This window comes from Nocardiopsis sp. ATB16-24, assembly GCF_030271535.1.
GTDB lineage: Bacteria > Actinomycetota > Actinomycetes > Streptosporangiales > Streptosporangiaceae > Nocardiopsis.
This window is the reverse complement of record NZ_JASCXJ010000010.1, coordinates 115343-173013: the sequence shown is the minus strand read 5'-3', so window position 1 is coordinate 173013 and position 57671 is coordinate 115343. Positions and strand designations below refer to the sequence as shown.

Here is a 57671-nt window from a genome sequence, read left to right as displayed (position 1 = left end):
TCGAGCGAACCGCGAACGATGCGGTAACGGACACCCGGCAGGTCCTTCACACGGCCACCGCGAACGAGCACGATGCTGTGCTCTTGCAGGTTGTGACCGATGCCGGGGATGTAGGCCGTGACCTCGATGCCGCTGCTCAGCTTGACGCGAGCGACCTTACGCAGAGCGGAGTTCGGCTTCTTCGGCGTGGTGGTGTAGACACGCGTGCAAACACCACGACGCTGCGGACTCCCCTTCAGCGCCGGGGTCTTGTTCTTTGCGACCTTGTCCTGTCGGCCCTTACGGACCAGCTGCTGAATGGTGGGCACCGCGTCTCCGTCTTCCTCGTGACCTACGCCGGTTCTCGTAGCCGATATCGCTATTGACCTGCTGCTTTTCCCGAACTTCTCCGGCCCCCGCTGTCGGGCGTGTCGCGCTCGTTCCCGAGCATGGGGAAAGGCTATGACGCGCAGCCGGGCAACCGGTTATGGGAGGGGGTTCACATGCACCGCGCGCCGTGGGTCCTCACCTGGCGGGACCCGGCGCCGCACTCGATACGTGCGACCCATCGACTCACAGGCACAATCACACAGGTTACCGCTTGCCATCAGGGTGGTCAAAACGGTGTGCGACACGACGGAAACCATGGAACTGGTTCTCGCGCAGCCGTGGGTCGACTACCAGTCTACGCGGTTCTGGAGCCGTTTCGTCCCCGGTTCTCGCGTGGATCGTCGAGAAGAAACGGCCGCCTCCCCTGACGAACATTGTCGCGGGGAGGCGGCCGCGGCACTACAGGATCAGCCAAAGGGCGACGGAGATCACTGTCACCAGGATGCCGATCACCGCGAAGACCGTGCCCGCGGTGATCAGGCCGAGGCCGTCGAGCTGACCGTTGGATCCACGGATGGCCCTCTTGGCCTTGGGCCCGGTGACCAGCAGTGTCAGCAGGGCGAAGACCAGACCGAGCCCCGGTATCAGCGAGGCCACGCCCAGCCACAGAGTGACGAGTGCGCCCCTTTCGGTGTCGGCCAGGAAGTCGATGCTGTCGTAACCGGGATAGGGATCACCCGCCTCGCCGCCGAGGGGACGGTCGTCGAAACCGGGGAAGTCGTCGGCGATGGGGTCCTTGCGTCTCCTCCTCACCGGGGTCTCGGGCATGCCGTAGTCCGCCGGCGTGAAGCCGTCGTCGTACTCCCGCTCCTCCGTGCCCCCCTCGGTGTCGACCGCCGCCCGCTCGTCGTACTCCCGGTCGTGGTCGTGGCCCGGGGCGTCGGTCTCGGGGTCTCCTCCGTCGTCCGCCACCCGCGCGGCGTCGTCCGCGTTCTCACCCCTGGAGCGTGCGCGCGTCTGCATGGCGGCGATCGCGCCCAGGGGATCGTCGGAGGCGGGGACGGCCGCGGAGAGTTCGCCGGTGTCGGGACCTCCCCACTCCGCCTCGGTGGGCGTGCCCGTGGCTGCGCCCCTGCGCCGTTCCTCGGCCTCACGGACCACGTCCGGCAGCCGGGGGTCGTTGCGGTCGAACGCCCAGGTGTTGCCCGTGCCTCCCTGTGCTTCGCCGGTCCACGGTCCTCCGGTTCCCGTGTCGGCCCGGCCGTCGCCGTCCTCCCACCGAGGAGCCCACGGCTCGGGGGCACCGCCGTCCGTGGTGCGTCCGTCGATCTCGCCGGACCCCACGTTCGGCTCCTCGTCCCAGGAGCGGCCGTGGTCTCCGAGGGGGTCGTCCTCCTGCGGAACGTCGACGCGCCAACCGGAGGAGGTCTGCGCCTCGCCGTTTCCTCCCGTCGGGTACGTCCCCACCGTGTCGGTTCTCTCCCCGGTCCCCGGTACGGCGGAGGACGGTGTGTTCCAGGAGGTGGTGGGACGGTCCTCGTCCCAGGAGGCGGGGCCGAGCTCGTCGACCTCCTCACGCCCGGAGGCGGCACTCCACCCGCCCCCGTCCGTCGGCTCCGAAGCGTACTCACCACCGGGAACGCCCGCCCACGACCGGCCGGCCTCCCCGAATCCGTCGCGTTCGTCCGAACGACCCTCACCAGGATCACCCGCACCGGAATCCCGCCCGACGGCGGAACCCGCGTCCCAAGATCGCTCCGCGAACGACGCGTCACCATCGGAACCCCGACCGTCCACCGGCCCCGGCTCCCACGACCCGCCACCGACCACACCGGCATCGGGAACACCGGCATCGGGGACACCCACCGAACCCGCCGCGGACGGCGACGAGTCCCACGAGGCGGTGGGACGGTCCTCGCCCCAGGAGGCGGGACCGAGCTCGTCGACCTCCTCACGCCCGGAGGCGGCACTCCACCCGCCCCCGGAGAACGTCCCGGGGTCCCCTCCCGAGGAGGTGTCCCGTCCGCCCTCACGCGGGTCGACGTCCCACGACCCGTCGTCGGCCGCACCGGAGGAATCCGACACGGACGGCGACGAGGCCCACGAGGGCGTGTCGGGCTCCTCGTCCCAGGAGGCGGGACCCAGCTCGTCGACCTCCTCACGCCCGGAGGCGGCACTCCACCCGCCCCCGTCCGTCGGCTCCGAACCGTACTCACCACCGGGAACGTCCGCCCACGACCGGCCGGCCTCCCCGAACTCGCCGTGTTCGTCCGAACGACCCTCACCGGAATCCCGCCCGACGGCGGAACCCGCGTCCCAAGGCCGCCCCGCGAACGACGAGCCACCATCGGAACCCCGACCGTCCACCGGCCCCGGCTCCCACGACCCGCCACCGACCACACCGGCATCGGGGACACCCACCGGACCCGCCGCGGACGGCGACGAGTCCCACGAGGGTGTGTCGGGCTCCTCGCCCACCGGCCCGCTCCAGGCGTCCGCGCCGAGCACCCCGGTCTCTTCTCGGGCCGGACCGGGGTCCCACGGCCGGTCCTCCTGCGCGTCGGGACCCTGGACATCGGGCCCTCGGAGGCCGTCGTCCTCGGTCTGCCCCGGGGTCGGGAGGCCGCCGTCCTTCCCCCAGGAGCCCACTGCGGCGATCTGCTCGGTCCGCGGCCCCTCGGGGTGGTCGCTCTCGGGAAGGGGCACCCGCGCGCTGCCCGCCACACCCGGCAGACCGGGTTCCTCGGGATCGCCCGGAACCCTGGTCAGCGGCCGGTAGGCCGCCTCTCCCGCTCCGGGGTAGGAGATACCACCGGAGGTCGGTGGACCGCCCAGCGCCTCTGGATAAGGCTCCGCCAGAGGGGGGCGGGACGAACTCAGCCCCGTGTAACCCCCGCTGTCAGGAAAGACCGTCTCCGCGCTCTCCTGCTCCTCCAGCGGGTCCTGGTACTCCGACTGTTTGCGGTAGCGGTTCTCGCTCGGCTTGAACCATGAGTCCTCCGCTCCGGAATCCCGCCGTTCTCCCCCGTTATCAGTCACCTGTGCCTCTCCCGCCAGCGCAGCAGCGCCGTTTTCCTTCCGCGTCAGCGGACCCTCTACGCGCGACGGCGGCGGTACCACTCCCCGCGGGGAGTGGTAGACCGCCGCCGTCAGTACAGCAAACCGTTATCGGTTGTACGGCCCGAAGTCGTACTCCTCCAGCGGGACGGCCTCGCCCGACCCCTGACCGAAGGTGTACTCGCTCGGTTCCTCGTACCCGGAGACCGAGTACATCGAGGCCTTGGCCTCCTCTGTCGGCTCCACCCGGACGTTGCGGTACTGCGGAATACCCGTACCGGCCGGGATGAGCTTACCGATGATGACGTTCTCCTTGAGGCCGAGCAGCGGATCGCTCTTGCCGTGGATCGCGTTCTCGGTGAGCACCCGGGTGGTCTCCTGGAAGGAGGCCGCGGACAGCCAGGACTCCGTGGCCAGCGAGGCCTTGGTGATGCCCAGCAGCACCGGACGCCCCGCGGCGGGCTGGCCGCCCTCGGAGACGACCCTGCGGTTGATCTGCTCGAACTTGGGACGCTCGACCATCTCACCGGGCAGCAACTCGGTGTCGCCCGACTCCAGGATGTTCACCCGCTTGAGCATCTGGCGAACGATGATCTCGATGTGCTTGTCGTGGATGGAGACACCCTGCGACTTGTACACCTCCTGGACCTCCGACACCAGGTGCTGCTGCACCGCGCGCGGACCCTGGATGCGCAGGACCTCGTGCGGGTCGATCGCACCCTGGATCAGCTGCTGGCCGACCTTGACGGGGTCGCCGTCGGCCACCAGGAGCTGGGCTCGCATCGGTACCGTGTAGGCGATCTCGTCGGTGCCGTCGTCGGGGATGACGACGATCTTGCGGCTCTTCTCGGTGTCGTCGATCCGGATCCGGCCCTCCATCTCGGAGATCGGGGCCACACCCTTGGGGATGCGGGCCTCGAAGAGCTCCTGGACACGGGGCAGACCGTGGGTGATGTCCTGACCGGCCGAACCACCCATGTGGAAGGTCCGCATGGTCAGCTGGGTACCGGGCTCACCGATGGACTGCGCCGCGATGATACCGATCGCCTCACCGACGTCCACCGGCTTGCCGGTGGCCATGGAGCGGCCGTAGCAGGTGCTGCACACACCGATCTTGGCCTCGCAGGTCAGCGACGAGCGGATGCGGACCCGGGTGATCCCGGCCTCGATCAGCTTGTCGATGTTCTGCTCGGAGGTGTCGCTCAGCGCCGGCAGGATCACGTTGCCCGCGTCGTCCAGCACGTCCTCGGCGACGGTACGGCCGAAGCCGGTGTTCTCGACGTTGTGCTTGCGCACCACGACGCCGGCCGCGTTCTTCTCACCGATCTCGTGCCACAGCGACCGGTCGGTGCCACAGTCGACCTCGCGGACGATGACGTCCTGGGCCACGTCCACCAGGCGCCTGGTCAGGTAACCGGAGTCCGCGGTACGCAGAGCGGTGTCGGCCAGACCCTTGCGCTGACCGTGCGTGGAGATGAAGTACTCCAGCACGGACAGGCCCTCGCGGTAGGAGGACTTGATCGGACGCGGGATGGTCTCACCCTTGGTGTTGGAGACCAGGCCCCGGATACCGGCGATCTGGCGCACCTGCATCGGGTTACCGCGGGCGCCGGACTGGACCATCATCCACACCGGGTTGTCCTCGGGGAAGTTCTCCTCCATGTTCTGGGCGACCTCGGTGGTGGCCTGGGTCCACACCTCGGTGAGCTCCTGACGGCGCTCCTCGTCGGTGATCAGGCCGCGGTCGTACTCGCGCTGGATCTTGTCGGCCTTGCGCTCGTAGGAGTCGAGGATCTCCTTCTTGCGCGGCGGCGCGACGACGTCCTCGATACCGATCGTCAGGCCGGACCTGGTGGCCCAGTGGTAACCGGCGTCCTTGAGGGCGTCCAGGGTCGTGGCGACCTGGATCTTCGGGTAGTTCTCGGCCAGGTCGTTGACCAGGGTCGAGATCTGCTTCTTGCCCACGCGGAAGTTGACGTACGGGTAGTCCACCGGGGTGGTCTCGTTGAACAGGTACCGCCCCAGGGTGGTCTCCAGGGTGTACGGGTCTCCCTGCTCCCAGCCCTCCGGCGGCGTCCAGTCCTTGGGAGCCGGAGCGCCGTCGGCGATCCGCAGCCGGATCTTCGCCCGCAGGTCCAGCTCGCCCAGGTCGTAGGCCATGATCGCCTCGCCCGGGGACTGGAAGAAGCGGCCCTCGCCCTTGGCTCCCGCCTTCTCCGTCGTCAGGTAGTACAGGCCGATCACCATGTCCTGGGTGGGCATGGTCACGGGCTTGCCGTCGGACGGCTTGAGGATGTTGTTGGTGGCCAGCATCAGCAGCCGTGCCTCGGCCTGGGCCTCGGCGGACAGCGGCAGGTGCACGGCCATCTGGTCACCGTCGAAGTCGGCGTTGAACGCCGTGCACACGAGCGGGTGGATCTGGATGGCCTTGCCCTCGACCAGCTGCGGCTCGAAGGCCTGGATGCCCAGACGGTGCAGGGTCGGGGCACGGTTGAGCAGCACCGGGTGTTCGGTGATGACCTCTTCGAGGACGTCCCACACCACGGGGCGGGAACGCTCCACCATGCGCTTGGCGCTCTTGATGTTCTGCGCGTGGTTCAGGTCGACCAGGCGCTTCATCACGAACGGCTTGAACAGCTCCAGCGCCATCTGCTTGGGCAGACCGCACTGGTGCAGCTTCAGCTGCGGGCCGACCACGATGACCGAACGGCCGGAGTAGTCGACACGCTTGCCCAGCAGGTTCTGGCGGAAGCGACCCTGCTTGCCCTTGAGCATGTCGGACAGCGACTTGAGCGGACGGTTGCCCGGTCCGGTGACCGGGCGTCCACGGCGGCCGTTGTCGAACAGCGCGTCGACGGCCTCCTGGAGCATCCGCTTCTCGTTGTTGACGATGATCTCGGGCGCACCGAGGTCGAGAAGCCGCTTGAGACGGTTGTTGCGGTTGATGACACGGCGGTACAGGTCGTTGAGGTCGGAGGTCGCGAAGCGCCCACCGTCCAGCTGCACCATCGGACGCAGGTCCGGCGGAATGACCGGGATGCAGTCCAGCACCATGCCCATGGGGCTGTTGCGGGTGTTGAGGAAGGCCGAGACGACCTTGAGCCGCTTCAGGGCACGGGCCTTCTTCTGGCCCTTGCCCGTGCGGATGGTCTCACGGAGCTTCTCCGCCTCCTCCTCCAGCTCGAAGTTGGCGAGCCGGTCCTGGATGGCCTGAGCGCCCATGCCGCCACGGAAGTACTTGCCGAAGCGGTCCCGCATCTCGCGGTAGAGCATCTCGTCGCCCTCGAGGTCCTGGACCTTGAGGTTCTTGAACCGGTTCCAGACCTCGTCGAGGCGGTCGATCTCGCGCTGGGCACGGTCGCGCAGCTGACGCATCTCGCGCTCGGCCGCCTCGCGGACCTTACGACGTGCGTCGCCCTTGGCGCCCTGCTCCTCCAGCTCGGCGAGGTCGGCCTCCAGCTTGCGGTGGCGGTCCTCGACGGTGGAGTCGCGGCGCTGCTCCATGTGCTGCTTCTCGACGGAGATCCGCGCCTCCAGGGACTGGAGATCGCGCTCGCGGGCCTCGGTGTCCACCCACGTGACCATGTAGGCCGCGAAGTAGATGATCTTCTCGAGGTCCTTGGGCGCGAGGTCCAGCAGGTAGCCCAGGCGAGAGGGCACGCCCTTGAAGTACCAGATGTGCGTGACGGGTGCGGCCAGCTCGATGTGGCCCATCCGCTCACGGCGCACCTTGGCACGGGTCACCTCGACGCCGCAGCGCTCACAGATGATGCCCTTGAAGCGGACTCGCTTGTACTTGCCGCAGTAGCACTCCCAGTCCCGGGTGGGGCCGAAGATCTTCTCGCAGAAGAGGCCGTCCTTCTCGGGCTTGAGGGTGCGGTAGTTGATGGTTTCGGGCTTCTTGACCTCGCCGTGCGACCACTGGCGGATGTCGTCGGCCGTGGCCAGGCCGATGCGCAGCTCGTCGAAGAAGTTGACGTCGAGCACTTAATTCGTCCCCTGCTCTCGAAGAATGCGGAAGTTAGACCTCTTCGACACTGCTCGGCTCGCGCCGACCCAGGTCGATTCCCAGTTCCTCCGCCGCGCGGAAGACGTCCTCGTCACTGTCCCGCATCTCGATGGACATACCGTCACTGGACAGCACCTCCACGTTCAGACAGAGCGACTGCATCTCCTTGATGAGCACCTTGAAGGACTCAGGGATACCCGGTTCGGGGATGTTCTCGCCCTTGACGATGGCCTCGTAGACCTTGACCCGGCCCACCACGTCGTCGGACTTGATGGTGAGCAGCTCCTGGAGGGCGTAGGCGGCGCCGTAGGCTTCCAGCGCCCACACCTCCATCTCACCGAAGCGCTGGCCACCGAACTGCGCCTTACCGCCCAGCGGCTGCTGGGTGATCATGGAGTAGGGACCGGTGGAGCGGGCGTGGATCTTGTCGTCCACGAGGTGGTGGAGCTTCAGGATGTACTTGTAACCGACGGAGATCGGCTCGGCGAAGGGTTCACCGGTACGGCCGTCGAACAGCCGCGCCTTGCCCTCGGCGTTGACGAGGCGGTCGCCGTCGGCGTCGGGACGGGCCGACGCGATCAGGCCGCTGAGTTCGTCGCCGTGCAGGCCGTCGAAGACGGGCGTGGCCACGAGGGACCCCGGCGGCACGTCGGCGGCGCCGATCTCGTGCAGCGTCTTCTGCCAGCCCTCCTCGGCCTCCTCGACCAACCAGCCGTGCTTGGCCAGCCAGCCCAGGTGGACCTCCAGGACCTGGCCGACGTTCATCCGGCCGGGGACCCCCAGCGGGTTGAGGATGATGTCGACCGGCGTTCCGTCCTCCAGGAAGGGCATGTCCTCCTGGGGAAGGATCTTGGCGATGACGCCCTTGTTGCCGTGACGACCGGCGAGCTTGTCACCGTCGGTGATCTTGCGCTTCTGGGCCACGTAGACGCGGACCATCTCGTTGACACCGGGAGCGAGCTCGTCGCCGTCCTCGCGGCTGAACACGCGCACGCCGATGACCTTTCCGGTCTCACCGTGCGGCACCTTGAGCGAGGTGTCCCGGACCTCGCGGGCCTTCTCGCCGAAGATGGCGCGCAGCAGGCGCTCCTCCGGGGTCAGCTCGGTCTCGCCCTTGGGCGTGACCTTGCCGACGAGGATGTCGCCGTCGACCACCTCCGCACCGATGCGGATGATGCCCCGGTCGTCCAGGTCGGCGAGGACCTCCTCGCTGACGTTGGGGATCTCCCGGGTGATCTCCTCCGGACCCAGCTTGGTGTCGCGGGCGTCGACCTCGTGCTCCTCGATGTGGATCGAGGACAGGACGTCGTCCTGCACCAGACGCTGGGAGAGGATGATCGCGTCCTCGTAGTTGTGGCCCTCCCAGGACATGTACGCCACGAGCAGGTTCTTGCCCAGTGACATCTCGCCCTGGTCGGTGGAGGGGCCGTCCGCGAGGACCTGGTCCGCCTCGACCCGGTCGCCCTCGGACACGATCGGCCGCTGGTTGAAGCAGGTGCCCTGGTTGGAGCGCAGGAACTTGCCCATGCGGTAGGTCTTGCGCGTGCCGTCGTCGGCCATCACGGTGACGTAGTCGGCCGTGACGTCCTCCACGACGCCGGCCTTCTCCGCGAGGATGACCTCCCCGGCGTCGGTGGCGGCGCGGTACTCCATGCCGGTACCGACGTAGGGCGCCTCGGCCCGCAGCAGGGGCACCGCCTGACGCTGCATGTTGGAGCCCATGAGCGCGCGGTTGGCGTCGTCGTGCTCCAGGAAGGGGATCATCGCGGTGGCGACCGACACCATCTGGCGCGGCGACACGTCCATGTAGTCGACCTCGTCCGAGGTGACCTGCTCGAAGTCCCCGCCCTTACGGCGCACGAGCACGCGCGACTCGGCGAAGGAGCCGTCGGCGGCCAGCGGCGTGTTGGCCTGCGCGATGACGTAGAGGTCCTCCTCGTCCGCGGTGAGGTAGTCGACCTGGTCGGTGACCCGGCCGTCGACGACCTTGCGGTACGGGGTCTCCACGAAACCGAAGGAGTTGACCCGGCCGTAGGCGGCGAGAGAGCCGATCAGTCCGATGTTGGGACCCTCGGGGGTCTCGATCGGGCACATACGACCGTAGTGCGACGGGTGCACGTCCCGGACCTCGAAGCCCGCACGCTCACGGGACAGACCGCCCGGACCCAGCGCCGAGAGGCGACGCTTGTGGGTCAGACCCGCGAGCGGGTTGGTCTGGTCCATGAACTGGGACAGCTGCGAGGTGCCGAAGAACTCCTTGATGGAGGCCACGACGGGGCGGATGTTGATCAGGGTCTGCGGCGTGATCGCCTCGACGTCCTGGGTGGTCATCCGCTCACGGACCACGCGCTCCATCCGGGCCAGACCCAGACGGACCTGGTTCTGGATGAGCTCGCCGACGGTGCGCAGGCGACGGTTGCCGAAGTGGTCGATGTCGTCGGTCTCGATCGGACGGAGGCCGTTGACGGTCTCCTTCTCGGTCTCGCCCGCGTGCAGGCGGACGAGGTAGTCGATCGTGGCGACGATGTCCTCTTCGGTCAGCGTGCCCTGCGTGTACTCGGTGTCCAGACCGAGCTTCTTGTTGATCTTGTAGCGCCCGACCTTGGCCAGGTCGTAACGCTTGGGGTTGAAGTAGAGGTTCTCCAGGAGCGCCTGGGCCGACTCCTTGGTCGGAGGCTCGCCCGGACGCAGCTTGCGGTAGATGTCCAGCAACGCGTCGTCGGTACCCGCGGTGGGGTCCTTCTCCAGCGTGTTGCGGATGGACTCGTACTGACCGAAGCGCTCCAGGATCTGCTCGGTGGTCCACCCCAGTGCCTTGAGCAGGACGGTCACGCCCTGCTTACGCTTGCGGTCGATGCGGACGCCGACGAAGTCGCGCTTGTCGACCTCGAACTCCAGCCAGGCACCGCGGGACGGGATGACCTTGCAGCCGTACAGGTCCTTGTCCGAGGTCTTGTCGACGGACTTGTCGAAGTACACGCCCGGCGAACGGACCAACTGGGACACGACGACGCGCTCGGTACCGTTGATGATGAAGGTGCCCTTGGCGGTCATGAGCGGGAAGTCGCCCATGAACACCGTCTGGCTCTTGATCTCACCGGTGTCGTTGTTGATGAACTCCGCCGTGACGAACATCGGGGCGGAGTAGGTCATGTCCTTGTCCTTGCACTCCTCTTCGGAGTACTTGGGCGGCTCGAACCGATGGTCTCGGAACGACAGGGACATCGTGCCCGAGAAGTCCTCGATCGGGCTGATCTCCTCGAAGATCTCTTCCAGACCGGACTGCTCCGGAACGTCCTTGCGTCCAGCGTTTCGGGCTGTCTCAACCCGGGTCTTCCACTTGTCGTTGCCCAGCAGCCAGTCGAACGACTCGGTCTGAAGGGCGAGGAGGTTCGGGACCTCCAGTGGTTCCTGGATACGGGCGAAGGAAACGCGGTGCGGACCAAGGGCGTTAGCGGAGGCGTTGCGCGAGGCTGCCAACAGGGGTCCTTCCGAAGGCTTGTGGCGGTTGAAGCGCGCACGCCAGACGATCCGTCATGAGAGGGACCGCCGCAACACGGTTGAGACGGTCACATCGTGCGGGAACGGGCCACCGCATGCCCGGAAAGGGAAGCGGTCGACGGCCGTTCACCAGCACAGGGATCACCAAGGGCAGCGCAAAAGAGCAGTGTAGCCGAATACCACACCGCTGTCCAACCACGGTCCACAGCGCCATTCACGACACCGGCAGGATCACCCGTGGAGGGCGATCCGTCAACCCCGACCGGAGGGTTTTTCGAACCCGGGTCGGGGGGACCCGGGTCCATGCTCGCGGACCGGTGCGCCTGCCCTGGCCCGGGGGTGGAGCCGACGGACATCCCAAGGATTCCCCCGCCGTGGACGGGTAAACACTTCCTCGGGCCCCACCGGGATTCCCCGGCACGGGACGATATCGCGTCCGGGGGACGATCCGCACACGCACCCCCTCGCCGGGCCCCGCCCAGCCTCGCACACACGGAGGCGACGGCGGTGGCGGACACGGCGACGGTCCCGCAAGTGGCCGGGGCGTCCCACGGACCGCACGGCGGCGTGGAGGGACACCGGTCCGGTCGCGGCCGGACCGCGTATCAGGATAGCGAAGCAAAGCCCCCGGAAGGTCCCCGGGAAGACGAACGCGGCCGTTCCTCCCCGGGGAGGAACGGCCGCGCGGTACGGACCGACGGCCCCGTGAGGGGCCGAGCGGGACTACTTGAGGGTGACGGTGGCGCCGGCGCCCTCCAGGGCGGCCTTGGCCTTCTCGGCCGTCTCCTTGTTCACGCCCTCCAGCAGCGGCTTGGGAGCGCTGTCGACCAGGTCCTTGGCTTCCTTCAGGCCCAGGCTGGTGAGACCGCGGACCTCCTTGATGACCTGGATCTTCTTGTCGCCGGCGGCCTCGAGGACGACGTCGAACTCGTCCTTCTCCTCCTCCGCGGCGCCCTCTCCGCCACCCTGACCGGGGGCGGCGACGGCCACGGCGGCCGGAGCGGCGGCGGTGACGTCGAACTTCTCCTCGAAGAGCTTCACGAACTCGGAGAGCTCGAGAAGGGTCATCTCCTCGAACGCGGCAAGCAGGTCATCGTTGCTGAGCTTCGCCATGATGCGATCTCTCTTTCTCTACGGACACGCGCGCCTGTCGGCTTCACGTGCGAGCCGGTGGACGGGCGCGGCGGCGCCCGTCGGGGTCGGGTGTGGTCAGGCGGCTTCCTGGGAACGCTTGTCCGCCAGGGCCTGCGCCAGGCGCACGGTCTTGGAGGGCAGCGCCTGGAAGACGGCGGCGGCCTGGCCCTGCTTGGCCTTGAGCGCACCGGCCAGCTTCGCCAGGAGAACCTCGCGGGACTCCAGATCGGCCAGCTTGGTGACGTCCTCGGCGCTCATCGACCTGCCGTCGATGACGCCGCCCTTGATCACCAGGGGCGAGTTCGCCTTCGCGAAGTCACGCAGACCCTTGGCGGCCTCCACCACGTCGCCGTGGATGAAGGCGATCGCGGAGGGGCCCTCCAGCAGGTCCTTGACCTGCTCGTCGATCCCGGCCTCGGTGGCCGCGATCTTGGTCAGCGTGTTCTTGACGATGCGAAAACGCGCGGTCTGGCCGAGGCTGCGTCGCAGTTCTGTGATCTGCGCGACGCTGAGCCCCCGGTATTCGGTCAGCACGGCGCCGTTAGAGCCGCGGAACTCCTCCGCGATCTCGGCGACCGCGGCTGCCTTGTCCGGCCTCGCCATGGGACTCCTTCCAACATTGTCTGTGTCCCCCGCCCGAAGGCGGGGTCTCCGCCCCCGGTGGGGAGGAGTTCCTGCTTCGTCGCCGGAAGCCGCCCCGGGCCGAGCCGGGAGGGACTCACTCCGCCTCCACAGGCGTTCGGGCCCGAAGGCCCCGGATCCCGGTGGACCACCGGTACCGGCCGGAGAGGAGACGCTGGTCGGTTCCCACAGGGCCCGTGTGATGGGCGTCGACACGAAAAAGGCCCCGGACGCCAGGCGCACGGGGCACGACCACGTTCTGCTGGACGCACGACGTGCGTCCGGAACGGGAAGCTTCTGTGACACCTGCGCGGGCGCCCATCGCGGACGGGCCTTAGGTTCACCCCTTCGGGTGACGACCAGCGGTCTTCGGCAGAAACCCATCGTACTGCACGGGCGAGGGTGCTCGTCCACTTCCAGCGGGAGGGAGGGGTGATCGCTCTCACGTGGAGCAGGGCCGCGGAATCGTACGGAACGGCGAACAACGCGATAACGGCCGCCCCGATCGACTCGGAACGTCCGAGTGCCATGGCAACATGTTCCACTCGGGACTCCCTCCAGGAGTGCCCGTCCCCCGAAGCGAGAAAGCGAAGTTCTTCGTGAAGACCCGTATGCCGGCCCTGTTCGCCGCCGGCGCCCTGGCCCTGTCCCTCACCGCCTGCGGCGGCGACGCTCCCGAGAAGGAGCCCGCCGGTGAAGCGGCCGAAGAGCCGAAGGAGAGCAGCGGCGGCGGCATCCTCGAGCTGCTCTCCAGCCTCGGGGACAACACCAAAGACGTCGACAACTACACGCTCGACATCAGCATGGCCATGCCCGACCCCGACTTGGGGGAGCTCGACGTGACCATGACCTACGAGGTCATGGACGACCCCGAGGTCGCCCAGATCACCATGGTCATGCCGTTCATGGGGGAGATGCTCCTTGAGCTCGCCCAGCTGGGCGGGGGGAACCCCGACCTGACGGCCGAGGAGCTGAGCACCAGCATCTTCATCGTCCCGACGGAGGGCGAGTCCCTGGTGTCCAACCACAACGGGCTCTACGAGGTGGACACCCCGTGGGCGCGCGGCGTGGACGATGCCGACGGGATGGCCCCCGACGAGATGTTCGACACCCGGGACCTGCCCGAGATCGCCGGAGCCTTCGCCTCGATCGACCAGATCGAGGAGAAGGGGACCGAGGAGGTCAGCGGTGTCGGAACCACCCTGGTCGAGGGCACGATGACCAGTGAGGACATCGACGACCTGACGCCGGAGCAGAAGCGGGCCGTGGACGGGATGCTGGACGGACTCGAGGGAAGCGTGGACGTCTCCCTCTGGATCGCCGACAACGGCTTCCCCATGCGCATGGACTTCTCCGACGACGAGGCGGACATCTCGCTGGTCTTCTCCGCCATCGGCGAGACCTCCTTCGAGATCCCCGGTGAGGACGAGATCACCGACCTGTAGGAGCTCCCCGTACACGGAACGGCCCCCGACGTCCCTGGAGGGACGTCGGGGGCCGTTCCCCGTGTGCGGACGAACTCAGACCTCGAGCGGGATGCTCGGTCCCATGGACGTGCTGACCACGCCCTTCTTGACGTAGCGTCCCTTGGCGGCGGACGGCTTGAGGCGGTTCACCTCGTCCATCGCGGCCTGGTAGTTCTCCAGGAGCTGCTGCTCGCCGAAGGACGCCTTGCCGATGATGAAGTGCAGGTTCCCGTGACGGTCCACGCGGAACTCGATCTTGCCGCCCTTGATGTCGGAGACGGCCTTGGCCACGTCGGGCGTGACGGTGCCGGTCTTGGGGTTGGGCATCAGGCCACGCGGACCCAGGACACGGCCGAGGCGACCGACCTTGCCCATGAGGTCGGGGGTGGCCACGACGGCGTCGAAGTCCGTGAAGCCCTTGGAGACCTTCTCGATCATCTCGTCGTCGCCGATGAGGTCGGCGCCGGCGGCACGGGCCTGCTCGGCACGCTCACCGGTCGCGAAGACCAGGACCCGAGCGGTCTTACCGGTGCCGTGCGGCAGGTTCACGGTGCCACGGACCATCTGGTCGGCCTTGCGGGGGTCGACGCCCAGACGCAGGGCGACCTCGACGGTCGCGTCGAACTTGACGCTGGAGGTCTCCTTGGCGAGCTTCACGGCCTCGGCGGGGCTGTGGAGCCTCTCGCGGTCCACCAGCTGGTTGGCTTTGCGGTAGTTCTTGCTGCGCTTCACGCTGTTCTCCTCAGGAACATGTGGTCACCGGGCCAGCGCTTGGCCCTGCCACTGTGGTTCGTGGACGCCGAGCGTCCTGGTCACCCGGCCCCGTGTGGACCGGCGTCACCGTACGGCCTACTTGACCTCGATGCCCATCGAGCGGGCGGTGCCGGCGACGATCTTGGTGGCGGCCTCGATGTCGTCGGTGTTGAGGTCGGGCAGCTTGGTCTGCGCGATCTCACGGATCTGCTCGGCGGTGATGGAACCGACCGAGCTGCGGCCCGGGTCGGTCGCGGCCTTGTCCACCCCGGCGGCCTTCAGGATCAGCTTGGGAGCCGGAGGCGTCTTGGTGACGAAGCTGAAGGAACGGTCCTCGTAGATGGAGATCTCTACGGGGATGACGTTGCCGCGCTGGGACTCCGTGGCAGCGTTGTACTGCTTGCAGAAGTCCATGATGTTGACGCCGTGCGGACCGAGAGCGGTACCGACCGGCGGCGCCGGAGTGGCCTGACCTGCGGGGAGCTGCACCTTGACGAGTGCGGCCAGTTTCTTCTTCGGAGGCATGTCGGGTCCTTCGCCTGAATCTGCGTTGTGTGGTGGCCCCTGCCTCCCTTACGGAGTCGCACGGCCATGGGGCCGGGACGCCGCTGCCGGGGAGGCGTGATCCCACGCGTCACCGACGCTGGGCTCCGACCCGCCGGGGCCGGGCGGGTCGGGGCGTGTCCCGACGGAGCGGGACACGCGAGTGGGTCCGCCACGTGGCGGACCCACCAAGTCTATGGTGCCCACGGGGGTGCCTCAGCAGTTCCCCGGGGTCGTGCACGGATCCGTGGAGTCGTCCTAGATCTTGGCGACCTGGTTGAACGACAGCTCGACCGGGGTCTCACGACCGAAGATCGACACCAGCACCTTGAGTTTCTGGGTGTCCGGGCTGATCTCGCTGACCGTCGCGGGAAGGGTCGCGAACGGACCCTCCATGACCGTGACGGACTCGCCGATCTCGTAGGCCACGTCGACGCGGGTCTCTCCCTCCACGCCCGCCTTGGCCTGCTGCGCCTGCTCCGGCTCCTTCTCCGGCTCGGGCGCGAGCAGTTTGGCCACCTCGAACAGGCTCAGGGGAGCGGGCTTGTTGGACAGGCCCACGAAACCGGTGACGCCCGGGGTGTTGCGGATCGCGGCCCAGGACTCGTCGGTCAGGTCCATGCGTACGAGCACGTAGCCGGGCAGGACCTTCTCGGTGACCTGCTGACGCTTGCCGCTCTTGACCTCGGTGACCTCGTGCTCGGGTACCTCGACCTGGAAGATGTACTCCTCCATGTTGAGGGACTGGGTACGGCTCTCGACGTTGGCCTTGACCCGCTTCTCGTAACCCGCGTAGGTGTGCACGACGTACCACTCGCCGGGCAGCAGCATCAGTTCGTTCTTGAACTCCTCGACGGGATCCGGGCGGGGAGCCTCTTCCTCGTCGGTTTCACCCTCGTCGGCTTCACCGGTCAGCTCCGGGCTGTCGGTGTCGGCCTCTTCGGCCGCGTCCTCCGTCAGCTCGCCCGCCAGGCCGGCCTCTTCCGCCGACGCCTGATCCGGCTCCTCTTCGGGGAAGTCGTCAGAGGTCAGTGGGGACTCGGACACGGCTGCTCTTTCTCTCGTCGGAATCGCTCTGCCGGGCGACGCACGCGAGACAGCGCCGTGCGTCGTACCCAGTCATGCCAGCTTACGGTCTCTCCGTGTGGGCCGGGACCAACGCGCGGACGAGGAGGACCGCGTCCGACTCGCCCGGACGCGTGGCGGAAAGGACCGTCAGACGCCCTGCGGGGTGCCGAAGGTGCCGTACAGCCAGGTGACGGCCTCGCCGAAGCCCCAGTCGAGAAGGGAGACGTAGCCCAGGACGATCAACACGAAGACGAGGACCACGATGGTGTAGGTCACCAGCTCGCGGCGCGTGGGCCAGCGAACCTTGCGCAGTTCACCGACGACCTGCTTGGTGAACGTCACCGGACCGGTACGACGCTTGGGCTCCTTGTCGGGCTTGGCGTCGGCGTCAGTCTGAGTCACCTGGGGTCCTTAGGGTCGCGGGCTATGGATCGTCCCCGTAGTTCCTATGCCCGCGTGGCACGGTGGTGGACCACCGCGCCACGCGGGCGAACGTGCAGGGCAGGAGGGACTCGAACCCCCAACCGCCGGTTTTGGAGACCGGTGCTCTGCCAATTGAGCCACTGCCCTCAGCGGAACTGCTCTTCCACCATATCCGGTCCGGACGCGCTACGCACACCGTACGGTAGGTAACACATAGGACACGAACGGTCGGCATCGAGGATTCTACGCGCTCCGGGGCGCCGAACCAAACCACGCGCCGTCGCGGAGGGGAGCGGGACCTCCTGACACCCCACCCACCGTGGCTTCCCGCGCGCCCCCGCCCCGAACACGCATGACAACATGGACACATGACTGATCGACCCCGTGTCTCTGCACGCATCAGCGCCATCTCCGAGTCCGCCACGCTCGCCGTGGACGCCAAGGCCAAGGCCATGAAGGCGGAGGGCCGTCCCGTCATCGGCTTCGGCGCGGGGGAGCCCGACTTCCCGACGCCCGACTACATCGTCGAAGCCGCCGTCGAGGCCGCCCGTGAGCCCCGTTTCCACCGCTACACGCCGGCCTCCGGACTACCCGAGCTGAAGCAGGCCATCGTCGACAAGACCCGGCGTGACTCCGGGTACGAGGTGGAGCCCTCCCAGGTCCTGGTGACCAACGGCGGCAAGCAGGCCATCTACGAGGCTTTCGCGGCCATGCTCGACCCGGGCGACGAGGTCATCGTCATCGCTCCGTACTGGACCACCTATCCCGAGTCCATCAAGCTCGCGGGCGGTGTCCCGGTCTTCGTCGTCACCGACGAGAGCACCGGTTACCTGGCCTCCGTGGAGCAGCTCGAGGAGGCGCGCAGCGAACGCACCAAGGTGCTGGTGTTCGTCTCCCCCTCCAACCCCACCGGTGCCGTGTACCCGCGTGAGCAGGTCCGCGACATCGGCCGGTGGGCCGCCGAGCGCGGCCTGTGGGTGCTGACCGACGAGATCTACGAACACCTCGTCTACGGGGACGCCGAGTTCGCGTCGCTGCCGGTGGAGGTGCCCGAGATCGCCGACCGCACCGTCATCGTCAACGGTGTGGCCAAGACCTACGCCATGACCGGCTGGCGTGTGGGGTGGATCATCGGCCCCAAGGACATCGTCAAGGCCGCGGGCAACCTACAGTCGCACGCCACCTCCAACGTCGCCAACGTCTCGCAGGCCGCGGCCCTGGCCGCGCTCTCCGGCGATCTGGAGGCCGTGGCGACGATGCGCGAGGCCTTCGACCGCCGCCGTCGGACCATCGTGCGCATGCTCAACGAGATCGACGGCGTGGTCTGCCCCGAACCGCAGGGTGCCTTCTACGCCTACCCGTCCGTCAAGGGAGTGCTGGGCAAGGAGATCCGCGGCCGTACCCCGCAGACCTCCACCGAGCTGGCCGAGCTCATCCTCGAACAGGCCGAGGTCGCCGTGGTGCCCGGCGAGGCCTTCGGGACCCCCGGATACCTGCGGCTGTCCTACGCGCTCGGCGACGAGGACCTCGCCGAGGGCGTGAGCCGCATCCAGAAACTGCTCGCCGAGGCCCGGTAGACCGCGCCTCCCCGGCCGGACGCGCCCCGGTGCCCTGACCCGCACCGGGGCGCGTCCGCGTCCCGGGATCGGGGGCCGAGTCCACCGACCTGGCACCACCGGTGTCTCGCATACGGCAGTCTTACGTCATGGAGACACCGACCAGCGACCGCCGGTTGGACCGGCTGCCCAAAGCCCATCTGCACCTGCATTTCACGGGGTCGATGCGCCACTCCACCCTGGTGGAGCTGGCCCGAGAGAACGGGGTCCACCTCCCCCAGGCCCTGGTGGAGGACTGGCCACCCAGGCTCCGTGCCACCGACGAGCGTGGCTGGTTCCGCTTCCAGCGCCTCTACGACATCGCCCGTTCGGTGCTGCGCAGGCCCGAGGACATGTACCGGCTGCTGCGCGAAGCCGCCGAGGACGAGCGCGCGGCCGGCTCCTCGTGGCTGGAGATCCAGGTCGACCCCAGCGGCTACGCCTCGCGGTTCGACGGGCTCACGGCCACACTGGAACTGATCCTGGACGCCGCCCGCGTCGCCGAACGCGAGACCGGTACGTCCATCGGGCTGATGGTGGCCGCCAACCGCACCAGACATCCTCTGGACGCCAAGGCCCTGGCCCGGTTGGCCCGCCAGTACGCGGGCCGGGGCGTGGTGTCCTTCGGGCTCAACAACGACGAACGGCGAGGCCGCGCCCGGGAGTTCGAGGGGGCCTTCCGGATCGCCCGCCGGGCGGGCCTGCTGTCGGCGCCCCACGGTGGCGAACTCCAGGGACCGCGCAGCGTGCGCGAGTGCCTGGACGAACTACAGGCCGACCGGGTGGGGCACGGCGTTCGCGCGATCGAGGACCCCCACCTGGTGGAGCGCATCGCCACCCAGGGCGTGACCCTGGAGATCTGCCCCACCTCCAACGTGGCCCTGGGCGTCTACGACGAGCTGGATCACCTGCCGTTGCGCAGGCTCTTCGCCGCCGGGGTCCCCATCGCGCTGGGAACCGACGACCCGCTGTTGTTCGGCCCCCGCCTGGTGGAGCAGTACCGGATCGCCAGGGAGGTGTTCGGTTTCTCCGACCCGGAGCTGGCCGAACTGGCACGGATGTCGATCCGTGCCTCGGGCGCGCCCGATTCCCTGAAGAAGGAGCTTTTGGCGGATGTGGACACCTGGCTCGCCACCCCCGCGGACGAGCGGCCCGACTGACCTTCGGGCGGCGGGGCGGTCGTGCCCGCCCCGCCCTTCGGCTCGGCCGCCTATCCCAGGAGCATCCAGGCGCCTTGGCCGAGCATGGCGGCGCCCGCGACGAAGAACAGGGTCGCCGCGCCGATCCGGATGGCGCGCTCGGGCAGCTTCTTGCCCAGGACCGAGCCCAGGGCGATGGCGATGGCGTCGGCGGCGACCATGCCGACGGTGGAACCGATCCACACGGGCAACCAGTGGTACTGGGTGCCCACGGTGATGGTGGCGAGCATCGTCTTGTCGCCCAGTTCCGCCACGAAGAAGATGACGCAGACGGTCACGAAGGCCGAGCGGATACGCCGGGAGGCGGTGCGCTCCTCGTCCCTGGCGCTCATCTCGTCGCCGCGCAGGGTCCACAGGCCGAAGAACAGGAAGGCGGCGCCCGCGGCCAGGGTGAGCCAGTCGGTGGGCAGCGCGGCGCCGAGCATGCCGGCCACCAGCACGCTCGCGGCGTGCACGACGGCGGTGGCCACGGTGATGCCGAGGATGACGGTGAGAGCCCGGTAACGCGTGGCCAGGGACATCGCCACGAGTTGGGTCTTGTCTCCCATTTCGGCGATGAAAATGGCGAGGGCACTGAACACCAAGCCAGAGAAGAAACCCGACACGTTTTCCCTTCCGTCCGGCGCACTGGGCGGAAGAAGGCGGCGGACGCCACTTCAACCCGGTCTTTCCCGGGTCAAAGGTCTCGTCCGCCCGGAACAGGACTCGCGCCTGGTAGGGCTCGTGCGACCGGGCCGGAGGTCGGCCGGAATGTCGATCACACGTATTGGGACTACTCCCCCTCGACCTCTCCGACTCTACGAAAGGCCGCACGGAAAGGCAATTCATTGTTTTGTCGAATTAGTTTAACAGGCGACCCGGAAAAACAAGTTCGCCGCGCCCAACTCATAAATTGGGCGCGGCGCAAAAAGGAACGAGGACTCAGAGTGAGACGCCGACCATCACCGGCTCGTTGACCAGGTCGACTCCGAAGGCCGCGCGGACCCCGGCTCGCACCTCGCGGGCCAGTTCCAACAGTTCCTCGGTGGTGGCCCCACCGGGGTTGGTCAGTGCCAGGGTGTGCTTGCCGGAGATGCGGGCACGCCCGCTTCCGTACCCCTTGGCGAAGCCGGCCCGGTCGATCAGCCAGGCGGCGGACAACTTGATCCGCCCCTCACCGTCGGGGTGCCCCGGGACCTCCACGTCGGCGCCCAGACGCGCCGCGGCGCGCTCGCGCACGGTGGCGAACTCCTCGACGGTGACCACGGGATTGGTGAAGAACGATCCGGCGCTGTAGGTGTCCGGGTCGTCGGGGTCCAGCACCATGCCCTTGCCCCTGCGCAGCCCGAGAACGGTCTGCCTGGCCAGCTCCAGCGGTACCCGGGCGCCCGCCTCGCTCTCCAGGCTGCGAGCCACCTCCGCGTAGGCGATCGGACGACTGAGCTTGGAGCGGTGCAGGGCGAAGGTCACCTCGCACACCACGTAGCGGTCGTCGCCCTTGAAGACGCTGTCACGGTAGGTGAAACCGCATTCGGCGTTGGTCATGCGCCGCCGCCGGCCGGTACGCCGGTCGTGGACGAGTACCTCGCGGATGGTCTGGGCGACGTCCTGTCCGTAGGCGCCCACGTTCTGGATGGGGGTGGAACCGACCCGACCGGGGATGCCGGACAGGAACTCCACACCGCTGAGGCCTTCGGCCACCATCCGCTCCACGAGGGGATCCCACTCCACACCGGCGTCGGCGCGCACCAGCACCACCGACTCGCCGGTCTCGTCGACACCGGCCTCCTCGAAGTCGACCGTTCCGGAGTCCACCAGGACCACGGTGCCGGGGAAGCCGGCGTCGGAGACCACGAGGTTACTGCCGCCGCCCAGGATCAGGACGGGCTCCTCGGCCGCGTCCGCCGCGGTCACGGCGGCGATCAGTTCCTCGGTGGTGGAGGCCGTGCGGAAGGAGTCGGCGGGGCCGCCCAGACGCAGGGTGGTGTATTCGGAGAGTGTGGTCACGGTCTACCTCGCCAGGCGTACGACGGCCTTGGACTGCGACAGGACCTTGGCCCCGCCGGAACGGGCGGTCAGCAGCACGTTGACGGTGCCGTCGTCGTTCTTGGCCTTGACCTTGCCGCCGACGGTGATCTGGGCGCCCTCGTCATCGTCGGGGACGACCACGGGCGCGGAGAAACGCACCGAGTAGTCGACGACGCAGCCGGGGTCGCCCGCCCAGTCGGTGAGCAGCCGAGCGGCCTGGGCCATGGTGAACATGCCGTGGGCGATCACGTCGGGAAGGCCCACCGACTTGGCGAAGCGCTCGTTCCAGTGGATCGGGTTGAAGTCGCCCGAGGCTCCCGCGTAACGGACCAGGTCCAGTCGTCGGACCGGGAAGGTCCGCTCGGGCAGCTCGGTGCCGACCTCCACGTCGGCGTGACGCAGCCTGCTCATTCGTCTCCTCCTCGCACCACGAGCATCATCGTGGCGGTGACCACGTGTTCTCCGTCCGCGTCGTCGGCCACGGTCTCCAGGGTGAGCAGGTCGTTGCCGCCGAGGGATCGGATACCCGTGATACGCGTGGTACTGCTGAGAAGGTCGCCCGCGTACAACGGCCGGCTGTGGCTGAAGCGCTGGTCACCGTGCACGACCCGGGAGAAGTCCACCCCGAGGTCGGGGTCGCCGATGGCCTGGGCCGAGCCCGCCATGCCGAGGATCACGGGGAAGGTCGGCGGCGCGATCACGTCGGGGTGTCCCGCGGCCCGGGCCGCCGCCGGATCCAGGTAGACGGGGTCGGTGTCGTTGATCGCCTCGGCGAACTCCCGGATCTTGCCCCGGGTCACCTCATAGGCCTCCGGCGCGGGATACTCCCGGCCGAGGTAGTCAGGGTTGATCGCCACGCTGTCTCCTGTCGTGAAGGGCCCGGAACACGCGAACAGCCCGGCGAGCGGATCGCTCACCGGGCTGGAAGTCCACGAGCCGCAGCCCCCAAGAGAGTGGCCGACGCTGTCACGCTCGGAGACGATCGCACTCGCGGGGTGCTCGTCAGTGACTAGCGGGTCTCGCGGTGCTCGTTGTGCTTGCGGCAGTTCGGGCAGAACTTCTTGATCGTGAGACGGTCGGGGGTGTTCCGACGGTTCTTACGGGTGATGTAGTTACGGTGCTTGCACTCCTGGCAGGCCAGGGTGATCTTCGGCCTCACATCGGTGGCAGCCACGTCGGAGTGCCTTTCTCGCTGGGAACAGTACTAAACGCCCGCGACGACCCCTGAGAGGAGATCCCAGGGGCCAGCGGTGTGGTAGCGGGGGCCGGACTTGAACCGACGACACAGCGATTATGAGCCGCTTGCTCTACCGACTGAGCTACCCCGCCCCGATCAACGAGACCCTACCCCGCATGGGGGCGGACCCGGTTCCGGCCGACGGATCCTCCACCGACCACCCACCTGAGTGGACCAGACCCCGTCAAGTGGTGGAGCCCCTTTACGGAATCGAACCGTAGACCTTCTCCTTACCATGGAGACGCTCTGCCGACTGAGCTAAAGGGGCGCGCTGCTCGGACCTGCTTCCGCCTGTCCCGGGGGCTTGCCCCCTTGCGCTGGTGATGACTATACAGCGGATGGGGGGTGCTCTGCCAAATCGAATGCCGCCGCCCCGCCACCAGAGCGAGGAATCCCTGCTCACAGGCCCTTTTCGCGATTTCGATGTGACTCACGCCGCTCCCTCGGAGATCCACACGTTGGACATGGCGTCCCGGTTGATCGTGCGGATGTCGGCCGGCAGCCCCAGCGTGCGCAGGGCGTCGGACAGGCGGGTGTCGTGCGTGAACACGATCACCTGTCGGTGGCCGCCCACCTCCGCCAGCACCGCGGCCAGCCCCTCCACCGTCTCGGTGTCCATCGCCTGGACCGGATCGTCCAGGACCAGGAACCCGAAGGGGTTGCCCTCCAGCAGGGTCCGAGGCAGGCAGATGGACAGGGCCAGGGCCTGGAACTCCCCCTGACTCAGCAGTCCGGGCGCACTGGTCTGGTCCTCGACGCCGTCGACCGCCACCTCCACCTCCACCCTGCGGCGGGCGCCCCGGCCGATCAGCCGCATGCCCTGGAGGTCGATGTAACGTTCCTGGCGCAAGCGGTACCACACCTGCTCCGCCTGGGCGGCGACCGGGCCGAGACGCTCCGCGCGCAGGATCCCCGCCTGCTCCGTCAACCAGTTCAGGGCGGCCTCGGCGCCGACGAGCGTGTCCCGCGCCGCGAGGGCGTCCTGGGCGTCGTCCAGCCAGCCCGAGAGCCGCTCGGCCAGCTCCGCCCACCCACCGGTGGGGTCCTCCAGCCGCTCACTGGCCTCTCGACGGGCGCTCACCGCCGCGGCCCGCAGCCTACGCCCGACACCCTCGACGTGGTCCGCCAACTCCCCCAGGTCGGTGATGTCGGCTCCGGACTCCCACAGCGCCCACACCTGACCCAGGTCGCTCTCGGGGGGCAGCCAACTCGGTGCGGGGGACAGCAGGAAGCGGGCCTGGTCCCGCGCCGCCTCGGCGCGTTCGTAGGCCGCCGCGACGACGGCCGCCTGCGGACGCAGTGCCCGCAGTTGGGAGTTGGCCCGACGCACCCAGTCGGCTCCCAGGGGCGCGGAGCACGTGGGGCAGGTGGTGTCCGTGGGATGCCGCTGGTGGTGTTCGAGCGCCTGTTCCAGGAGCCGGACCACCCCGTGCGCGTGGTCCCCCTTGCTTCCGGCGGCCATGGCCAGCTCCATGGCCGCGCCCCGCAGTTCGTTGACCACGTCGGCGATCAGGGCCCGCTCGGGGACCGCCAGCCGCCGCAGACGGCGCAGGACCACGTGCTGTTCGGGGTCGCGGGGCCCGTCGTCGGCGGCGATCCTGCGCAGGGCGTCCATGTCGAAGTAGGAGGCCGTCAGCAGCTGGACGGCCTGGTGGGCGCGTGGGTCGTCGGACTCCCGCAGTTCGTCGAGCAGGCGGCGCAACTCCCGCGAGGGCCGGTCACGCCGTCTGGCGAGCCCGTCGCACACCTTGGCCAGGCGGCGTTCGGCCTCCGCCAGACCACTGAGCCCCAGCAGCGTGGTCAGGGTGTCGTACAGCTCGGCGGAACGCCCGCTCACCGTGCGCCCGAGTTCGTCGTAGGACAGGAAGGGTCGGTAGCGGACGAGGTTCTCACCCCACTCCAGGGTCCGCAGCGGGGAGACCTCGCCGTTGGGACGGACGACCTCGCCGCGCGCGGAGCGGACGCTCTCGCCCGTCCATCTCCGACTGATCCGGGTGGGGCCCTCGTCCCCGGCGATGTGGATGTCCACGCTCGCCTCGGTGCGCTCGTCGTAGTGGAGGTTGCGCCAGCCGTCGTGCCATCCGGTGGGCATGGCGTCCCACCGGGGATTGCGACCGGTGAGGGCCGCCTCGGCCGCCTCGGCGAAGCTCGACTTGCCCGAGCCGTTGCGTCCGACGATCACCGTGAGACCGGGGCCGGGCCTGAAGTCGAGCTCGGCGGGACGGCCGATGCCGCGAAAGCCCTGAACGCTGATCCGCGTCAGGTAGGACCGTCGGATGTTCCCCGTGACCACCGGTTCGGTCTCCGGTTCGGGGATGTGCTCGCCGTTCAGCCGGGCCGTGAGCGCGTCCTCGCCCCACAGGGCCGCGGTGATCCAGGAACGGACCTCTCGGGGCAGCCCGGAGCGCGCCAGCGCGTCCAGGAGCGCCGTCCCACCCTCGAACGTCTCGGGTACCCGAGTCACCTTCGCCACCCCGTTCCCGTGTCATTCCCGCACCAGCAGATTAAGCGTTCGCGTTCGGCTAGACACCGACGAGGCGCCTCCTGCTCCCGTCCCAGGTGAAGTGCAGGGTCGCGATGCCGGGCACGTTCGGGTCCCTGAGGCATTCGTAGATGTTCAGGCTGGGCACGCTGGCGAAGCAGCCCCACACCCGCTCCGAGGTCAGGACGAAGTCCAGGTCCAGCTCCACCAACAGACCCAGCAGGCGTCCGTGCGTGGGCTCGTCGACCTTGGCGAAGGCGTCGTCGAGCAGGATCAGCCTGGGCGCCCACGGCGTGCGGACGGCCAGGGAGTCGAAGTGCGCGGCGGCCGCCGCGAACAGCACCAGGTAGGCCACCACCCGTTGTTCGCCTTGGCTGAGCGCCGTGCGGTGTCCCAGACGTCGCTCACTGCCCGTGGCGTCGGTCACGTACACGGTGAACGTGAACCAGGACCGGTAGTCCAACGCGGCGCGCAGCTGCGCGCCGCCCGTGGCGGTCGGGTCCAGGCGGCGGATCGCCTCGATGCAGCGACGCAGCGCGTCCCTGAGCCGGGTGGTCTGCACCCGACTGCGCTTCTCGGCGGGGGTGGCCAGGAGCGGTACGACCGCCTCCACGTCCGCGCCCGCGTCGGAGGCCAGGCTCCAGTCCAGGCGCACGCCGAGTCCGGCCGAGGTGGTGACGTCCTTGAGGACGTCGTTCATGGCCGCGATGAGCGCCCGGGCCTCGTCGATCTGGCGTGCCAGGTGACCGGCCAGTTCGCCCAGCAGGTGCCGTTCGAAGGCCTCCTCCTCGGCCACCGCGACGGCCTCCTCCGCTCCGGTCACGGCCACGGCGACCCGTTCCGCGTAGGCGGTGACGTCATGGGCGCCGTCCTCGTCGTGGACGGTGAGACGCTTGACGCCGCGGGGTTCGCTCAGTTCGGTGCGGATCTGGGCCCAGCCCACCGAGGAGAGCAGGCGGTCGAGCTCCTCTCGGCTGTGCAGGATGGCGCTGTCGTCGATCTCGGCGATGTCCTTCTGTGCGGCCAGACCGGTCTCCAGTCGCTCCACGAGCGCCCGCAGGGAGTCCAGGCGTGTGTCCGGCCGGGGGGAGGTCGCCTCGTCGTCGAGGGCGAGGTGGGCGGCCAAGGGGCCGCCGTCCTCGGCGCAGTCCTGGAGCCCGGCGGCCCGCAGCAGCACACCGTCGGGGACGTCGGAGGAGTCCGTGCCCTCGACGCTGATCGCCGAGACCAGCTCCTCCCCCACCGCGAGCGCGCGTCGGACCTGCTCGGCCCGCTCCCTGGTGGCCACGACCAGGCGTGCCTCCGCCCTGACCCGTTCGTCACGGGCCCGCTGGGCGTTCCGTTCGAGTTCGGGCAACCGTTCCGCGGCCTCCTTCGCCCTGGCCCTCACCTGGTCGCGTGCGGTGTCGAGCTGTTCCGGGGGTACCCCGCGCGCGCGGTCGCCGAGTTCGATCTGGCGGCGCACGGTGATCATGTCGTCGATGGCCGCGGCGCGTGCGTCCTCCGCCAGCACCCGATCGGCCCGTACCGCGCGCCAGGTGTCGACGTGGCGTTCGTGGTCGGCCAGTTCCCATGCCAGGGCGTCCAGGTCGCGCAGCGCGGAGGCGATGAGCACGCGCAGGTGGTCCAGGGCCCGCAGCGCGCTGTCGAGTCCGATCCGTGTGGTGGGCAGGTCCTGTTCGGGTGTGGGGGCCCGCGTCTCGCCGGTCTCTCCCACGGCGGCGAAGGAGCGCAGCTCGGTCCTGATGTCGAGCAGTTCGGCCCGGCAGGCCTCGGCGCTCCTTCGCGCCACGTCGTGTGCGCGGCGGGCGGAGGCCAGGTCCTTCCTGGCCACCTCCAGCTCGGCCCAGGCCTGGATCAGCGGGGCGGGGTCGGGGAGGTCCCGGGAGACCTCCAGGAGTTCGGCGTAGGAGTGCTCCACGGCCCAGCGGCGTTCCCCCGCCTCCGCGAGCAGGGCCTCCGCGATCGCCATGCGCCGGTCGATGTTGGCGGCCACGCGGTCGCGGGCCCGTTTACGGGCGGCCTCTCCGATGTACTCGGGCTCGCTCTTGTCGTGGGCTCCGGAGGCCACTCCCAGTCGCCAGCTCCCGGTCAGTGACATGGAGCTGGACAGGGCGACCGTGGTCTGGTTGTCACGGCGGTGTCGGGGCTCGGCCTCGCCCGGGCCCTGTCCGCCACGGCGCGGGCCCACCTCGGTCTCGGGTTCGGACTCCAGGGCGATGGAGGACAACAGGGCCCGCAGACTCTCCTGGCTCACCGAGGCGCCGGGAACGGACGACAGGTCGGCCACCGGCACGAGCACGTCGAGCAGTGTGCGTTCCCGGACCGGACGGGACAGCGCCGGAACCGGCACGGGGGAGACCAGCAGGTCCCGTGTCGTGGGGTCGTGCAGGGAGCCGTCGGCGCGTACCCAGCCCGCCAGCAGGCCGCTCGCCTCCAGGGCGGCCTCCAGTCCCGCCTGTTCCCGAGGGCCGACCCCCTCGGCGAAGTCCACCGCCAGGTACAGGGGGACGCCGTCGCCCTCCGGCCTGGGGTGGGTGGCCCAGCCGGGGCGCTCGGGGGCGTGTTCGGCGTTCTTGGCCTTGCGGTCCGCCAGTTCGGCGAGTTCGCCGGAGAGTTGTCCCTCCTCGCTCACCGCCACGTCACGCCGTGCGCGCAGTTCCTCCAGTAGGGGGTCCACCGCCGCGTGCGCCAGACGCGCGACGGTGGAGGGCACGTCCGGTCCCAGCACGCGCAGGGAGTCGTTGATGGGCAGTTCGACGCTGCCCTCCAGTTCGTGGATGGCCTCGCCCAGCGCGTGCGCGTGGCTGGAGTCCCGCAGCCGCGCGGCCCAGTCCCGGACCCCCTCGGCGTAGGCCGCGCTCTGGTCGCGCACGCCGTCGATGGCGTTCTGTTCGCGTGCGTGGGCCTGTTCGAGGACGGCGTCGGCGCATTCGGCCTCGCTGGTCAGGGCGATCAGGCGACGGTCGGTCTCGGCCTCGGCGGAGGTGAGCCCCATCAGCCTGGTGACCAGGTCGGCGCGGTCGGCGGCGCGGCCGGCGGCGCCGGTGAGCCGATCGTGGAGACGTCCGAGGTGTTCGCGCAACCCGTCCAGGTCGATGCCCTCCACGGGTTCGCGCTCGACCGCCTGCTCCAGTCCTTGGAGGTCGACCCGTGTGGTGCTCTCGCGCGGGGCGTGGACGGTGAGGACCGGGTCGGGGACGGCGCCCAGGACGGAGGGGTCGATCCCCGCCGCGACGGCGGCGCGTGAGGCTTCGGCGTGGGTCTGGCGCAGCGCCTCCAACGCCCGTTCGATGACCTGGGTGTCCTCGCCGAGCCGTTCGACGGCGTGCCCCTCCACCCGCTCGGCGTGTTCCGCGGCGACCCAGGCGGCCTCGGCCGCACGGATGTAGGCGCCCACGGCGGCGTCGTAGGCCCGACGTTCGTTGGCCGTGGCCGTGGCGGCGCCGTTCTGGGCGGAGGAGAGGGTGCCGTCATCGGCCCGGGCGGTGTCGCGCGTACGGCGGACCTGGTCCCGTTCCTCGCAGGAGTGGCTCTCGGCCGTGATGAGGCGGTCGAGTTCGGCGCGCAGGTGTTCGGTCTCCTCCGTCCGGGTCACGGCGGCGTCGATCTGCTCGCGCACCCGGGCCACGCGTGCGCGCAGTCCGTGCACCAGGTAGCCCCGGTAGTCCTCCAGGAAGGCGGTGACGCCCGCCCCGATCCGTACGAGGGCGTCCTTGTCCGCGCGTGCCTGTTCCAGGTCGGCGATGTTGCGGGCGACCTCGTCCAGGACGGATTCGTCCATGGGCGGAAGCGCCTCGGACAGGACCCCGACGAGTTCTCCGGCCTCCAGGCGGTCGCCGATGGTGGGACGACGCAGCCTGTAGAGCAGGTGGACGAGGTTGCGGTAGCGGACGGAGTCGTCGATGCCGAACAGGTCGCGCATGACCCGGGCCCGGTAGGCGACGGCGCTGGTGAAGCAGTTGTCCGCGCCGATCTCCGAACGGAGGCGGTCGACGGGCTTGGGGCGGCCGTCGGTGACCAGTCGAAGGTCGTGCCCGACCCTGCGGTCGGTGACGAAGAACACACAGCGGGGGTCGGAGTCGCCGACCGCCATGACGGCCGCGCCGAGCGTCATGTGGCGGGGTGGAGCGTCGTGGTCGCGGGGCTCCTCCTCGGCGGCGTCGTCCTTCGTCTCCGCCGCCGCGGCCCTGGCCGCCAGCAGCGCGGAGGCGCTGTCGGCCCCGGTCCTCGAGAGCAGGGCCGAGGCGCTCTGGGGTCCCGTGCCGCTCCGGAGCACCGCGTCGAGCCCGCGGTCGCCCCGGTCGGTGGTGAACTCCACCCAGAGATAGCCCAGGCGGGTGGAGGGGCCGGTGGCGGTCTGCTCCTCTTCGGCCGTGTCCTCGGGGGTCGCGTCCTCGGACTCCTCCGGGCCGCCGAGGAGGTCGGGGCCGGTCTCCTCCGTCGGAGGGGAGTCGACGGCGCGGGGACCCTCGGCCATCAGCCAGCGCAGACTGGTCCGGTTGGTCCCGGTGGTGTCGAGTCGACGCACGTCCCCGTCCAGCAGGAAGGGGAGCAACATCTCCAGTGCCTTGGACTTGCCCGCGCCGTTGCGGCCCCGCAGCAGCAGCCGCCCCTCCGCGAACTCCATGACGTGGTCGTCGTACTGCCAGACGTTGCGGATACCCGCGCGTTCGAGTCGGTAGCGGGGCACGTCACGGGAAGGGGAAGGACCGGGGGCGGCGGGTTCAGTCGGAACCGCCGTCGTCTCCGCCCCCGGGGCCTGGCTGGTCTCCTGTGTCACCACTGGTCGCGCTCACCTTCTCGTTCGCCACCGCTTGCAGCACGGACGCCACCCGACTCAGATCACGGCGGGGGTCGGCGGGAGCCTCGGGCTCCGGGTCGTCACCGGAGACCCGTGCGGGGTCGGGGTGGGTCCGGCTGTGTTGGTCATTGTCCTGGATCAGAGGGACGCGCTCGTCCACTTCGGCGCCGTAACGGGCCGCGGCCGCGGTGAGCCGCCATTCCCCGGGGCCTCCGTCCAGCATCCCGAAGTCCGACAGCAGGGCCTTCACCCGTTCACGGAGCCGCGCGGGGTCGGGGACCTCGGGGCCGGCGGTACGGCTCCACTCTGCCCGGACGGGGGCGTCCTCGCCACCGAGGGCCTCCAGGGCGCTGTCCAGCTCCTCGTCCGTAACAGGGACCGAGGTGGTGGGTCTACCGGGGTTCAGGCGACCGGAGAGGCGTCTGACGAGGGCCAGGGCCACGTGGCCCACGGGGTCGTCCACGGGGAAGCGGGGGCCGGCTCCGGCCTCGTCGGGCATCACCAGGGCGACGCCCTCGGCTCGGACCTCGGTGTCGCAGCCGAGCAGGTTGCCCAAGGCGGCGGCGGCCCGCCACTGGTGGGCGGCGAGGCGGTCGCGTTGGCGGTCGGAGAGCCGCTCACGGTAGACGACGGCGTTCTCGGCCAGGAGTCGGCGCAGAGCGATCTCTCCCTGCTGATCGCCGTCGGGGTCGGGGTCGTGGGAGGCGGCGAGGAAGGAGTCCACGTCGTCATCGCCCCGAGGCAGGTGGGCCGCGACGGAGCGGATGGTCTGGGTGTGCACGAACAGGTGCGGGTCGGCCGCGGGATCGACCTGGTGGTCGGTGATGGAGCCCGACGTCTCGCTCAGCGCGCCGAGTTCGCACAGGCGGAGCAGGGCGGCGCAGAAGGCACGGCGCTCGCCGAGGCCGCGTGCGGGATCGGCGTCGATCCCGGCCTCGCGTGCGGCCGAGTGCACCTGGTCGGCCAGTCGCCGAAGGGTGAGGGTTCCGTGCTCCTCGACCAGGACCGCCAGTGTCAGGGCGAGGTAGGTGTGCGTGCGCGGTGTGAAGGCGACTCCGGTCGTGCGTGCGAAGTGTCGCGTGCTCCGTGGGGTGAGGCCGCGTTTGATCAGGCGTGCGTGGTCGTCGGCGACGTCCAGCCGGTAGCCGAGCACACGCTGGAACCGCTGGACGAGCCACTCCTCGTGCGCGCGGACGAGGAGGAACTCGGCGGGATGGGTGCGTGCGGTGAGCAGGGGGACGGCCAGAAGGGTCCGGGCCGCGGCCTGCCGTTCACCGAGGAGGGCGGCGTCCTCGCTGTAGATGTCCGTCTCCATCACTCCCACGGTCGGGTCCAGGTCCGGTCGGAGGACAGGTCGGTCGGGTCCGTGTCGGCGTCCGAGGTCGGTGCAGTGAGGTTACCCGTGGGTTCGGGGTCCGCGACAGGGCCTTCCGAGGTCCCGGGCTCCTCGGAGGCCGGGGAGGGGGGTGCGTCTCGGCCGGCGTCGGGTTCCCGTGTCTCGTCGACGGGGGTCTCCTGGTCGGGCGTCCCCGTCGGGGAGGGGACTTCGCCCTCTTCGACGGGGGGCTCGGCCTCCCTCCGGTCCTCGCCGGGGAGGGCGGGGGGGTCCGTTCTCCGGGAGGTCATTTCCGGGACGTCCTCTTCGACGGTGTGCTGCTCGTAGGGGGTGACGCACAGGCGCACGCCCTCCAGGGTGAGTTCACCACCCTCGCCGCAGACGGTCACCTCGGCTCCGGGGGCGGAGAGGACGTGCAGGCGCAGGGCGAACTCCAGGTCACCGGCCGAGGTGGGCCTGCGGCTGGCGTCACCGGAGCCGAGCGCCGCGGTGAGGAGTTCCATGAGGACCTCCATTCCTGCTCCGGACAGCTCCAGGCGGGCGTGATCGCCGGTGGGCTCGGTGAGCAGTGCCCGGATCTGTGCGGCACCGGCGCGGCGCCAATGGGCGGAGGATTCCGCGGCGTCGCGCAGGCGCGCTCGTTGGGCTCGGTGGTCGCGCACCGGTTCGGGCGGTCGGACGCCGAGGGGCTCGACGACGGTGCTGCGGTCGGGATCGGCCTGCCACCAGCTGGTGGTGGCGGCGACGCTCTCGTCCACGCGCCCCTCCAGGTGCAGGGAGGGGCGCAGGGCGTAGGCGGCCTCGGCGAGGGCCTCGGCCCGTTCGGCATCGGCCTCCTCGAACCACGTGGCCAGGCGCAGCAGGGCCGCACGGCCGTGCCGCGGCACCGGTCGCCCTCCGGTGCCGTGTCCGTCGTCCGCGCGAATGTCCATCCACTGGTTGAGTCCCACAACTCAGCAGAGTAGAGACCTCCGGGGCGCGCCACGCCCGTTTCGGTACTGCCCGGCCCCGATGGGGCCTCCACAGCACCCTTTCTGACCAGGCACGATGCCACTTTTGGGAACTTTGACGGGATTCTGCGAGGCCGTGACGGAGGCGAACCTCACTCCGCCCGCTCTCGGGCGTCGTTCGCCCTCGGGGTCACTCCGCGGACGGGACCGCCAGGCGCCCGCCGTCGGCCTCCTCCAGCGCCCCGCGCACCTCCTCGGACATGTCGTCGTCGTACTCGGTGATCGTGTAGGTGGAGAAGTACGTGGTGCCGTCGACCTCCACCGGGTCGCTCAGTTCGACCTCGACGTCGTAGGGGTCGTCCTGGCACCCCTGGTCCATGCACCACGTTCCCAGGATCTCGCCCTCTCCTCGCGCGACCTGGTCCGACCACTCGTCCCACTCCATGTCGGAGAAGGTGGTGAACTCGGTGGCGACGTACTCGGTCGGACGCTGGTCCTCGAAGCCGTTCTCGTCACCGTGGTGGTTGAAGACGTGCGCACCCTCGGCGCTCTCACCGGAGCCGCCCTCACCGGTGGGGCCCTCGTTCCCCTCCGGAGCGGTCGGTGCCGACTGCTCCCCCGGGCTCTGCTCCGTCTCGCCCTCGGGCATGTCCGGCTCGGTCTCCTGCTGACCACAGGCGGTGACCGCCAGCAGCAGTACCGCTCCGCTCAGGATCATGCGCCTCATCCGGTCTCTCTCCTCCTCTTTCGGCCCCCGAGGGAGCTCTTCCCGGGTCCTGTGGGTCCGCACCCCCGTGCACGGACCCCGGATCCGACTACCCATGCCCTGACACCCTCATGTCCGTGGCGGGCGTCGCCTTCCCCGGCCTCCGACATGTCGAGGCCCCCCGACAGGCTGCCGGGGGGCCTCGACTCACCACGTACTCCTCCGTCACCGCGGAACCGAGGGCTCCGCCGCATGGAGGGGATCAGTAACCGTTGCCGTCGTCCTCGCCCTTGTGGTGATCGACGTTGGTGGACACCGGACCGTTGACGCAGTCACCGGTCGTCTGTGGCGACAGGATCGGCACGTTGACCGCTCCCACTCCGATGGACAACTCGGCGTTGCAGATCTGCACCGGAACCAGCTGGAGGTTCTGGTTGAACTGCTGGTCACCACCGTGCGAGCCGTGAGCGTGAGCGGGGGCTCCCATGAGGAGCGCGCCCATCGCCACACCCGCGAGGGCGGTGGCCGCCGCGAACGTGCGCAGCATGGAGACCCCTAGTCGATGTTGGTGCTGACGGGGCCGTTGATGCAGTCGCCGGTGGTCTGCGGCGACAGGATCGGCGCGTTCACGCCGGCCAGGAGCCCCACGACCAGTTCGGTGTTGCACAGCTGCACCGGAACCAGCTGGAGGTTCTGGTTGTACTGCTGGTCCCCACCGTGGGAACCGTGGGCGGAGGCGGGCGTGGCGGCCAGGGCGGCGCCCAGAGCGATCCCGGCGATGGCGGTGGCGGCGGTGAACTTACGCAGCATGTCGAAATCTCCTAGTCGATGTTGGTGCTGACGGGGCCGTTGACGCAGTCGCCGGTGGTCTGCGGCGACAGGATCGGGAGGTTGACCGCGACCAGGCCGACGACGGCCTCCGTGTTGCACAGCGAAACGGGAATGGCCTGCAAGTTCTGGTTGTACTGCTGGTCGCCGCCGTGGGAACCGTGGGCGAAGGCCGGGGAACCGGAGAGGACGACGCCGAATGCGGCACCAGCGACGAGGCCGGCAACGCCGAGCTTACGCAGCATTGAATTACCCTTCGAAAGAACGTGAGATATTGTCTCTGTCGGACGGTTTGCCGGAACTAGCTGATGTTGGTGCCGACGGGGCCGTTCACGCAGTCGCCGGTGGTCTGCGGCGACAGGATCGGGATGTTGACCGCGATCAGACCGACACTGGCCTCCAGGTTGCAGGACTGGATCGGAACCAGCTGGAGGTTCTGGTTGAACTGCTGGTCACCACCGTGCGAACCGTGGGCGTGAGCGGGGGCTCCCATGAGGAGCGCGCCCATCGCGGCACCGGCGACCAGGCCAGCAGCAGCCATCTTCTTGATCATGTTTCCCCCGAGAATCAGTTACGAGGTAGGACAGAAAAAGACGCAGGAGCTTCTTGCACCTGTGTCGCGGTGGACTGGGGTAATCATCAACCGGCCTACAGTTTTTGTCAATGCCGAAACCCGCAAAGTCATTTGTCCAATTTGCCGCAAGGATTCCTTTTGCTCCGGCCAATTAAAGGGAATTTCATATCTCTTTACGCAACACGCGCAAAGGCCTGGATCCCCGACAGGACATATGTCATCTGACGAAGCGGACACACCCACTCCTGTCCACCCGAGAGGGACGACTCACCCCCGCGCGATCCTCCACAACAGAGGAGGAATCCCCCTCCCCGAGGGCTCGACGGAGCGCACCCCGTGCACGCCCCCATCGAGAGACGAAGAGCTCGCGTTACCTCCGCGTGCCCTGAAAGCGACCGATCCGCGACCAGCCGAATCTCGGTGGGCGCCCTACCCGCGGAGGGCAGGAGAGGTGTCCTCTCCGGCGCGACCCCGGATCGGAGCGACCGCCCGCGCCACCGTCCCACCTCGTGACGTCCTCGAAGGGACGAGGACTCCACCCGCCCGACCCCACGAGCGACATGGAACGCGAAAGGCCCCGGTGACCAGCGTTTCCGCTGTTCACCGGGGCCTTCTCCCAGTGTGGCAGGTGAAGGATTCGAACCTTCGAAGGCTAAGCCGACGGATTTACAGTCCGCTCCCATTGGCCACTCGGGCAACCTGCCTGGTCTGCGGCGACGTGCCCGTCTCCGCGCACCACAGAGAATAGCGGATGTTCCGCCCGAACCTGAAATCGTCTGCGCGAGCGTGCCCCCCGACCCGTCGTTCGGCCATCCTGAGCAGGGCACGGCTAAGCTCTGAAGTCCGTCCGCGCCGGGCCTCGGTGCGGGCCGACCAGACCCACACGGGCGTCCTCGGACGCCCGTGACCCATGCGATCCAACGGGGTGTGAGCGAACGTGGCCGCCGAATCCAGTTTCGACGTCGTGTCCAAACTCGACCGTCAGGAGGTCGACAACGCCCTGAACCAGACCGCCAAGGAGCTGACCCAGCGGTTCGACTTCAAGGGCACCGGAGCCGCCATCTCCTGGCAGGGGGAGGACGGCATCGAGATCAAGGCCAACTCCGAGGAGCGGGTCAACGCCGCCCTGGAGGTCTTCAAGGAGAGGCTCGTCAGGCGCAAGCTCTCCCTGAAGATCCTGGACCCCGCCGACGAACCGAAGCCCTCCGGCAAGGAGTACCGCCTCGCCATCGGTCTCAAGGAGGGCATCAGCACCGAGGACGCCAAGAAGATCTCCAAGCTGATCCGCGACGAGGGTCCCAAGGGCGTCAAGGCCCAGATCCAGGGCGACGAGCTGCGCGTCAGTTCCAAGAAGAAGGACGACCTACAGGCGGTCCAGACCCTCATCAAGGAGAAGGACTTCGACCTGGCCCTACAGTTCGTCAACTACCGCTAGGGGCTCGCGGAGGCGCCGCGTCGACCCGCGCACGAGCCGAACGACCTCCCCCGAAGGGGGCGTCCTGAGGAGGTGACCGAGCGCACCGCCCACCGGGGCGCGCGCTCGGCACGGATGCGGTGGACCGGCCCCTCCGACGAAAGGTCGGGTACGGCCCGACGACCCCTCACGGGCGCCGCCCTATCCGCCCAGGTCCCACTCGCGGCGCAGCTGCCGCAGGCGCCGCACACGCTCGGCCGTCGGCGGATGGGCGGCGAAGAGACGCCCGATCCCGCTCGGGAAGGGGTTGGTGCTCATCAGGTGCGCCGACGCCAACAGGCTGCGCTCCCGCGGCAACGGGTACCGGCGGGCGCCCGCGTCCAGTTTGCCCAGCGCCCGGGCCAATCCCAGGGGGTCGCCGGTCAGCCGGGCGGCCTGCTCGTCGGCGCGGAACTCTCGACGGCGGCCCACGCCGCAGTACACCACCAACGCCGCCAAGGGCGCCAGGAGCGCCATCACCAGCCCGCCCAACAGGTTGGGCATGTCGGTCTCCTCCGACTCTCCCAACGGCAGCAGGAACGCCACCATGGACATGGCCGTGATCAGCCCGGTCAGGGTGACGGCCACCGAGCTGATGAGCGTGTCGTGGGAACGGATGTGCGCCAGTTCGTGGGCGATCACCCCGCGTAGTTCACGTTCGTCGAGGACGCTCAGCAGACCCGTGGTGCAGCACAGGGCGGAACGACGCGGACTGCCTCCCGTGGCGAAGGCGTTGGGCGACCGTACCGGCGACAGGTACAGCCTCGGCATCGGTTGCCTGGCCACGGTGGCGAGCTCACGTACGACCCGGTACAGCTCCGGTCTTTCGATCTCGCTCACCGGACGGGCCCGCATCGCACGCAGCGCCAGGGACTCTCCGAAGAGGTAGACCAGGCCCGCGGCGCACACCATCAGGGCCACGGAGAGCTGGACGCCCTTCTCCGAGCCCAACAGCCAACCGACCGCGATGACGAGCGCCGAGACGCCGGCGAACAGGCCGACCGCGCGGACCGTGTTGACGTGCACGCCGCCACCTCCTCGCTCATCACGATCACGAATGCGTACATGGTGACAAACGTGCGGGTCGGCGTCCCGCGTTCCCCATGTGGCCCGCCGTTGGCCACATCACGCCCCGTACTCCCCGGGGGTCCGTCCGTCACCGTGGAACCGGGACGCGTGCGATCGCACATGTGAGAATCACCACCCGGCCTCCGTCGCCGCGTGTCCGACGACCTATAGTGCGAACGTGGCTCCCGTTGCTTCGCGTACCAGGCCGGGGAGATCCCTGTCGCCCGGCCCGGTGGGCGAACGGCCGTGTCGTTGAGGGTGGGCCCCTCTGCGCCCGGCCGCGCGCGAGAGCCGGGTTGGCGCACCCGGTGATCGCGAAGACCACGAATGCCGTTCCCATGTCCCCGAGCCAGGCACCCGGTCCGCGCCCGAGCGGTCCGGTCGGGGCCGACACACGAGCGCCGCCGCCCGTCACGACCGGCGGCTCACCAAGGAGGTCGTCGATCTCAGTGGCCAAACAGATCGAACAGCTCGACCGCGTCGTCATCCGCTTCGCCGGTGACTCCGGCGACGGCATGCAACTGACCGGTGACCGCTTCACGCAGGAGACGGCGTCGTTCGGCAACGACCTGTCGACCCTGCCGAACTTCCCCGCGGAGATCCGCGCACCGGCCGGGACCCTTCCGGGGGTGTCCAGCTTCCAGTTGCACTTCGCCGACCACGACATCATGACGCCGGGGGACGCCCCGGACGTGCTGGTGGCGATGAACCCCGCGGCCCTCAAGGCCAACCTCGGCGATCTGCCCCGGGGCGCGACCGTGATCGTCAACACCGACGAGTTCACCAAGCGCAGCCTGGCCAAGGTGGGGTACACGGTGGACCCCCTCACCGACGGGACCCTGGACGGGTTCAAGGTCAGCGCGGTCCCGTTGACCTCCATGACCGTGGAGGCGCTGGCCGACTCCGACATCTCCAAGAAGGACGCGCAGCGGGCGAAGAACATGTTCGCCCTCGGCCTGTTGTCCTGGATGTACAACCGTCCGACCGAGGGGACGACCTCGTTCCTGAAGTCGAAGTTCGCCCACAAGCCCGACATCCTCGCGGCGAACCTGACCGCCTTCCAGGCCGGATGGAACTTCGGTGAGACCACCGAGGACTTCGCGGTCTCCTACGAGATCAAGCCGGCCAGGCTCCCTTCGGGCACCTACCGCAACATCACCGGCAACCTGGCGACCGCCTACGGTCTGATCGCCGGATCCGAGCGGTCGGGGCTGCCCCTGTTCCTGGGCTCGTATCCGATCACCCCGGCGTCGGACATCCTGCACGAGTTGTCCAAGCACAAACGGTTCGGTGTGCGCACGTTCCAGGCGGAGGACGAGATCTCCGGCGTGGGTGCCGCCCTGGGCGCGTCCTTCGGCGGTTCCCTGGGGGTGACCACCACCTCCGGTCCGGGCATGGTGCTCAAGCAGGAGACGGTGGGCCTGGCGGTGATGACCGAGCTGCCGTTGGTGATCGTCGACGTGCAGCGAGCCGGACCCAGCACCGGTATGCCGACCAAGACCGAGCAGACCGACCTGCTCATGGCCCTGTACGGGCGCAACGGCGAGTCTCCGGTACCGGTGGTGGCGCCCTCCTCCCCCTCGGACTGCTTCGACGCGGCCCTGGAGGCGGTGCGCATCGCGGTGCGCTACCGCACCCCGGTGGTCATGCTCTCCGACGGGTACCTGGCCAACGGGTCGGAGCCGTGGCGACTGCCCGAGATGTCCGAGCTTCCCGCGATCAACCCCGCCTTCGCGTCGGAACCGAACGGTCCCGACGGGACGTTCCTGCCCTACCTGCGCGACGAGCAGACCCTGGCCCGCCCGTGGGCGGTCCCGGGCACCCCTGGGCTGGAGCACCGCGTCGGCGGCATCGAGAAGCACGCCGAGAGCGGCGACATCTCCTACACGCCGACCAACCACGACCTGATGGTGCGCACGCGCCAGGGCAAGATCGACGCGATCGCACGGGACATCCCCGAACTGGAGGTGGACGACCCCGGCGGGGAGGCCGACGTCCTGGTACTGGGTTGGGGCGGCACCTACGGGTCGATCGCCGCCGCCGTACGCCGTGTCCGTCGTGCGGGCGGTCGGGTGGCGCAGGCGCACCTGCGGCACCTGAACCCCTTCCCCGCCAACCTCGGTGACGTGCTGCGCCGCTACGAGCGCGTGGTGGTCCCCGAGATCAATCTGGGCCAGCTGGCCCTGCTGCTGCGCGGCAGGTTCCTGGTCGACGTCATCGGTTACAACAAGGTCCGCGGTCTGCCGTTCAAGGCCGAAGAGCTCGCGGGAGTGCTGCAGGAGGTCATCGACCGTGACTGAGAACCCGACGGGGCGCGTTCCCGGTGCGAACGGTCAGGGCCTGGGCGGACTCCGCCTGGTGCCCAAGACCGACACCGCCTACAAGATGAAGGACTTCAAGTCCGACCAGGAGGTGCGTTGGTGCCCTGGGTGCGGTGACTACGCGATCCTGGCCGCCTTCCAGTCCTTCCTCCCGGAGCTGGGCGTGCCCCGGGAGAACATCGTGATGGTGTCGGGGATCGGCTGTTCCTCCCGTTTCCCCTACTACCTGAGCACGTACGGCATGCACTCGATCCACGGGCGTGCCCCGGCGATCGCGACCGGCCTGGCCACCAGCCGCCCGGACCTGTCGGTGTGGGTGATCACGGGTGACGGTGACGGGCTCTCCATCGGTGGCAACCACCTGATCCACGCGCTGCGCCGCAACGTCAACATCAACGTCCTGTTGTTCAACAACCGGATCTACGGGCTGACCAAGGGCCAGTACTCCCCCACCTCCGAGGCCGGGAAGATCACCAAGTCCTCGCCGGTGGGCTCGCTGGACCAGCCGTTCAACCCGGTGTCGTTGGCGTTGGGCGCGGAGGCCACGTTCGTGGCGCGCACGGTCGACTCCGACCGCAAGCACCTCACCTCGGTGCTGCGTGCGGCCGCCGACCACCCGGGGGCCTCGTTCGTGGAGATCTACCAGAACTGCCCGATCTTCAACGACGACGCGTTCGAGCCGTTGAAGGACCCGGCCGCGCGCGACACCCGGTTGTTGCGTCTGGAGCACGGGGAGCCGTTGCGCCTGGGTCCGGACCGGGGCGTGGTCGCCGGGGAGTTCGGCGGGCTGGAGGTCGTGGACGTGGCCTCGGTCGGCGAGGAGCGGCTGATCAGGCATGACGCCCACCGGGAGGACCCGGGGTATGCGTTCGCGCTGTCGCGTCTGGACCAGCCGGCGTTCGAGCACGTACCGGTCGGCGTGTTCCGGGACGTCCACCGTCCCACCTACGACGACCTGGTCAACGAGCAGGTCCAGGAGGCCCGTGCCGAGCACGGGGACGGTGAGCTGGCGGCCCTGCTCGCCGGCGGGGACACCTGGAGCGTCGAGTAGGGGCCATCGCGTTCGTGCCTCCCGCGCGCCGGTCGGCAGGAGACGACCGGCGCGCGGGAGTGCGACGGGCTTGGCGCGGTGTGAGGCAATAGGCTTCCCCCATGCGTATTGTCATCGCCGGGGGACACGGGAAGATCGCGTTGCGGCTCGCCAGGAAGTTGGCCGACCGTGGTGACGAGCCCGTGGCGCTCATCCGTAATCCCGACCATTCCCAGGACGTGACCGAGGCCGGCGCCGAACCGGTCGTGATCGACCTGGAGAAGGCCACCGTCACCGAACTGACCGAGAAGTTCATGAACGCCGACGGCGTCGTGTTCGCGGCGGGCGCGGGTCCGGGCAGCGGTCCGGCCCGTAAGGAGACCGTGGACCGCAAGGCGGCCGTGTTGACCGCGGACGCCGCCTCCTTGGCGGGTGTGCGCCGCCTGGTCCAGATCTCGGCCATCGGCGTGGACGAGCCGGTTCCCGAGGGCACCGACGAGTCCTGGGCCGCCTACGTGGAGGCCAAGCGCGCGGCCGACGCCGATCTTCGTGAGCGGAGTCTGGAGCTGGACTGGACGATCCTGCGCCCGGGGCGGCTCACCGATGATCCGGGCACGGGTCGGGTGGAGCTGGGCTCGGACGTACAGCGTGACTCGGTGACCCGCGACGACGTGGCGTCGGTGATCGTGGCCCTCCTGGACGAACCGGGGACCGTCGGGAAGGTTCTCAACCTGGTGAACGGAGAGACACCCGTCGTCGAGGCCGTCCGCGCCGCCGCCACCTGACCACCGGTGAGGGCGCCCGCCCGCCATGGTCCTTGAGGCCTTCTGTGGCGGATACGTCACCGCAGGAGGCATCATGGACGCGTAGCCCGGCGGAATCCCGCCACGGTGGACGCGGACGACGGGGTATCGGCCCGACGGGTACGGCAAGCTCCACGTGGAGCAGATGGGTAACGGTTATTCATGAGCGTCACACAGGTCGTCAGGGACAGCACGGTCGTCGAGCACGCCAAGGTCGCCGCGCAGCAGAAGCGCCGGATGTTCATCATCCAGTTGGAGGTGAACGCCTATGACGAGCCCTCCAGCAAGCTGCGTCCCGGGCTGACCCGCATCCTCGAGGGGATCGAGGAGGCCGGGTGGCGTCTGGACCTGATCACGCCGGGCGACGAGGGCGACAAGCCCGCCCGTCTGTTCATCTTCCGTCCGGACCCGGACGCCGGGAAGAAGGACGCGGCGGCGGAGAGGGCCGAGGTCCAGCCCCAGGAGCCCTCGGGCCAGCAGCAGCCGTACCACCCCACCGGCGGACAGCCCCAGGACCCGTACGCGGGCTATGGGCAGCAGCACGGTTACGGCCAGCAGCCCTACCCGGGATACGACCAGCAGCAGTACCCGGGCTATGGGCAGCAGCCCGGCTACGGCCAGCAGCCCGGTTACGGGCAGCAGTACCCGGGATACGGTCAGCAGGGCTGGTAGTCCCGCGCTCGGGCCCGCACGGTGCGTAGTACACCGTGCGGGCCTTTTTGTGCCTGATATCGCTGACACACCGCTTCCGATGTATTCGTCGGATATGTAGTTTTGCCGTTTTTTCGATTCCGCTCTTCACAACACCCCAAAGCGGCGACATGTCCGTTATGTCATCGACGGAACCGAGAAAAGTTCAGGGAAATACGGGATCCTCCCTCGGAAGTACTCCCAGCGCGTGGTCAACTACGCTACGTTATTTCCGGCGGCTGCAGCCCTCCTGTTTTGAACTTCCGAAAGGCAAGAAGAATGTCCCGTATTGCCAAGGTTTCCGGTTTCATACTCGCCACCGGCCTCGCGTTCGGTGCCATGACCGGCACCGCCGCCGCGGACAACAACGCCGACATCCAGAACGTCACCGTGCCGATCTGCCTGGACGTGCTCAAGGCCTCCGGAGTCAGCGCCAGCGGCTGCAACGTCGTCAACTGGGACTCCACCAGCGGAATCGCCATCGACGACTAGGAAGTCACGGCGAGCCCCTCGCCCCGGCTCACCTGGCCTCCTCGGTAACAACGATCACACCACGAACCGAAAAGGAACAACACCATGAAGCGTTTCGCCACCATCTCCGGTCTCGTTCTCGCCACCGGCCTCGCCTTCGGCGCCATGGCCGGTCCCGCCGCCGCGGACAACAACGCCAACATCCAGAACATCACCGTGCCGATCTGCGCCGACGTGCTCGCCTTCGCCGGCATCGACCACGGTGGCTGCAACGTCCTCTTCGGCACCGCCACGTCCGGCATCGCCATCGACGACTAAGAGGCGTCCCCGGACGCGCGAACACCGGGGCGCGGGGCGCGGCGTACGCCGGGCCCCGCGCCCCTCCTCATCGCGTCAGTACGCGCACGGCCGGAGTTCGACGCCCTCCACCGGGTCGGTGGCCAAACGGGCGTGCGTCCCCGTGTCGAAGCGCTCGTCGCCGTAGCGCAGCTTCCGGCGCTCGATCCCCTCCGGCCGGAACCCGGCCCGGCGCGCCACCACGCACGATCCGGGGTTGTCGAGGCGGTGCCCCAGTTCCAGCCGGAACAAGCCCAACCCGCCGAAGGCGTACTCGCAGGCCAGCATCGTCCCGGCCGTGGCCACACCTCTGCCCCGCGCCTCGGCCAGGGTCCAGTAGGACACCCAACCCGTGTCGTGGCGTCTGCTGGTCACCGACACCTGGACGTGCCCCAGCACCGGCCCGTCCCCCTCCACCACCGCGAAGCCGAACACCGACCCCTCCGCGGCCAGGACACGGCGCCGGTCGATCCACGCGCGGGCCTGCTCCGGCGTGGTCGGCACCACAGGGGACTGCCTGGCCATCTCGGCCTCGGAGAAGGCCTCCAGCAACCGGTCGACGTCCCCCGGTCCCCACTCCCTCAGGCGGTACAACGTCGACCCCTCTCCTTCCGCTCCCGGTCCTACCGTGTCACACGACATTCTCCCCGCGGTGGGGTTCCTTCGCACGTGCGTGCTCAGGCCGGGACGTGGGAGACGGCCTCCACGTTGTTGCCGTCGGGATCGCGCACGAACGCGCCGTAGTAGTGCTCGTGGTACTCGGGCCAGAGCCTGGGCTCGTGGAGCACCTCCGCGCCCGCCTCGACCGCGGCGGCGAAGAAGGCGTCCACCGTCGCACGGTCGGGTGCGGTGAAGGCGATGTGGCATTCGCGGGCGTTGCCCGGTGTGGTCGTGGGTCCGATCCAGAAGTCGGGTTCGGACCTGCCGTAGCCGATGTTCTCGCCGAAGTCGAGGACACGTCGCGCCCCCAAGGGAGCGAGAACCGCGTCGTAGAAGGCGGCGCTCGCCGCGGGGTCGCCGACCTGGATTCCGAGATGGTCCAACATGGGATCGAGTGTGACACGCGCCACTGACAGCTCCGGGGTGACGGGCCGAGACGGCCGGCGCCTCGCGTACTGCGTGCCGGCCGAGCGGCGCGGCGGAGCGAACATGCGGACGGGACCTCATGACCAGCACACTTGCTGGATACGATCACGATCAGGTAAATTGAGCACAGGAGACTCAACCTAAGGGGTGATCTGATGCCGTTCGTATCGTCGGTGTTCGGCGGCGCCCCGCGCGCCGGCTCCTGGACCGGACACGGTCCGGTCCAGGAGGTGGTCCGCGTCGACCAGGGCCGGGAGGACGGCGCGCACCTGGTGGAGGCGCGTACGGGTTTTTCGACCGACCCCGCCCAGGTGTCCTTGGTCCACGACGGGTGGAGACTGCTGCTGGTCTCCCGTGTCACCGGGGCGCTGTTGTACGAGGCCTCCTTCCCCGAGCGGGTGTCCTGGGACCGGATGACCGTGACCCGCACCGGCGACCGGATCAGGGTCCGCGTTCCCGCGCTCGGGAACGCCCCCGTACGGGTCCGTCCGCACCTGAGGGGAGCCGGCACCCGCTCACGCCTGCGCGCCCTGTGGGACCGCGTCGTCCACGCGGTCCGCCGCGCCCTCTCCCCCGTCCCGGGACCCTCCTCGGTCTCCGCGGGCCGAACCCCCTGACCGACCGGTCCCGCCCCATTGGTGACCAGCCGATCACTGGAGCTATGGCTGATTCGTCAGATTCGGTTGTTACCGTTGTCGCATGAAAGTTATCTACAAGATCACCTACCCTAACGGAAAAATCTACGTCGGCTCAGATCTGACTGATAGCCGTCTGACCTACTTCGGGAGCCCCTCGAAGGAGTCTCTCTATCAGGATTTCGATCTTTCTGAACTTCAGGACTTCACTATTCGTAAACAGATCCTGTGGCAATCTGAGACCGCCACAGATAGCGAAGTCCGTCGACGTGAGAACGTATTGATCGTCGAGCATGCAGCGAACAACCCTGAGTACGGATACAACCAGCGACCACGGTACCGAAAGACCGGTGACCTGGGATGACTTGAAGATGACAGCTACCTGATTCGATGGGTTCCGGCGGCGGTCCGTCGGCACACGAGCACTCGCCCTTAGTACGGTGGGTGGTGATGCCGAGAACTTGTTGGGCGGGGCCTTTCACTCCAGTCGTAGATCCGGTTTTCCCTGACCCGAACCGCTTTGTCGAGGCTGACAACTCAAAAAGCCCCTGAACTGGGACAGGTGTCGGGTCGCGGGGTGTCGGCGCAGGCACCGGATGACCTGGGCCAGGTTCAGAGTGCGTACAGCCTGGGCCAGGTCCGGAGACCGCCACACCTCGGCGGGGATGCAGGTGCACCGGTAGGTTGGTACTCCTGCCTCGCGTGGTTTGCCACAGTACCCGCACAGCAAGGCCGTCACGCCTTCTTCTCCCTTCGCTCGCGGGGATTCTTTGTTGGTGAGGGGCCACCGGTCCCTTCTTTCATCCAGCCCGGTGGCCCCGGTGCCCGGTGGCGTCCCACCGGGGAAGGCCGTCCTGATCTTCCGGCAGGAGCGGCGCTGTGGTGTGGGGCCGGGGCCCTGACCGAGTCAAGAGCCAGGGCCCGGGTGTGGTGCGGCGCGGAAACCTCCCACGAGGGGGTGGGGGCACGTCATCGCCGCACCGGCTCATGGAGGTGCTGGTGTACAGGACCGCGTCATCGGAGCACCTCCGCGAAGACACCGCGGCCATTCGTCAGGCGTCCCCACGAGCAGGCGAGCGCGTCGACTAGGACCAAGCCGCGTCCGTGCTCGGCCAGAAGCTCGGGGACGGAGGGGTGGAGGGGGTGCGTGTTCTCGAAGGGACCGCCGTCCCGGACCTCGACGCGGATGTGGTCGCTGTAGATGAGGGTCCTGACCGCGAACTGTCCGCCAGCGGTTCCGCTACGGGTATGGGCGATGGCGTTGGTCGCCAGCTCGGAGAGCACGAGGGTGAGACTTTCGGGCGGTTCTATGCCCTGGTCGATGAGCCGTGCGGTCACCCATGCGCGAGCATCGCCAACGGCCTCCACAACCCCGGGGAAGCTGGTCCGACCCTTCCAAAGGAGGGTCTGGTCATGTGAGAGGGCAAGCATCAGTTGCCTCCCACGGTGGTGGGCATCGGCCTGGCGTCGCCTCGTATCTGAAGGGTTCGGGTGTGGAGGCCGTGCGTCGTGTGGGAGTTACGGCGAGCGTTCCGGGAATACTGGGATGTCTTAATCCTGTGTTGTGTGGTTCCGTAGACGGAGGGATCGGTATGCTGCTGCATGTCTCACCTCAGGTCATTTCAGGTCAGGTGGGGCGTCACGCCCTGGAGCCGCCACGAACCGGCACCGGGGCGTTTTTTGTTGCAGTAGTTGCCGCTGAGCAAAGGGCCACTTACCTCTTCAGAGAGGGTTGCCGGGGTGTTGCTGTTGGCTCCTTGAAGACTGAGGCATTCGGAAACCCCCACGTCTACGGCCTAGCTCCAACCCAGCACCTCGCTCGATGATCATAAGATTCCACCGAGCGGCCACTCTTTAAAGTGCGCCGCGTGACATGACCACTACTGAATACCTCGAAGCAACTTATGACAACTTTCCGTAGACATAAAGCAACCCCCCTGGTTGAATAAACGCCATGGAAGAGACGGATGACCGAAATGTCTCAGACGTGCGCTTTGGCCAAGCCTTGGTCAGGTCACGCAAGAGGGCAGGGAAAACGCAAACGGCTCTAGCCGGGTACCTGAGGTGCAGCAAGGGACACGTGTCCCACATTGAAAACGGCCGCAGAAGGCTCAACGAATCAGAAGTAGACGGTGTTGACGGCTTCCTCAAGGCGGACGGGCGCCTGGCACGTCTGTACAGCGAGCTGTACGAGCCTGAGCACGTCGACTGGCTAGGACAGCTCCATGAGCTACAAGCAGAGGCGGCGGTGATTCGTGAGTACCACAACAGCCTGGTCCCCGGAGTGCTTCAGGCCGAGCCCTACACAACAGCCGTTTTCCACTCAGGCGCTCCCTGGCTGAGCGAAGCCGAGATCCGAAAGCGAACCCGTATGCGAACCGAGCGGTCCAAGGATGTCCTACGCAAGGACGGCTCGCAGTACCACGTGGTCTTGGATGATGTGGTGGTGCGACGACCGATCGGGCCGAATGCGGTCATGAAAGCCCAGATCGACGCCCTGGTGCAGTTGGCGGAGTCGGGGCGCATCATGCTCCAGATGCACGCGTGGGGGCAGCTGCCACACGCAGGTCTGGATGGCCCTTTCTCCCTGCTGGCCTCTCCCTCAGCGCCAGAGTTGGTACACGTAGAGTCCATCTATCGCGGACAGACCACAGATGTGCCGACAGAGGTTCGGCAGTTCGGGGTGTTGTTCAGTAGATTGCAGGCGAACGCCCGGACGCCAACCGCGTCCGTGGCCTTCCTCAAGGAGATGATCAAGGAATATGCAGGTTGAGCAGAGCTGGCACAAGTCCAGTTACAGTGCGGGCGCGCAGAACTGCGTCGAGGTCGCCGAAGGCAAACAGACCCTGGTTCGGGACACCCAGAACCGCGGCCGGGGCCACCTGGCGGCCCCGGCTGCTGAGTGGACGGCCCTGCTCGCGGCAGTTCGCGGCTAATAGCCTAATAGCAGAGCACGAACCGGCCCCGCCCAGACTCGTTGGGCGGGGCCGGTCATGTTCAGCTGGCACAGGTTACCCCGGAGGTGCGACCCGCCACCAGGACCAAAGACCGCTTTCGGACAGTGACGGATTCATGAAAGCAACCCGTTGGATGCGTGACACCGGTAGCCTTCGGAGGGCAACAACGACGGTGTGATCCGGGGGCCTACTGATGCGCGAGATCGAAACGAAGTACTGGGTACAGGATCTCGAAGCCCTTCTCTTGGCGCTCAAGAACGCAGGGGTTGACCTGGAAGACCCCGCCCTCCAAGACGACCAGGCCTATGCCCCTGCGGGCTGGAGACCCGAACTGGGTAAAGTCGGCCACACCTTCGCCCGGCTACGAACCCTGAGCAGCGGCGTACACGTCTTCACGACGAAGACCCCGCTGGCCAACTCCATGGAGTGCGCCGAGCACGAGACCGTCGTCACCGACCGGGAGCAGATGCACGGTGCCGTGATGGCTATGGGGTTCGAACCCACGGTGCGGATCGTCAAGCACCGCCGAACCGGCACCGCGGGGCCGGTCGGGGTGTGCGTGGACGTGGTCGAGGGCGTGGGCGCGTTCATCGAACTGGAGTTGGTGGTCGATGACGACCGCAACGGCTTGGCCGTCCAGGCCGAACTGGACACGTGGGCGCGCGGGCTCGACGTTCCCCTGGAGCGCACCACTGACACCTACGACACCCTTGTACGCGCCGCAGCCTCCTGACGGCCTCACCAGCCGTGCGGCACGAACTGGTTTCCTTCGAGCCAGGCCCGCACGCCCTCTGCCGGGTAGGGAATCGTGTTCGACGGCAAGACCCGAGGATCGGTCCACACGAGTTTGCCCGCCTCCTCGGGTTCGGCGTTGTGGGGCTCTCCCTCCCACTGTGTGGCCACGAAGAACAGGCCCATGCGCGCGTGTCCGGGTTCCTGCTGGTGGTGGATCACGGCACCCAGGGTGAGGTGGCCGGGGTCGATGAGGACCCCGACCTCCTCCCTCGCCTCCCGGGCCGCCGCCTCGTCGGCGGGCTCGCCCTCCTCCAGGTGTCCGGAGGGCATGTGCAGCATCCCGTCGCAGTACCCGGTGTTCTGCCTCTCCAGCAGCGCGATCTCACCGTCTCGGTGAAGGATGACGTGGACGTCGACGACACTGGTGTAGGACGACACCGGGGGTCCTCTCAGGCAGCTGCTCGGCCCTGTGACCATAGCGCCCTGATGAGGTCGGCCAGGTGCGATACCACCTGCTCCACTCCCGGCGAGGTGTCCACCGCTTCCACGACGTGCCCTTCCCTCGTGAGCTGAGCGGTGACCCTCTCGTACAGAGAGACTTCCTGTGCGGCGCTGGCCGGATCGTCCTCGAACCGGCCGTGTGATCCGCGCGCCGCGAGCCGAGTGCGCAGCTCCTCGGCCGAAGCGGTGAGGACCACCTGGAGGTCGGGTGGTTCCGCGAATCGGTTGAGCTCGCGCACGAACGCTTCGGGTACCTCGTCCAGTCCGGCCTGGAGGACGAGCGAGGACGCAGTGTAGCGGTCACACAGCACGAGTTCGCCTCGGGCCAGAGCGGGGCGGATGAGGGTGTGCAGGTGATGGTAGCGGTCTGCGGTGACCAGGCAGGCCAGCGTCAGCCCGGAGAAGGTGTGGGTGCTGACGCGGGCGAGTTGCCCGATCGCTTCCCGGGAGGGTTCGGTAGTCGCCGTCACCGGCAGTCTCTCGGCGCTCAGCCGCTCGGCCAGCGCGGCGACAGTGGTGGACTTCCCGGCGCCTCCGGGCCCGTCGAAGGCCACAAACAACCCTGTGGTCACGCCGCCACCGTCCTTCGCTCGTGCTCGCCGTGGGACAGCTCGACAAGGGCGGCGCGGACCTCGTCCACCGTGGCTTCGCCGAACTGGATGTTGGAGGAGAAGTTGAACTCGTCCCGTCCCCGCATGGCCTCGTCCACACCCTGCTCGGTGAGATCGACGGCGGCGTAGTCCAGGAGCTGGGCGGGGGCGAAGCGGCCGGTGTCCATGAGCCGGGTCCATTCCGGGGTGCCGGGGTAGGGGCGAAACTCGAACACCGAGGAGCGGAAGCGGCCGGGTGCGTTCTCGGTCAGGTCCCACAGCTCGCGCACCAGGTTCACGGTCTGTCTCATCTCGGCGCGGGTTTCGCCGGGGAAGCCGAGGATGAAGTAGCCCTTCACGTGGATGCCGCGGTTGGCGAGCCGGGTGACGGTGGAGCGGATCATGTCCTGGGTGATGCGCTTGTCGATGTAGGCCAGCATCCGCTCTGACCCGGATTCGATCCCCAACGCGACCTCGCGCAGACCGTTGGCCACGAGCCGGTCCAGAGCGTCGTCGTTCTCGCGGGCGAGCACGTTGATGCGTCCGGTGGCGTCCCACACCGCCCACTCCCCCACGTGGTGGTTGGTGAACCCGTCCATCATGTGGTTGATGACGCGCCGAGCCCCGAGGAAGAGGTCATCGACGAACCGGAACGCCGTCACGTCGAGTGTGGCGCGCAGGTGCTCCATCTCGGCGACGACGTTCTCGGCCGAGCGGACGCGGATGGTCACGTCCGGGTTCGCGGAGACGGCGGCACCGCAGAAGGAGCAGTCGTAGGGGCACCCCCTCGCGCCGACCATGTTGGCTTCCCACCGACCCGCCTCGAAGTGCGGGTCCTGGGTGAGGAAGGTCCGGTCGACGAAGGGGAGGGCGTTGATGTCGGGAGCCAGGTGGTGGTTCCGCCCGGGGCGGCCTCCGCTCACGGGGGCGCGCAGGATCGGGTCGAGCCACATCACCCCGGGCAGGTCGCCCCGGGAGCGGTGGTCGTGGAGGAGTTCGACGGTGCGGGTCTCGCCCTCGCCGATGACCAGTGCCTCACAGCGGGCCATGCGTGGGTCGGTGAGGATCTCGGTCGGCATCGCCTTGGCCTGGTGCCCGCCAAGCATGACCTTGATGTGCGGGTCCAGGGCGGCGGCGATCGTCGCGGAGATCTCGTAGGTGGGGGCCAAAAGGTTGAACCCGACCCACCGGGGGCGAGCAGTGTTCACCGCCTGGACGACGCCGGTGACCGGTAACCCGAGCGCTTCGGCGTCCAGGACCCCGACATTGAACCCGCCGCGCTGGGCGGCGTAGGTGGCGATGTAGCCCATGCCCAGCACCGGCAACGTGAAGTCGTTGACCCGAGGCCGTAGCGCGTAGTCGCGCAGGGGTGCGTTGACGAGCAGCAGGTCGAGGCTGCGGGCGGGGTTGTGGCCGCTGATCAGCTCATGAGGGGGGTTGGTCCTGTCCACTGGGTCCTCCCAGGGCGAGGGTGAGCACGGTCAGGGTGGAGCGTTCTGCGGGTGTGGTGGCGAAGGAGCGCCACCAGCGGGCGAAGGTCGGTTCGTCGTTGGGCCAGTCGAGGCCCGGGGCGGCCTGAGTGGCGTACTTGCGCACCGCCATGTCGCCGTAGGGGTAGAGGGAGAAGTCGCCAGTGATGTCGGCGGCGGCGGCTCCCGCCGTCCACGGGCCGATGCGGGGCACGGATTGGACTTCGACCACCAGGTCTTGGGGCGGCAGTTCGGACCATTTCGTTCCCAGGGCGAGGAACGCCTCCGCAGCGGCGAGCAGGGGGCGGCGCTTGAACGCCATGCCCAGCGTCGCGAAGTCGTCCTCGTGTAGGGCGAGTACGGTTTCGGCTCGGGGGAAGGCCCGGGGGCCGGCGAGGGTCGGTGTGCCGTGGGCGTCACAGAAGCGGTGGTACATCAACCGGGCCTGGTCGGCGCGGATGACTTGCCGGATGATGCCCGTGGCCAGGGCGTCCCACAGGTCCGGGTTACGCAACCGCCGCACCGGCCCTTGCCTGTCGAGGACTGCGCGAAGGGCAGCAGGCACGTTCTCACCCAGGGTCTTCGGGTCGTACACATCCACGCGAGGAGCCGGATCGGTGCCCTCCCCGTGGCGGGTGATGGCGAGGCTCGGGTCCGCATTGACGTGCCAGGCACTCGTGGCGGTTCGCACCGTGCGGATGCGCCCGTGTGCGGTCGTCTTCCATCCGGGGTGATCACAGAGCAGCATGGGAGCCTTTCAAAGTGGGCTGATTGGCAGCCACTATCCCAGCTCTGTCTGGACACGCCCCGGGGTTCGGTGTCTTCCGGCTCCAATCCGCCTCCCACCGTGACCCAGTAGGGTTCCTGTCCCGGTTTGGTGCGTTTGATGAGCACCAGTCGCCTCTCACCGTCGAACAGGAGGGCACGGGCGCTCTGCCTGACGATCTCGATCATGTCCCTCATTTCTCGGTCGTGTGTTCGCGGCGGAAGGCAGGAACGGGGTTCCGGCTTCCTTCCCAGATACGGGGAGCACCTGTTTCGACCGTGCTTATAACGATCAGGTTTTCCCTCACCAATGGCCGCGAGCTGATCCAGATCATATACACACCCCAATGGGGAGACCATGGGTTTCCCGTTATGGAATAAAATTATTCATCAGGCATGGGGGCCGAGCCACCAAGGAGTGGCTTCAATGGTGAAAAGTTAATCGCGAAATGATTCTGCTGCCTGACGCACGAAATCCCGCGCCTGCGCACCGAAGAGGGCGCTCTCTTCGAACAGATGGAAGGTCTCGACATAGAGGGCAACGTCCTGGGCGGAGCGGATGAGCAGCGCCCCGGTGAACGTCTCGACCGTGGCCAGGGCCTGGTCGTAGACGGTGAACGTGGACAGCGGGCCCTCGGGCACCGTGGTCCGGTCCAGCGGGATCACACCGATCCTGACGTTGGGCAGCTCCGAAAGTGCAGCGATCCGTTCGAGCTGGACCGACATCTCTCCCGAACGGCAGAGGGGCCATCTGAGCGCCTGCTCGGTCAGGAGAAAGGTGAATTCCTTGCTCGTGTCATACAGAATGGACTGGCGTTCGAACCGCTTCATCAGGGCACGCGTGTGGTCCCCGGGCAGGCTGGCCAGACTCGCTCTGGCGTACTCCGGCGTCTGGAGCAGCCCCGTGATCATGGCCGGGAGGAAGTAGCGAAAGGTCGAAGAGGTCGCTTCGAGGGTGGCAAGTTCCGCTTGTTTGTGGTGCAGGCCTCGGCGCAACGAAGCACGCCAGTTCTGGTACTCCGTGTTGGCGACTCGCGCCAAAGCAGAGATCTCTTCTATTTCCTGCGGATTCGCCTGGACTACACGGAGGATGCGTTCGACATCGACCGAAGAGGGAACCAGTTTGCCGGTCTCGATCTTCGAGATCTTGCTCTGGCTCATCCCGACGCTGGAAGCGAGACGCTCACCAGTGAATCCGGCCCTCTTACGCACGCGACGAAGCGCCTTGGACAGTTCTCCGCGGCGCCCGTCGATGTTCTCTGGTTCCAGCACTAGGTGTTCAGTCGTGCCCTGTAATGCTCGTAGGGAGTCCCCAGGCGAAGAGCGGCGTCCTTGCGGGAGATGTAGTCCGAGACATCCGCGTCTTCGAGGAGGATGCGGTCGATCTGCGTTCCGTCGTCCTCGTACCGCATGAGGACCACATGCGTGTCATCGAAGAGCCAGAAGTCCTCGTGCGCGGGAAACGGCAGCTCCGAAGGCGCCTCCGTCTCGATGATCCGCACATCCTCACCCGCCACGATGTTGAAGTCGTATCCCCACTCCATCTCGTAGCGCAGGTAGTCCGACAGCGGCGGTGTCACCACGTGAACGCGTTCCACACGGCGTCCGGAGGCCGTGAACCTCCGGACTCGATGCAGCCAGGGGGAGTCTGCCAACTCCTCGTCCGGTCGTGGCTCGCCGGCCAGAAAGCGTCTGAATTCCTCGTCCTCGGAGGCGACTCCGTAGACCGGCAGGGTCTCCAGCCGGAACGCGTAGTCGCTGAAGGCGTCGAAGAACTCGCGCCAGGCGTCACCTTCCAAGCGCACGGGCGGCCTCCTCCCACACTGCTCGGGGAATCTCCACGACGGCCTCTCCGTCGGGGCTGCTGATGCTCGTGACCAGGTCGCCCTGGACGAGGATCGAGTTCCTGTCGGTGGTGAACACCTTGGGGCAGTCGTCGCCCTTGCAGTCACCGGCGATCTGGACCATGTCCACGGTTGTACCTCCGCGGTAGGGGGTTGTGCACCGCAATCTACGCGTACAGAGCACCGGCGTCGAGGAATAATTCGAATATTCACGTTCTGGAATTTTTTGGTGCTCTAATATCGCCCAAGGCCGGCTTCTGGATGGAACCCTGGACCGCTGAACTGCTCGAACACCACAACAGAGCCTCAACCGCTGTCCGAACAAGGGCAACTGTGTCAGGCACCCGCAGAGGCGGAGACCGACCGTGCCTCCTCCGACGCAGCCGGAGAAGGCATGTCGGTGGATGGACGCCAGGTGTCGGAGATCCTGGAACTCTTCCCTGTACAACTGGCGGCCCCGCACCTGGCCTCGACCCTTGAGGTCTACGCCCCCATGAGCAGCAATACCTTGAAACCATCGGGAAGATCAGACCGGCGCTGTTCATGGCTTGAAGAGGCTTGTGCTATCCACTTGCCGATGAAGAACGACGAAGGGGCACGGGGATGACGGTCACACCGGAGCAGGAGTGCTGAGCGATGCCCACGGCGTTGCTGTCGACCGTTGGTGCCCCAACCATCATCGAATGGTGGCTGAGCCATCACTCAGCCACCATTCGAGCGTGCGCGGGCGTACTCGCACGTACTCCGCCCCTGGCGGGCCGGTGGGTCACTCGGCGCGCGCCACCCCGACCGGGCAGCTGACGCCGGTCCCGCCCATGCCGCAGTACCCGTTGGGGTTCTTGGCGTCGGACAGGTACTGCTGGTGGTAGTCCTCGGCGAAGTAGAACTTCTCCAGGGGCGCGATCTCGGTGGTGATCGGCCCGTATCCCGCGCGGGTCAGCACCGGTTGGAAGGCGTCGCGGGTGGCCTCGGCGGCGGCCCGCTGGGCGTCGTCGTGGTAGAAGATCGCCGATCGGTACTGGCTGCCGATGTCGTTGCCCTGGCGCATACCCTGGGTCGGGTCGTGACCCTCCCAGAAGATCTTGAGGATCTCCTCGTAGGAGATGCGTTCGGGGTCGAACACCACGCGTACCGTCTCGGTGTGGCCGGTCAGGCCCGAGCACACCTCCTCATAGGTGGGGTTGGGCGTGTAGCCGCCCGCGTAGCCCACCGCGGTCGTGATGATCCCCCGCTCCGCGCCCAGGTTCCAGAACACCCGCTCCGGTCCCCAGAAGCAGCCCATCGCCACGTCGGCGATCCGGCTGCCCTCGGGGTAGGGCGGGGTGAGGCTGGTTCCCAGCACGGTGTGCCCGAAGGGCACCTCCATCGGAGTCTCCCGGCCCGGAAGGGCGCGGGCCTGCTCGACCATGGTCGTCTTTCTCCCGAACATGTCTCCAGGGTATCCGCGACGGGAGTACCTCCCCGTGGCCGTTCTCCGAGGATCCGACCGAACGAGAAGGGACACACCAGGAAATTCGTCCTATGATTGCCGATGTGCCGGAATCCAACCGTGGCGTCGCTCTCGGGGCCCTCGCCTTCTTCCTCTGGGGCGTCGCGGCCTTGTACTGGCCCTTCCTCTCCGCTTCCGAACCCCACGAGGTCCTCGCCCACCGCATGGTGTGGTCCCTGTTGGCCATGGGCGTCATCCTCCTGCTCTGCCGCAGGTCCTGGGCCTGGCTCCCGCAGGTCCTGCGCAGCCCCCGGCGGTTGCTGCCGGTCGCCGCGGCGGCGGTCCTGATCTCCCTCAACTGGTGGGGGTTCATCTACGCGGTCTCCATCGAGCAGACGCTCCAGGCCTCGCTCGCCTACTTCATCAACCCGCTGATGTCGGTGTGCCTCGGTGTCCTGCTCTTCTCCGAGCGACTGCGGGCGGCACAGTGGGCGGCGGTCGGCCTCGGCGTCACGGCCGTCCTGGTGATGAGCCTGGCCTACGGTGCGACCCCCTGGCTGTCCCTGCTCATGGCCTCCTCCTTCGCCGCCTACGGCGCGGTGAAGAAGTACGTCGACCTGGACGGCACGCAGAGCCTGACCGTCGAGACGCTGGTGATGTTCCTGCCCGCGTTGGGCTTCGTGGTCCACCTGGAGGCCACCGGCGTCGGCACCGCCTTCTCGGTCTCGCCCGGCCACACCGCCCTGCTGGCCGGCGGGGGCTTCGTGACCGTCCTGCCCCTGCTGCTGTTCGGCATGGCGGCCCGTCAGGTCCCCTTGAGCGTCATCGGCATGCTGCAATACATCACTCCGGTCATGATGTTCTTCATCGGCTGGCTCATCCAGGGGGAGGAGATGCCGCCGGCCCGCTGGCTGGGCTTCGGCCTGGTGTGGCTGGCCCTGTGCCTGTTCGCCCTGGACCAGGTGCGCAGCGCCCGTTCCCGCTTCCGGTCCGGTGCGCGGACCTTCCGAAAGGACGGGGAGTCGACCCCGGTCCGGACACAGGCCACGGAGTGAGCAGGAGTTCCCTCTTTCCGGAAAACCGAAACTACCCTCTGTGACTTTGTGCTAACGTCAGGTCGCGAGTCGGGCGAGATCCGGCTCAGATCGGACCACGCACCCGGAGGGCACTTCCATGTCTCGCACCAGCCGAACGGCCCGCGCCGTCGCGGCCGTGCGGTCTCCGGTGCCCTCCGTTGTGCTCCTTCCGCTGCTGGTCGGTGCCTTCCTCGTCGGTCTGTGGACGCTCGGCGCCGTCTCCGCCTCCGCCGCGGAGGTCGTGTCGGACCGGGACCCGCTCGGTACCGGTGCCCTGCTCCGCGGCCCCCTCGTCGGTGAGCCGCGCGCCGAGGAGGCCCCGGTCTCCGTCGCCCTCGGACGGGAGGGCTCGGCCTCTCTGGAGGAGGTCCTCGCCCACGAGGTCGTCGCGCCGGTCTCCGCCACTTTGAGCGGTGTCCACCAACACCTGGAGCAGGGCGCCGAGAGTGCCGTCGCGGTACTGCCCGAGGCCTCGTCGACGGTCGACGGGGTGGGCGGGAGCGTCCGTCGAGTGGTGCGGGAACTCGAACACGGTGCCGCCGAGGACCTCCTCGCCCCGGCGCCGTCCGAGGCGAACACGGCCCCCTCTCCTCCCACCCGTGGGAGTCGGGAGACCGGAGCCGACACCCGTCCCTCTGAGGACGGCGCCGAGCCCGAGGCCGCGCACGGGCCCTCTCTCGACCACGCGTCCCCGACCGTGTTCGCGACCGTCCTCGTCGAGGACTTCGCGGACGCCGCGGGCAGGAGCGCCCCCTCTTCCGCTCCTACGGCGCAGACGCCCACTCCTGCGGCGATGCAGACGATCACGGGTTCGGCCTCGCCCTCCGCGGGGTCGGCTCCCGTGGCCGCCGTCGCCGGCTATCTCACACCGGCTCCGTTCACCGTGCCTTCCGCCGGAGCCGTCCTGTCGGCCGCCCACGGTCTGTACCCCGTGCCGAGCGGTCCCAGCGACGACCTCACCGTCTCCCCCGACTAGGCCGGTCCGCGCCGCCCGCGCACGGACCGTTCCCAGCCCCGGCCCGAGACGCCGCGCCTTCTGGGGGCTGACGTGGGTCCCGTGTCCTCGTTCACGGAATCCACGCCGGCCGGTGGTCCATCCCGGCTCGGGCCGCCCGCGCTCCACGCGCACGGCCTCCCCGTACGCACCGTTCAACCCATGAACTCCGGAAGGAAACCCATGACACACGCCACGAGCATCTCCGTCAGGACCGCCCTCCTCGCCGCCGGCGCCGCGGGCTTCGTCGCCCTCGGTTCCGGGGTGGCGGGCGCCGAGTCGCTCTCCTCCTCCGTCCAGCAGACGGTCGGGCCCGTCGCGAAGTACGCCCTGGTGGAGGGCGTGGCCCCCGCCATGAACAGTCTCACCCCCGAGGGTGTCGCGCCCATCGCGGACAGCGCCCTGTCGGAACTACAGCAGACCGCGCACGACCCCGCCAAGCCCGCCCCCGACCTGGCCGCTCCGCTGCCCGAGGGCGAGGCGCTGCGCACCCCGCTCGGTGAGCTGCCCAACCCCACCCCCGCCCTGGCCGGGACCGTCTCCGAACTCCAGGACGCCACCGGTCTGGACGGCGACCCCCACGACACCGTCGGCCACGACATCGGAAGGTCGCTGGAGGAGGGCGGTCAGCGCGCGGGCGCCGCCGTGGAGGACATGGGCGAGCGCGCGGGCACGCGCGTGGAGGACACCGCCATGGAGGTGCTGCCGCACACCGTGGAGTCGGTCTACGGCCTGCCTCAGGACCTGGAGCTGCCCCGGATCGGCCAGTCGGCCCCGCTGCCCGACGCCTCGACCCTGACCTCCGTGGTCGGCGGT

Annotated in this window: 54 protein-coding genes, 4 tRNA genes and 1 pseudogene (2 of these 59 running past the window's edge); 18 read left to right on the top strand and 41 right to left on the bottom strand. The window is 68.4% G+C overall.

The window, feature by feature from the left end; all coding sequences use genetic code 11:
• The 6 genes from rpsL to rplJ all read right to left on the bottom strand — a co-directional run.
• On the bottom strand, positions 1–308 hold the 5' portion of the coding sequence (rpsL, locus tag PFX91_RS13430) for a 30S ribosomal protein S12 (protein ID WP_014912437.1). It extends 64 nt beyond the left edge of the window; only the first 308 of its 372 coding nucleotides appear in the window; its start codon is at positions 306–308; its stop codon lies beyond the left edge, outside the window.
• Positions 309–768: 460 nt separating this feature from the next.
• Positions 769–3348: a hypothetical protein gene (locus PFX91_RS13425; RefSeq protein ID WP_285731839.1), complete on the bottom strand. Its 2580-nt coding sequence runs from the start codon at positions 3346–3348 to the stop codon at positions 769–771.
• A 126-nt stretch (positions 3349–3474) separates the two neighbouring features.
• The gene (locus PFX91_RS13420; RefSeq protein ID WP_285731838.1) at positions 3475–7353 is read right to left on the bottom strand and encodes a DNA-directed RNA polymerase subunit beta'; all 3879 of its coding nucleotides are present in this window, start codon (positions 7351–7353) and stop codon (positions 3475–3477) included.
• 34 nt (positions 7354–7387) lie between these two features.
• A complete protein-coding gene (gene rpoB / locus PFX91_RS13415) occupies positions 7388–10855 on the bottom strand; it encodes a DNA-directed RNA polymerase subunit beta (RefSeq protein ID WP_285731837.1) in 3468 nt (1155 codons plus the stop codon).
• A gap of 744 nt (positions 10856–11599) precedes the next feature.
• Entirely contained in the window at positions 11600–11989 is a 390-nt protein-coding gene (gene rplL / locus PFX91_RS13410) for a 50S ribosomal protein L7/L12 (RefSeq protein ID WP_285731836.1), read from the bottom strand.
• Between the two features lie 96 nt (positions 11990–12085).
• Positions 12086–12613, bottom strand: a complete 528-nt coding sequence (gene rplJ, locus PFX91_RS13405; protein WP_285731835.1) for a 50S ribosomal protein L10 — start codon at positions 12611–12613, stop codon at positions 12086–12088.
• A 617-nt stretch (positions 12614–13230) separates the two neighbouring features.
• Between rplJ and PFX91_RS13400 the strand changes: the two genes are divergently transcribed.
• Positions 13231–14076: an SCO4651 family lipoprotein gene (locus PFX91_RS13400; protein WP_352231671.1), complete on the top strand. Its 846-nt coding sequence runs from the start codon at positions 13231–13233 to the stop codon at positions 14074–14076.
• A 75-nt stretch (positions 14077–14151) separates the two neighbouring features.
• On the opposite strand, the gene rplA is transcribed toward PFX91_RS13400, so the two are convergent.
• From rplA to PFX91_RS13375, 5 genes are all read right to left on the bottom strand, one after another.
• On the bottom strand, positions 14152–14829 hold the full coding sequence (gene rplA, locus PFX91_RS13395; protein WP_285731834.1) for a 50S ribosomal protein L1: 678 nt from the start codon (positions 14827–14829) through the stop codon (positions 14152–14154).
• A 117-nt stretch (positions 14830–14946) separates the two neighbouring features.
• Positions 14947–15375 (bottom strand): 50S ribosomal protein L11, encoded by a 429-nt coding sequence (gene rplK, locus PFX91_RS13390; RefSeq protein ID WP_285731833.1) that lies wholly within the window; start codon positions 15373–15375, stop codon positions 14947–14949.
• Between the two features lie 276 nt (positions 15376–15651).
• Positions 15652–16440 carry a transcription termination/antitermination protein NusG gene (gene nusG, locus PFX91_RS13385; protein WP_285731832.1) on the bottom strand — a complete coding sequence of 263 codons (789 nt, stop codon included), beginning with the start codon at positions 16438–16440 and terminating at the stop codon, positions 15652–15654.
• Positions 16441–16608: 168 nt separating this feature from the next.
• Positions 16609–16863: a preprotein translocase subunit SecE gene (gene secE, locus PFX91_RS13380; RefSeq protein ID WP_285731831.1), complete on the bottom strand. Its 255-nt coding sequence runs from the start codon at positions 16861–16863 to the stop codon at positions 16609–16611.
• Between the two features lie 95 nt (positions 16864–16958).
• Positions 16959–17031: transfer RNA gene (locus tag PFX91_RS13375), tRNA-Trp, on the bottom strand.
• Positions 17032–17252: 221 nt separating this feature from the next.
• On the opposite strand from PFX91_RS13375, the gene PFX91_RS13370 reads away from it, so the two are divergent.
• Positions 17253–18461, top strand: a complete 1209-nt coding sequence (locus tag PFX91_RS13370) for a pyridoxal phosphate-dependent aminotransferase (protein ID WP_285731830.1) — start codon at positions 17253–17255, stop codon at positions 18459–18461.
• Between the two features lie 128 nt (positions 18462–18589).
• Positions 18590–19639: an adenosine deaminase gene (locus PFX91_RS13365; protein WP_285731829.1), complete on the top strand. Its 1050-nt coding sequence runs from the start codon at positions 18590–18592 to the stop codon at positions 19637–19639.
• Positions 19640–19689: 50 nt separating this feature from the next.
• On the opposite strand, the gene PFX91_RS13360 is transcribed toward PFX91_RS13365, so the two are convergent.
• From PFX91_RS13360 to PFX91_RS13280, 17 genes are all read right to left on the bottom strand, one after another.
• Positions 19690–20283, bottom strand: coding sequence for a TMEM165/GDT1 family protein (locus tag PFX91_RS13360; RefSeq protein ID WP_285731828.1), 594 nt, complete (start codon positions 20281–20283; stop codon positions 19690–19692).
• 316 nt (positions 20284–20599) lie between these two features.
• Complete coding sequence (locus PFX91_RS13355; RefSeq protein ID WP_285731827.1) at positions 20600–21664, bottom strand: UDP-N-acetylmuramate dehydrogenase; 1065 nt, start codon at positions 21662–21664, stop codon at positions 20600–20602.
• Between the two features lie 3 nt (positions 21665–21667).
• A complete protein-coding gene (locus PFX91_RS13350) occupies positions 21668–22096 on the bottom strand; it encodes a MaoC family dehydratase (protein WP_285731826.1) in 429 nt (142 codons plus the stop codon).
• Positions 22093–22542: a MaoC family dehydratase N-terminal domain-containing protein gene (locus PFX91_RS13345; RefSeq protein WP_285731825.1), complete on the bottom strand. Its 450-nt coding sequence runs from the start codon at positions 22540–22542 to the stop codon at positions 22093–22095. The genes PFX91_RS13350 and PFX91_RS13345 overlap by 4 nt, the downstream gene beginning before the upstream one ends.
• 152 nt (positions 22543–22694) lie before the next feature.
• A complete protein-coding gene (gene rpmG, locus PFX91_RS13340) occupies positions 22695–22859 on the bottom strand; it encodes a 50S ribosomal protein L33 (RefSeq protein WP_285731824.1) in 165 nt (54 codons plus the stop codon).
• Positions 22860–22938: 79 nt separating this feature from the next.
• Positions 22939–23014: transfer RNA gene (locus tag PFX91_RS13335), tRNA-Met, on the bottom strand.
• A gap of 100 nt (positions 23015–23114) precedes the next feature.
• Positions 23115–23190 (bottom strand) — tRNA-Thr (locus PFX91_RS13330).
• A 162-nt stretch (positions 23191–23352) separates the two neighbouring features.
• A complete protein-coding gene (locus PFX91_RS13325) occupies positions 23353–25386 on the bottom strand; it encodes an AAA family ATPase (RefSeq protein ID WP_285731863.1) in 2034 nt (677 codons plus the stop codon).
• A 58-nt stretch (positions 25387–25444) separates the two neighbouring features.
• Positions 25445–30190 (bottom strand): SbcC/MukB-like Walker B domain-containing protein, encoded by a 4746-nt coding sequence (locus PFX91_RS13320; RefSeq protein ID WP_285731823.1) that lies wholly within the window; start codon positions 30188–30190, stop codon positions 25445–25447.
• Positions 30132–31523 carry a TIGR02678 family protein gene (locus PFX91_RS13315; protein ID WP_285731822.1) on the bottom strand — a complete coding sequence of 464 codons (1392 nt, stop codon included), beginning with the start codon at positions 31521–31523 and terminating at the stop codon, positions 30132–30134. Before PFX91_RS13315 ends, PFX91_RS13320 begins: the two co-directional genes overlap by 59 nt.
• Positions 31523–32494, bottom strand: coding sequence for a DUF2397 family protein (locus tag PFX91_RS13310; protein WP_285731821.1), 972 nt, complete (start codon positions 32492–32494; stop codon positions 31523–31525). The genes PFX91_RS13315 and PFX91_RS13310 overlap by 1 nt, the downstream gene beginning before the upstream one ends.
• 190 nt (positions 32495–32684) lie before the next feature.
• The gene (locus PFX91_RS13305; protein WP_285731820.1) at positions 32685–33221 is read right to left on the bottom strand and encodes a hypothetical protein; all 537 of its coding nucleotides are present in this window, start codon (positions 33219–33221) and stop codon (positions 32685–32687) included.
• 241 nt (positions 33222–33462) lie between these two features.
• On the bottom strand, positions 33463–33747 hold the full coding sequence (locus PFX91_RS13300; protein WP_285731819.1) for a hypothetical protein: 285 nt from the start codon (positions 33745–33747) through the stop codon (positions 33463–33465).
• Between the two features lie 8 nt (positions 33748–33755).
• Positions 33756–34010, bottom strand: a complete 255-nt coding sequence (locus PFX91_RS13295) for a hypothetical protein (protein ID WP_285731818.1) — start codon at positions 34008–34010, stop codon at positions 33756–33758.
• Positions 34011–34021: 11 nt separating this feature from the next.
• Positions 34022–34273 (bottom strand): hypothetical protein, encoded by a 252-nt coding sequence (locus PFX91_RS13290; protein ID WP_285731817.1) that lies wholly within the window; start codon positions 34271–34273, stop codon positions 34022–34024.
• Between the two features lie 56 nt (positions 34274–34329).
• Positions 34330–34581: a hypothetical protein gene (locus tag PFX91_RS13285; protein WP_285731816.1), complete on the bottom strand. Its 252-nt coding sequence runs from the start codon at positions 34579–34581 to the stop codon at positions 34330–34332.
• Between the two features lie 643 nt (positions 34582–35224).
• Positions 35225–35306: transfer RNA gene (locus tag PFX91_RS13280), tRNA-Tyr, on the bottom strand.
• A 233-nt stretch (positions 35307–35539) separates the two neighbouring features.
• Here PFX91_RS13280 and PFX91_RS13275 point away from each other — a divergent pair.
• Positions 35540–36037: a YajQ family cyclic di-GMP-binding protein gene (locus tag PFX91_RS13275; protein WP_285731815.1), complete on the top strand. Its 498-nt coding sequence runs from the start codon at positions 35540–35542 to the stop codon at positions 36035–36037.
• A gap of 180 nt (positions 36038–36217) precedes the next feature.
• Here the strand turns inward: PFX91_RS13275 and PFX91_RS13270 are convergent, their stop codons facing one another.
• Complete coding sequence (locus PFX91_RS13270) at positions 36218–37081, bottom strand: M48 family metalloprotease (RefSeq protein WP_285731814.1); 864 nt, start codon at positions 37079–37081, stop codon at positions 36218–36220.
• 491 nt (positions 37082–37572) lie between these two features.
• Here PFX91_RS13270 and PFX91_RS13265 point away from each other — a divergent pair, with 491 nt between their 5' ends.
• From PFX91_RS13265 to PFX91_RS13240, 6 genes are all read left to right on the top strand, one after another.
• Positions 37573–39423, top strand: coding sequence for a 2-oxoacid:acceptor oxidoreductase subunit alpha (locus PFX91_RS13265; protein WP_285731813.1), 1851 nt, complete (start codon positions 37573–37575; stop codon positions 39421–39423).
• On the top strand, positions 39416–40495 hold the full coding sequence (locus tag PFX91_RS13260) for a 2-oxoacid:ferredoxin oxidoreductase subunit beta (RefSeq protein ID WP_285731812.1): 1080 nt from the start codon (positions 39416–39418) through the stop codon (positions 40493–40495). Before PFX91_RS13265 ends, PFX91_RS13260 begins: the two co-directional genes overlap by 8 nt.
• A gap of 101 nt (positions 40496–40596) precedes the next feature.
• Positions 40597–41259: an SDR family oxidoreductase gene (locus tag PFX91_RS13255; protein ID WP_285731811.1), complete on the top strand. Its 663-nt coding sequence runs from the start codon at positions 40597–40599 to the stop codon at positions 41257–41259.
• Between the two features lie 180 nt (positions 41260–41439).
• A complete protein-coding gene (locus PFX91_RS13250) occupies positions 41440–41949 on the top strand; it encodes a hypothetical protein (protein WP_285731810.1) in 510 nt (169 codons plus the stop codon).
• 297 nt (positions 41950–42246) lie between these two features.
• Positions 42247–42459: a hypothetical protein gene (locus PFX91_RS13245; RefSeq protein ID WP_285731809.1), complete on the top strand. Its 213-nt coding sequence runs from the start codon at positions 42247–42249 to the stop codon at positions 42457–42459.
• 84 nt (positions 42460–42543) lie between these two features.
• Positions 42544–42756, top strand: coding sequence for a hypothetical protein (locus tag PFX91_RS13240; protein WP_285731808.1), 213 nt, complete (start codon positions 42544–42546; stop codon positions 42754–42756).
• A gap of 75 nt (positions 42757–42831) precedes the next feature.
• On the opposite strand, the gene PFX91_RS13235 is transcribed toward PFX91_RS13240, so the two are convergent.
• Together PFX91_RS13235 and PFX91_RS13230 are read right to left on the bottom strand one after the other, a co-directional pair.
• Positions 42832–43368 carry a GNAT family N-acetyltransferase gene (locus PFX91_RS13235; RefSeq protein ID WP_285731807.1) on the bottom strand — a complete coding sequence of 179 codons (537 nt, stop codon included), beginning with the start codon at positions 43366–43368 and terminating at the stop codon, positions 42832–42834.
• 83 nt (positions 43369–43451) lie between these two features.
• The gene (locus PFX91_RS13230; RefSeq protein ID WP_285731806.1) at positions 43452–43820 is read right to left on the bottom strand and encodes a VOC family protein; all 369 of its coding nucleotides are present in this window, start codon (positions 43818–43820) and stop codon (positions 43452–43454) included.
• 195 nt (positions 43821–44015) lie between these two features.
• On the opposite strand from PFX91_RS13230, the gene PFX91_RS13225 reads away from it, so the two are divergent.
• Both PFX91_RS13225 and PFX91_RS13220 read left to right on the top strand, forming a co-directional pair.
• Positions 44016–44477, top strand: coding sequence for a hypothetical protein (locus PFX91_RS13225; RefSeq protein WP_285731805.1), 462 nt, complete (start codon positions 44016–44018; stop codon positions 44475–44477).
• 82 nt (positions 44478–44559) lie between these two features.
• The gene (locus tag PFX91_RS13220) at positions 44560–44859 is read left to right on the top strand and encodes a GIY-YIG nuclease family protein (RefSeq protein WP_285731804.1); all 300 of its coding nucleotides are present in this window, start codon (positions 44560–44562) and stop codon (positions 44857–44859) included.
• Positions 44860–45509: 650 nt separating this feature from the next.
• Here PFX91_RS13220 and PFX91_RS13215 read toward each other — a convergent pair.
• Positions 45510–45926 (bottom strand): ATP-binding protein, encoded by a 417-nt coding sequence (locus PFX91_RS13215; protein WP_285731803.1) that lies wholly within the window; start codon positions 45924–45926, stop codon positions 45510–45512.
• Between the two features lie 523 nt (positions 45927–46449).
• Between PFX91_RS13215 and PFX91_RS13210 the strand changes: the two genes are divergently transcribed.
• From PFX91_RS13210 to PFX91_RS13200, 3 genes are all read left to right on the top strand, one after another.
• Entirely contained in the window at positions 46450–47268 is an 819-nt protein-coding gene (locus tag PFX91_RS13210; protein ID WP_285731802.1) for a helix-turn-helix domain-containing protein, read from the top strand.
• On the top strand, positions 47258–47431 hold the full coding sequence (locus PFX91_RS13205; protein ID WP_285731801.1) for a DUF397 domain-containing protein: 174 nt from the start codon (positions 47258–47260) through the stop codon (positions 47429–47431). Before PFX91_RS13210 ends, PFX91_RS13205 begins: the two co-directional genes overlap by 11 nt.
• A 214-nt stretch (positions 47432–47645) precedes the next feature.
• Positions 47646–48185: a class IV adenylate cyclase gene (locus tag PFX91_RS13200; RefSeq protein ID WP_285731800.1), complete on the top strand. Its 540-nt coding sequence runs from the start codon at positions 47646–47648 to the stop codon at positions 48183–48185.
• 5 nt (positions 48186–48190) lie between these two features.
• Here the strand turns inward: PFX91_RS13200 and PFX91_RS13195 are convergent, their stop codons facing one another.
• The 9 genes and pseudogenes from PFX91_RS13195 to msrA all read right to left on the bottom strand — a co-directional run bounded on the left by PFX91_RS13195 (position 48191) and on the right by msrA (position 54785).
• Positions 48191–48625: an NUDIX domain-containing protein gene (locus PFX91_RS13195; RefSeq protein WP_285731799.1), complete on the bottom strand. Its 435-nt coding sequence runs from the start codon at positions 48623–48625 to the stop codon at positions 48191–48193.
• Positions 48626–48636: 11 nt separating this feature from the next.
• A complete protein-coding gene (tmk, locus tag PFX91_RS13190) occupies positions 48637–49260 on the bottom strand; it encodes a dTMP kinase (RefSeq protein ID WP_285731798.1) in 624 nt (207 codons plus the stop codon).
• Complete coding sequence (locus PFX91_RS13185; protein ID WP_285731797.1) at positions 49257–50729, bottom strand: B12-binding domain-containing radical SAM protein; 1473 nt, start codon at positions 50727–50729, stop codon at positions 49257–49259. The genes tmk and PFX91_RS13185 overlap by 4 nt, the downstream gene beginning before the upstream one ends.
• Complete coding sequence (locus tag PFX91_RS13180; protein ID WP_285731865.1) at positions 50704–51312, bottom strand: DNA glycosylase family protein; 609 nt, start codon at positions 51310–51312, stop codon at positions 50704–50706. The genes PFX91_RS13185 and PFX91_RS13180 overlap by 26 nt, the downstream gene beginning before the upstream one ends.
• Positions 51313–51563: 251 nt before the next feature.
• Positions 51564–51701 (bottom strand): annotated as a pseudogene (locus PFX91_RS13175) (NUDIX hydrolase); the annotation flags it as partial.
• 249 nt (positions 51702–51950) lie between these two features.
• Positions 51951–52784: a helix-turn-helix domain-containing protein gene (locus PFX91_RS13170; RefSeq protein ID WP_285731796.1), complete on the bottom strand. Its 834-nt coding sequence runs from the start codon at positions 52782–52784 to the stop codon at positions 51951–51953.
• Positions 52784–53317 (bottom strand): DUF6879 family protein, encoded by a 534-nt coding sequence (locus PFX91_RS13165; RefSeq protein WP_285731795.1) that lies wholly within the window; start codon positions 53315–53317, stop codon positions 52784–52786. Before PFX91_RS13165 ends, PFX91_RS13170 begins: the two co-directional genes overlap by 1 nt.
• Positions 53301–53480: a hypothetical protein gene (locus PFX91_RS13160; protein ID WP_285731862.1), complete on the bottom strand. Its 180-nt coding sequence runs from the start codon at positions 53478–53480 to the stop codon at positions 53301–53303. The genes PFX91_RS13165 and PFX91_RS13160 overlap by 17 nt, the downstream gene beginning before the upstream one ends.
• A gap of 642 nt (positions 53481–54122) precedes the next feature.
• Positions 54123–54785: a peptide-methionine (S)-S-oxide reductase MsrA gene (msrA, locus tag PFX91_RS13155; RefSeq protein WP_285731794.1), complete on the bottom strand. Its 663-nt coding sequence runs from the start codon at positions 54783–54785 to the stop codon at positions 54123–54125.
• 104 nt (positions 54786–54889) lie between these two features.
• On the opposite strand from msrA, the gene rarD reads away from it, so the two are divergent.
• The 3 genes from rarD to PFX91_RS13140 form a co-directional block, all read left to right on the top strand.
• A complete protein-coding gene (gene rarD / locus PFX91_RS13150) occupies positions 54890–55840 on the top strand; it encodes an EamA family transporter RarD (RefSeq protein ID WP_285731793.1) in 951 nt (316 codons plus the stop codon).
• 118 nt (positions 55841–55958) lie between these two features.
• Positions 55959–56837: a flagellar associated protein gene (locus tag PFX91_RS13145; protein ID WP_285731792.1), complete on the top strand. Its 879-nt coding sequence runs from the start codon at positions 55959–55961 to the stop codon at positions 56835–56837.
• A 201-nt stretch (positions 56838–57038) separates the two neighbouring features.
• On the top strand, positions 57039–57671 hold the 5' portion of the coding sequence (locus PFX91_RS13140) for a hypothetical protein (RefSeq protein ID WP_285731791.1). 387 nt of this gene lie beyond the right edge of the window; 633 of the gene's 1020 nt are visible here — the first part of the coding sequence; the start codon lies at positions 57039–57041; its stop codon lies off the right edge, out of view.

Coding starts and splice junctions, on each gene's coding strand:
- PFX91_RS13365 (WP_285731829.1), top strand. CDS start 18,590: ATGGAGACACCGACCAGCGACCGCCGGTTGGACCGGCTGCCCAAAGCC.
- PFX91_RS13370 (WP_285731830.1), top strand. CDS start 17,253: ATGACTGATCGACCCCGTGTCTCTGCACGCATCAGCGCCATCTCCGAG.
- PFX91_RS13205 (WP_285731801.1), top strand. CDS start 47,258: ATGCAGGTTGAGCAGAGCTGGCACAAGTCCAGTTACAGTGCGGGCGCG.
- PFX91_RS13200 (WP_285731800.1), top strand. CDS start 47,646: ATGCGCGAGATCGAAACGAAGTACTGGGTACAGGATCTCGAAGCCCTT.
- PFX91_RS13250 (WP_285731810.1), top strand. CDS start 41,440: ATGAGCGTCACACAGGTCGTCAGGGACAGCACGGTCGTCGAGCACGCC.
- PFX91_RS13240 (WP_285731808.1), top strand. CDS start 42,544: ATGAAGCGTTTCGCCACCATCTCCGGTCTCGTTCTCGCCACCGGCCTC.
- PFX91_RS13255 (WP_285731811.1), top strand. CDS start 40,597: ATGCGTATTGTCATCGCCGGGGGACACGGGAAGATCGCGTTGCGGCTC.
- PFX91_RS13290 (WP_285731817.1), bottom strand. CDS start 34,273: ATGCTGCGTAAGCTCGGCGTTGCCGGCCTCGTCGCTGGTGCCGCATTC.
- PFX91_RS13145 (WP_285731792.1), top strand. CDS start 55,959: ATGTCTCGCACCAGCCGAACGGCCCGCGCCGTCGCGGCCGTGCGGTCT.
- PFX91_RS13285 (WP_285731816.1), bottom strand. CDS start 34,581: ATGATCAAGAAGATGGCTGCTGCTGGCCTGGTCGCCGGTGCCGCGATG.
- PFX91_RS13295 (WP_285731818.1), bottom strand. CDS start 34,010: ATGCTGCGTAAGTTCACCGCCGCCACCGCCATCGCCGGGATCGCTCTG.
- PFX91_RS13230 (WP_285731806.1), bottom strand. CDS start 43,820: ATGTTGGACCATCTCGGAATCCAGGTCGGCGACCCCGCGGCGAGCGCC.
- PFX91_RS13160 (WP_285731862.1), bottom strand. CDS start 53,480: ATGGTCCAGATCGCCGGTGACTGCAAGGGCGACGACTGCCCCAAGGTG.
- PFX91_RS13225 (WP_285731805.1), top strand. CDS start 44,016: ATGCCGTTCGTATCGTCGGTGTTCGGCGGCGCCCCGCGCGCCGGCTCC.
- PFX91_RS13210 (WP_285731802.1), top strand. CDS start 46,450: ATGGAAGAGACGGATGACCGAAATGTCTCAGACGTGCGCTTTGGCCAA.
- PFX91_RS13245 (WP_285731809.1), top strand. CDS start 42,247: ATGTCCCGTATTGCCAAGGTTTCCGGTTTCATACTCGCCACCGGCCTC.
- PFX91_RS13220 (WP_285731804.1), top strand. CDS start 44,560: ATGAAAGTTATCTACAAGATCACCTACCCTAACGGAAAAATCTACGTC.
- rplJ (WP_285731835.1), bottom strand. CDS start 12,613: ATGGCGAGGCCGGACAAGGCAGCCGCGGTCGCCGAGATCGCGGAGGAG.
- PFX91_RS13350 (WP_285731826.1), bottom strand. CDS start 22,096: ATGAGCAGGCTGCGTCACGCCGACGTGGAGGTCGGCACCGAGCTGCCC.
- PFX91_RS13215 (WP_285731803.1), bottom strand. CDS start 45,926: ATGCTTGCCCTCTCACATGACCAGACCCTCCTTTGGAAGGGTCGGACC.
- PFX91_RS13300 (WP_285731819.1), bottom strand. CDS start 33,747: ATGCTGCGCACGTTCGCGGCGGCCACCGCCCTCGCGGGTGTGGCGATG.
- PFX91_RS13305 (WP_285731820.1), bottom strand. CDS start 33,221: ATGAGGCGCATGATCCTGAGCGGAGCGGTACTGCTGCTGGCGGTCACC.
- rplK (WP_285731833.1), bottom strand. CDS start 15,375: ATGCCTCCGAAGAAGAAACTGGCCGCACTCGTCAAGGTGCAGCTCCCC.
- PFX91_RS13315 (WP_285731822.1), bottom strand. CDS start 31,523: ATGGAGACGGACATCTACAGCGAGGACGCCGCCCTCCTCGGTGAACGG.
- msrA (WP_285731794.1), bottom strand. CDS start 54,785: ATGTTCGGGAGAAAGACGACCATGGTCGAGCAGGCCCGCGCCCTTCCG.
- rplL (WP_285731836.1), bottom strand. CDS start 11,989: ATGGCGAAGCTCAGCAACGATGACCTGCTTGCCGCGTTCGAGGAGATG.